The following is a 57,671-nucleotide window of genomic DNA, read 5'->3' as shown; positions in this document are numbered from 1 at the left end:
ACCTGCCGAAGTTAAGCTTCTTCAGAGTAAACAATAACCAACTGACTGGAAGTATCCCAGAAATTGGGACGTGGACACCAGCATTGACCACGGTAGACTTCAGTGACAATTTGCTGACGGGTATCTTGCCTGATTTGAGTGCCGTTAACCTGCACTCGGTCGACTACGCTCGGAACATGATTGCAATGGGACTTTCGCCAGAATCCATTGCTAACAAAGAATATGGGAACGTTATTGCCAGCGGTCAATCCTTAAATGCTGGTAAATTTACATTGACGAACAGTCAACCGAGTCTTGATCCAGTTACCAATGTCATCAGTTATCAAGACTTTACGACTGGTCAGGTAGATAAGACTGTGAAGAACACCATTGGTAACTTTGGCAACGGTGTGACGATTGTTTACACAACCGACAGTACGGCTGGTATTAAAGATTATCCAACTTGGGCAGCGACACAAACGGATGCCTCCAGCTGGTTCAGCGTGGTGGCTGATCCAAAGAATGCGCAAGGCTTCTCACTGGTAGCCAACAATAAGGCAAAGTCCGGCAACTATGTTGTTCGGGTGATGACGGCTGGTGATACCAGTGGTCAATACAATGCTTGGGTGGCCTTTACCGTTGACAACCAAATGACGACGCCACCGGTTGACCCAGGGACGCCGGAAACACCTACGCCGGGTGAAACGACTGGGACGGTCACTATCGTCAACGTTGATGAAAATGGCAACGTGCTTAGCCAGCGGGTACAAACTGGAACCGTTGGTGACAGCTACACGGTTAAGGCGGACAGTATCAATGGTTATCAAGTGAATGGTAGCGGTCAAGCTTCTGGCGTTTACACGGCTAATGGGACGACGGTGACCTTCACCTACAGTGCTGTCACGACTGGTGGCGGTGCAGCTACGGTTGATCCAACAGATAAGCCAGCTACTAAGAAGACCGGGCAAACGGTGAAGAAGAGTGCCAGTGGTCAAGCCGCAGTTGTCGCTAGTGGCCATCAAAAAGGCCAGAGCACGGTTGTTGGTTCGCAGGTTACTCGTGCCGGTCAAGGTGCTCAGGCGGTTAACTTGGCAACCGGTGGTCAGAGCATGGCCAAGCAGTCAGCCAAGACGACTTTACCACAAACCAATGAACAATCCAGTGTCGGTATCGTTGCTGCTGGGTTAGCTTCCCTGTTGGGGGCACTAGGTTTAGCTGGTTGGCAAAAACGGCGTCATGAATAAGCTGAAGAATTTATAACCATGAAAGTCGGGACGATTGTCCCGACTTTTTTAGTAGCAATTAGACTAGTAGAGATAAGTATCGGTTGAGGTAGCCTCCTGGCTTTTCTTATTGTCGCTGGTTGGAGAAGTCGGTATACTATAAATATTGAGGAGGGTGCGTATGGATCGTTGGCTACCATATGGCGTTGTCAGCCTGATTTGGGTTAGCTTGATTTTTCGGACAATTTCACGGCGACAGTATCGGCTGGCGTTGTGGTGGTTGGGTTGTTGGGGGCTAGCCAGCTTAACCTGGACGCCCGTGGCCTTGAACTTTGGGGGGACCGTTGGTGAAATTACAACTCACTGGTGGTTTGGTGGAATCTGGGTCATTCATCCTTTGCAGGCTGCTAGCATGGACGCCTCGTTTTGGCTGAACATTTTGATGACAGTACCTCAAGGCGTGCTGTGGCAATTAAACCATTACCAGAGTCGTTGGCGGCAGTGGTTTGTGGTTGGCTTCGCAACGGGACTGACATTGGAAGCTGGTCAGGCCCTTGGTAATTGGGCGGTCAGTCTGGGACGGTGGGTTGATATTAATGATGTTATTACCAACTGCCTGGGCGTTATGATTGGTGCGGCAAGTTGGCGGTTCGTCCAGCGTTACCGGCAACAAAATTGAGAAGGCGTTTATTAGAGGAGGAAACACAATGTTTATGACCACTGGTGGGTTGAATCGGGCCCATGCAATTCAAGGAATTTTAACGGCGACGGCCCACACGATGTTACGGTCGGAGAAACCAGATGAATTTTCCCTGTTTGATGGATTATTTGATGAGGTGAAACAGGATCTGATGAAGCAAGCTCAGACAATGGGCGCGGATGGTTTGATTGAGGTGCGGTTCAATACCGAGATTGCGCAAATGAACGTCGCTCCTAAGTTTATTGTGGTTCACGGCTACGGAACGGCAGTTAAATTTCCAAATCAAAAAAAATCTGAATAAGGGGTTCCATTTTATACAGACTTAGTGTAATATATTATTTGTTGTTGAGTTGCCCCGATGGCGGAACTGGCAGACGCGCAGCGTTCAGGTCGCTGTTTGGGAGACCAAGTACAGGTTCGAATCCTGCTCGGGGCATTTTGGTAACATTTAGAAGATTTTCTAAAAAGAAGAAGCTCGGTAGACTAACGTTTACCGGGCTTTTTCTTTTTCAGTATCCATTAAAAAACATAGGAAAATTAAAAGACTTTGCGCAAATTCTGCGCGTGCATAAATTCGTGCATAAAATCCAGAGGCATGTAGTCCTTGCTGCTAAAGGAGTTTACTAGAATAATGACACGCTGCTTTTGCTCAGAATACTGTTTGTGCGGAATTTTGTGTAAGAATCATAGGGACGTACGAGAATGCACCGATTCACTTGATGGGGCATCATGAATAACTGATAAAAAGTCGTTCGTTGAATTTATTCAGCGAACGACTTTTTTTGTGTTTTTTAGGAAAAATATGTTTAAACGACGACCTCAGGGACAATGTCCTTGCCATTCCGGGACTCAGCAATAACAGCAATACTGTTGGAAGTTTTGACCGCGTAACCTAATAGCAGAACGTCATGGCCTTTTAATTGCAACGCAGCCTCACTAATGATGCGTTGATAGTTGCGAATCAAACGTTTTTCAGCCTTGGTAGCACTGTTATTTTGCAGATTGGTCCGGGCAGCTTCGACCTTTTTGATGGTGGCACGATTTTTAAAGATGACCTGAATCTGTTGGTGGGGGAGCTGGTCGCCCCGTTTGTCCTTTTTAGATTGATTGTCGACAACATCTGTTTCGACCTTAGCGGTGACCTCCGAATTGCCAAGCTTTTTGGTTACGTTGCGGGCAATTCTTTGGTTAGTCGCACTGGGCTTACCGGCCGATTTCACCTGACTGGTGCAGCCTGTCAGAGTGAAGAGGATGATGACAGCAAACAATGTTGAAAGCCATTTGTTCATGAGTGAGTGTCTCCTTATGTAAGTAAATGATGGACTTGATACCTTGCTTAATGGGTAATGAATCAAGCTAAACTGATTCTGGTGTCCTATTGTTAAGCATATCAAAAATATCAGCCAATAGGGCACTGAATTTATAAGTCGACTTATTTGTGGCGAGAGATAACGAGTGAGAAGTCAAACGGTTATCAGTGTTTAAATTTAGCAATTCAATCCCATATGAAACTATGAATAGAGAAAAGGGCACCAACAGTCAATTCTGTTGATGCCCTGATAGTTTAAATTAAAGTTTCTTCGAGACCGTGTAGCGCTCCGTCGTTGACGGTTGCTTCTTGTCTTTTAGTTGTTGTTCAGCTAAAAAGATATCAAATGAAGGTTCGCCGTGTTCGCTTTTAACGACTAAAACGTGGCCAGAATCAAGATGCCGATCACGGTAAATCTGGGCCGTTTGCACGGCTTCGTGATAATCATGAAAGTTACCAATTGAATTGCCTGGGTTGAATAATACTACTTCATCCATCGTTATCATTCCTTTCGAAGCTATCTGCTGATTTCATTATAGCGCATTTAGCTTGAAAACGATATCAATTTACAAGTTCTGGTCCATCGTGAAGGTCAGTTGGGACTGCTCAGCGTTGGCCTGAACGAGTTTAGCGGTCTGTTGGTGGATAGCCTGTGCTAGTTCGTCAGCAGTGGCCGCGTTGAACGATCCTAGGGTAGCAGACGTTGGTTGCTCAGCAGCATCCCCCAGCGTTAACCGATGCAGGCCAGCAATCTGGGTTTGCTTTTGAAAGTCAGAGAGCAACTTGCGGTTTTGATGGTAGTGATCTTCGCTCAAAACATCAAGCAATTTCGCTGCCCAGTAAGGGTTGGTCGGGCTATAGTCAGTGTTGTTCGCCGACCAAGCCGTCCCAAGTTGATCACCAGCTGCGTAGAATGGCACGTAGGGGCTGAACGCAGGATTGCCCAAGCACTGCCAAATAATGCCAGTCAGAAGGGGTGAAACGTGGCGGCGCAGCTGAAGAATGTGAGAGTTTTGCGTGCGAGCTAGTCCAACAGCTCTGAAGCGATGTCGTTCCTCATCTGTCCCGTGACCCAGTGGATCGAATGGTGTTTCTTGGTAATGAGATCCCAGGAAGGCTTCAACCTCCTCGATACTGATTTTATGTTCAGCGTGTTGAATGAAGGGGAGCTCCATACTGATGGGTTCCTCAAAGGCACTGGGCGTGAAGAGCTTGTGGCCGTACCAGACGCGCGGTGTGTTGTAGTGTGCATCGTCAGCGTTGTGCGTGCCAAAGATGTGTCGTGAGTTGAAACGGGTACCGTCCGGATTCAGGCGGTTAGCTTGAACGAAGTGGCGGATGTCTGGCGAGGTCATGTAGTTTTGGGCGTTTGTGAAATCGACGTCTTCAATGGCCAATTGGTTAGCGACCACGGCGTAGGCGTCATCAGGGATGCGTTGTGCGACCCAGTGATGACCGCTGACGATTTCCATGTACCAGACCTCCTCGGTATCACTGAAGAGGACACCGTTAGTTTCAGCTGCACCATTGGCAGTGATCAGGTCACCCAGTCGTTGAATCCCAGCTCGGGCAGAGTCAACGTAGGGGAGCACGACCGTCAACATGGCGTCTTCGGCAATGCCGTCGGTGACCAACGGGTCGATGCCAAGGACGTGGCTATTAGTATAGGCACTCTCGGTGGCGCTCATGGCCACGTTCTGGTCGTTGATGCCGCTCTCTTCATAGTAGCCTTCGCTGGGATCCGTGTCGGGCATGGAGGTGTAGGCAAAGCTGTGAGTTGGAAGCAGGGTGTGAAACCCATTATTTTTAGAAATGAAGTCTGAGTCACTAGCCGTACCGGCAGCATGTTTCAGGGCTCGTTTGGGCCAAATGGCGACGAAATTATCTTCGTTACGGGCAATGAGGGTGCTGCCATCAATGGTGGCCAGCTTGCCAGCTAAAAATGAGGTGCAGGCTTGGTGGGTGTGGCGGTTCATAGAATTCCTCCTTAAAGGTAATTAAGTTTTAGCGACTTACATGATAATACAATTTAAATTAGCCCAGGTGGTTACTTTACTGGACATTTTCTAACAAAATCGGCTAGTTAATCTGAAAGGTTGAAAGATAAATTTCTTGCCCCAATCTAGTATTAGAAAGCCTCAGTACTGCTAATTTGGTTGTGCGTCAAAAGTTAGGAATGTGAGGACACTTCAATCTGTGTGGCTGGCTACATTTCTAGTATCTGCTGCTTTGATTACTGTTAACATGCTAGTTGCTGTAAAATTTTACGCGCGTCAGTCTGCACAAACTAACAGATAACGGATTCTATGTTCAAAGCGTCAACAGGATACTGTGTAAGTCGAGAGGTCGCCAGATATGGGCTCAGGCGCGTCGTTCTGCTTGGTCAGTAGGTGTTTTGCCTACTGGCTTAGCAGAAGACCAAGCTTGGAGACTCGGATCTTTCGAGGCTTCAAGTTGCGTCCGCACCGTTCCAGCCCATATCTGGCGGCCGGTAAGGCGGAAGAAAACACTAATGTTGTTAATACAAGTTCAATTGGCAGTCAAAAGTCTTCAACATTTATCACTATAGCATAGATGAGATTGTTGAGCGGATTTCACCGGTTACCCGATTTAGTTTGCTATTATGAGTATAATGATGGTGAGGCCACTGGGATGGTGGCTTCACCGGTTATTTAGGAAAGGGAGATGTCGTCATGGACCACGCACACCAGCATGAACATTCGATTGAACGGGAATTAGAATGTGTCTCACAGGTGCCTATTTTTCAGCGTTTAGCCGATGAACAACTGATTTCCGTTGCCCAGGTCACGCGACCGATTCATGCGGATAAGGGCGGAGCTGTCTTCAGTACGGGGGAAGTGTCTCAGACCCTATACATCGTCAACACTGGTCAAGTTCGTCTGTATCATTTAGGAGATGATGGTCGTGAACAAGTCTTGCGGGTCCTGAATCCTGGCGACTTTATTGGCGAGATTGCCTTATTCACTGATGAAATTCATGCGTCTTACGCTGAAGCGACCAAGCAGACAGAGCTTTGCACGATTTCCCGCCAGTCACTGACCAAGCTGATTGCGGGAATGCCAGAACTCTCGATGAACTTATTGGGCGCCCTCGCAGACCGTCTAAAGTCGGCTGAGCGGCAGGCAACGTTGTTGGCTATCCCAGATGCATTGCCCCGGCTCGCAGGTTACCTGCAGGAGCTGAGCGGCCATCAGACGGGGACGTTCGACCTCCCGATGAGTAAGCAGGATTTGGCTGCCTATTTGGGCATGACGCCAGAGTCATTGAGCAGAAAATTGCGGCAATTAACCACTGATGGGGTAATCGAAACGATTGGTCGGCGTCAAGTTCGGGTGACAGACGCTGATGAACTGGCTGTCGTAGCGCCAGAATAAGGAATCAATAGCTATCCCTTAAGAATCCTTAATAATATGGTATTCACAAATTAAATTTGCTAAAATGGGAATTGTGAATTATTTAAGTTTAATGAACAACTAATTAAGTCGTAAGATTTTACGTATGAAAAAGGGGATACGCACATGTGTGGATTCGTTGGCTATGTTAATCAAAAGGACGTTCCGACCACAACAATTAATGATATGGCGGATCGGATCAAACACCGAGGGCCCGATGATGAGGCCTACTTCCATGATGAACAAGCCGTAATGGGTTTCCGGCGTCTGTCAATTATTGACTTGGCGCATGGTAAGCAACCCATGTATAACAATGATCAAACGAAAGTTTTAACCTTTAATGGTGAAATTTATAACTACCAAGAAATTCGGGAAGAATTATTGAAGCTTGGTTACAAGTTCCAAACGGACGTGGACTCAGAAGTTCTGATTCACGGATACGACGCTTGGGGTCCTAAGTTGTTGGATCGGTTACGGGGGATGTACGCCTTCGTTATCTACGATCAAGTTAAAAATGAAGTCTTTGGTGCCCGGGATCACTTTGGTATCAAGCCCCTTTACTACTACGATGACGGTGAGTCATTCATGTGGGGCTCAGAAATCAAGTCGTTCCTGGAACATCCTAACTTTAAGAAGGAATTCAACGAAGCACTCTTACCAATTCACTTGAGTTTTGAGTTCATTCCTTCACGTGAGACCATGTTTAAGAATGTATACAAGGTCTTACCTGGTCAATACTTCTTGCACCATGCCAATGGTGAAACTGAAACGCACCGTTACTTCAAGTTTAGCTATGATCATATCGATAATAGCCAAACGATAGAAGAAGATGCTAAGAAGATTCGCGGCATCGTCGATGAATCTGTTAAGACGCATATGATTGCCGACGTTGAAGTTGGGAGTTTCCTATCCAGTGGGATCGATTCTTCCTATGTCTTAAACGAAGCTTCTAAGTTACAACCAATTCAATCCTTCTCCTTAGGGTTTAAGAATTCTAAGTACAGTGAATTGAGCTGGTCCTCAGAATTCGCTAAGGAAATCAAGCAAAAGAACACGCCACTGTACATGACCGGTGATGATTACTTTGATATCTTGCCAACCATCATGTATTACATGGATGAACCATTATCTAACCCTTCCGCTATGCAATTGTATTACTTGTCGAAGGGGACCCGTGAGTCCGTGAAGGTGGCCTTATCTGGTGAAGGTGCCGATGAATTCTTTGGTGGGTACAACACCTACCTGGAAGCTATTCCATTCGAACGTTACCAGAAGTGGGTTCCTAAGGGGATTCGGAAGATGCTGGGTGGTATCGCTGAAAAGTTCCCTCGGTTCCATGGTCGGCGGTTCCTGGTCCGTGGTGCGCAACCACTGAGTGAACGCTACTACCGGGTCAACTACGTCTTTGACTACCATGATCGGAACAAGATTCTGAAGAACCCAAGTCTCAACCAAGATGCTGGTGCTTACACCAAGCACTTCTTTGACGACGTTAAGGGCTTGGATGAAATGACGCAAATGCAGTACTTTGATATCAACACGTGGTTGCCTTTTGATATTTTGCACAAGGCTGACCGCATGAGTATGGCGAACTCGCTGGAAGTGCGGACACCATTAGTTGATAAAGAAGTGGCAAAGTTTGCCGCTACTATGCCAGTTAAAACGCGGATTCGTCCCGATGAAACGAAGATTTCACTGCGGACTGCCGCTGAGGCAGAGTTACCAGAACGGGTTGCTAAGAAGGAAAAGATGGGCTTCCCATCACCAATCGCAACGTGGATCAAGACGGAACCTTACAAGTCTCGAATCATTGAAGCGTTCAATTCCGACGTAGCTCACAAGTTCTTTAACACGGATGCCTTGATGGACATTCTTCACGAACACATCAACGGTAAGTCTAGCATGCAAAAGATCTTTACGATTTACACGTTCATTCTCTGGTATGAAGTTTACTTCCCAGAAGATACGACGGCTAAGACGGTGGACCTAGTTCGCCGCACACAAGTTTAATAGACCAAGCACCGGCAACGGTTTGCTAATCACGATGAAAAACTGCCGGTAGAGCTTTACTGGCAGTTTTTATTGTATCTGCGACGCCTATTTTATAATGTGTTTAATTATTGACGTGGTGAAGAATCCTGTTCTGACGGGATTCTTCACGGGAAGCCTAGGGGCTTAGCACGTATTTAATTCAGGTTATCAGTCATTAAAATCTAGTTATCACGAAGGGACTTTACTCGTTATGGAAACCAAAGATGGAAAAAAATTCACCCCGATTCTCTTAGGTAGTGACTTCAACGTTTATGGGATGGCTCGGTCATTCTACGAACTCTACCATGAACCTGTTCAAGCCTTTGCCAGCATTCAGTTAGCGCCAACGCGTTACACGAAGGTGGTCAACTTGGAATTAATTCCAGGTTTTGACGAAGATCCCGTTTGGATCGAATCCATGCGGAAACTGAAGGAACGGTACGCCAACCATCCAGAACCCGTTATTTTAATTGGTTGTGGGGATGGGTATGCCGATCTGATCAGTCGTCACAAGGCTGAACTTGAAGATGTCTTCATCTGCCCATACATTGATCACGACCTTTTGATCACCTTGAGTGAAAAGCGGAGCTTCTACGATGTCTGCGAAAAGTATGGCTTGCCATACCCAGCTACGCGGATCATTACGAAGGCTGATGTCGAGGGCGACAAGCCCGTTGATCAACCATTCGACTACCCAGTGGCTTTAAAGCCTGCTAACAGTGTTGAATGGTTGGACATCCACTTTGATGGTCGGAAGAAAGCTTACCGGATTCAATCCGAAGCTGAATTCCGGGACATCCTGAAGAAGGCTTATAACGCTGGTTATACCTCTGAAATGATTTTGCAAGACTTCATTCCAGGGGATGACAGTCGGATGCGTGTGGTTAACGCTTACGTTGACCAACACCATCATGTGAAGATGATGTGTTTGGGTCATCCATTATTGGAAGATCCCGCACCATCAGCTATCGGAAATTACGTTGCGATTATTCCTGAATACAATGACACCATCTATGATCAAATTCAGAAATTCCTTGAATCCATTGAATTCACTGGTTATGCAAACTTCGATATGAAGTATGATGACCGTGATCAGACCTTTAAGTTGTTTGATATCAACTTGCGTCAGGGTCGGAGTAGTTTCTTCGTGACCTTAGCCGGGTATAACTTGGCTGATTGGGTCGTGAAGGATTATGTTAAGGGTGAATTAGTTGATGCGCCAACGGTTCGGGCTAACAAAGACGAGAAGACCCATGCTCTATGGATGGGTGTTCCTGTCAAAGTCTTCAAGCAGTACACCCGTGAAAATGCGGACAAAGATCGTGCTTTGAAACTGATTGCCGCTGGTAAATACGGCACTACTTATCGGTATGACGAAGATATGAACCTGAAGCGCTGGGCGTTGATCCAATGGATGCAACATAATTACACAGTTAACTTCAAAAAATACTTTGCAGAAAATAAGGGGTAATAATCATGAAAAAATTCTTTACGATTCTCGGCGGTATGGGTACCATGGCTACAGAAAGTTACATTCATCTGTTGAACAAGCGGACTCCTGCACATGCGGATCAAGAATATTTAGATTATGTTCTGGTAAACCATGCCACTGTGCCTGACCGCACGGCTTACATTCTGGATCACAGCAAGCCTAACCCATCAGTTGACTTGTTAGAAGATATTCGTCAACAAGCGCAATTTGGCCCTGAATTCTTCACTTTACCTTGCAACACGGCCCACTATTTCTACGACGAATTACAGGCTGCTACGGATGTTCCTATCCTGCACATGCCTCGTGAAACGGTCAAAGAAGTTCAACGTCGCTTCCCTAATGCCAAGAAGATTGGGATCACTGGGACGCAGGGGACCATTACTGACAAGGTTTATGAAGATGAAATTAATAAGGCTGGGTTGACCCCCGTTCTGCCTACGAAAGAAATCGAAGCAGAAACCATGCAACTGATCTACGATGACATCAAGGAAAAGGATACTGTTGATGCTAAATTATTCCACCACATCATTCGTGAAATGATTGAAGATCAAGGGGCTGACATTGTTATCTTAGGCTGCACCGAATTATCATTAGCTCAAGAACGTGAACCTGAAACCGAATTACCAGTTGTTGATGGTCAATCCGTCTTAGTTGACCGGACCATTGAAATGGCAATGAAGAGTCGTCAAGAAGCCTAGTTTTTTAGCGAAACTAACGGATTCTTGATAACTGGCTGGCGGCTGTTAGCGCAGTTACCAGCCAAATCGGGTGGTTTTTAACCGGGGGTGACCCCTAAATTAATCATCGTTCACAAGTCAACAAGTTCAGGAATAATCGCATAAAAGCGGGCTTTCTCTTGCAGAGAAGGCCCGTTTTTTGCTATCCTTGTGATGTAAGCATAAGTGAAAGAGTGCACTTCTTGCACTGATAGCGTGTGCATTAGTTGCACTTGGAAACGCTTACCGTACGGTTTAAAGTATGAGGTGTCTTAAGAAGCGGAGGTTGACTAGAATGTTAGAAACGTTATTGACACCCGATACTGTCCAGGTACGACAGGCCGGCGATCTTGATTGGAAGGAGGCAATTCAACAAGCAGCAACGCCCCTGTTAACTACAGGGAAGGTTGAACAATCCTACGTTGATGCAATGATTGATGTTGTTGAGAAGAATGGTCCATTCATCAACATTGGCCCCCACATTGCTTTAGCTCACGCGCGTCCCGAAAATGGGGTCAACGAAATGGGCATGGCACTGATGAAGGTCGATCCGGCTATCAATTTGGTCAGTGATGAACATCCGATTACGTTGTTCTTCGTTCTGGCAGCAAGTGATAACACCAAGCATTTGGAAGCGCTACAAGAATTAGCAACGAAGCTTCAAGATGCTGACAGCTTTGCCAGAATGGAAAATGCAACGACTGTTGAAGAACTGGTTAACGAATTCAAAGGAGTGGAATAATAATGAAAATTGCAGCGGTATGCCAATCAGGTTTAGGTTCCAGCTTCATGATTCAAATGAATATTGATAGCGTTCTCAAGGCTGAGAACGTTGACACGGATAACATCGAAGTTACCCACTTTGATACTGGTGGTATGAATGTAAACGCTGCCGACTACTTCTTCTTAGGTAGCGATTTGGCAGAACAAGCTTCAGACATGCCTCAGGAAAAAGTATTCGTTTTGAAGAGTATCATCGACAAGGACGAATTAACTGTAAAGCTCAATGAATTGCTCGACAGAGAAGGCATTAAGCACGATTAGTGTTTATAACGTTTGATTGGAGGAATAGCAATTATGCAAGCAACTATTAATTTTATTGTTTCTATCGTTAGTACGCCTGCCATCCTAGTTGGTTTAATCGCCTGTCTAGGGCTGGCACTGCAAAAGAAGCCTGGTACCAAAATCATGGAAGGAACTGTTAAGACCTTCGTTGGGTTCTTAGTTCTGACCGGTGGTGCTGGTATCTTGCAAGCTTCATTGACACCGTTTGCGTCAATGTTTAAGTTCGCCTTACACGTTCAAGGGGTCGTTCCTTCTAACGAAGCCGTTGTGGCCATTGCGTTGCAACAGTATGGGACGACGACCGCTTTGATCATGTTTGTCGGTATGATTGTAAACGTTCTCTTGGCACGGTTCACGAAGTTTAAGTACATCTTCTTAACTGGTCAAGCTATGCTATACGTTTCTTGTTTAACCGCCGTTATCCTGATTTCCACTGGGATGAAGTCCGGTGCAACCACGATTCTCTTAGGTGGGTTGTTTGAAGGGACTTTGTTAACGGTAACGCCTGCTTTGTGTCAACCATTCATGCGTAAGATTACTGGTGGTGACGCGGTTGCCATGGGACATACCGGTAACATTGGTTACGCAACTGCCGGTTTGATGGGTAAGTGGTTCGGTAACTCTAAGAAGTCTACCGAAGACATCAACGTTCCTAAGGGTTTAAGTTTCTTACGGGATTCAACGGTTTCTATTACTTTAGTTATGGCAATTGTTTACTTAGTTTTAGCTCTAGTTTCAGGTCCACATTTTATCGAAACCAAGTTGAGTTCAGGAACTAACTTCTTAGTTTATGCGCTTACACAAGCCGGGACTTTCGCCGCTGGTTTCTACGTTGTTTTAGCCGGTGTTCGGATGATCTTGGGTGAAATTGTACCAGCCTTCCAAGGGATCGCTACGAAATTGGTTCCAAACGCCAAGCCAGCCTTGGATGTACCAATCATCTTCCCATACGCACCAAACGCTTTACTGATTGGGTTCTTCGTCAGCTTTATCGTTGGGACATTGAGTATGTTCGCTATGATCGGTATGGGAACCACGGTTATCATTCCTGGTGTTGTTGGTCACTTCTTCTGTGGGGGTGCCGCTGGGATTTACGGTAACGCTACTGGTGGCCGTCGTGGTGCCATCATTGGTTCCGCTGTTAACAGTCTGCTGATCAGTTGGTTGCCATTACTCATCCTGCCTGTTCTGGGTGGCTTGAAGTTGGCTGCTTCAACTTTCGCCGACACCGACTACTTGGTACCTGGTATCTTACTTGGTAACTTGGGTCACTACGGTGAAGCTGCTGTTATCACGGGTATCATTGGCTTTACTGTCGTCGTTATCATCTGGTCCTTCTTCCTTAAGGGAGATAAGAAAGATGGTGTCAAGGCTGAAGGTTAACATGACCTTGAGTCACAACTTTTCAAAATTTTGGTCCATGGATAAGGAGTAATCGTTAATGACAAATACAGGCACAAGTGAAGTTCAAGCGAACTTCACAGAGAAAGACGAATTAGCTGTCAATTCTTTGAGAATGTTGAGTGTGGACATGATTGAAAAGGCTAAGTCAGGGCACCCAGGTCTGTGCTTGGATGCAGCACCCATGGCTTATGTTTTATGGAACTACCACATGAAAACTGACCCAAAGCGTCCAAACTGGATTAACCGCGACCGATTCGTTCTCTCAGCAGGTCATGGTTCAGCACTGCTTTACAGCTTACTTCACATGAGTGGGTACGCCGTTAAGCTGGATGATTTGAAGCAATTTCGGCAGACTGGTTCATTAACGCCAGGTCATCCCGAATATGGTCACACACCAGGCGTTGATGCAACGACTGGTCCACTGGGCCAAGGGATTGGTATGGCTGTGGGGATGGCTTTAGCTGAGAAGCATTTAGCAGCTAAGTACAACACCACAGATTACGACTTGATCGATCACTGGACTTACAGCATTGTTGGTGATGGGGACTTGATGGAAGGTATCAGTCAAGAAGCCATCAACATCGCTGGTAAGGAAAAATTGAACAAATTGATCGTGCTCTACGATTCAAACGACATTACGTTGGATGGACCGTTGGCTAACGGTTCTGTTGAAACACAAAGCTACCGTTTCAAGGGTGCTGGCTGGAATTACCTCTTCGTCGAAGACGGGGAAGACTTAACAGCCATCAACAACGCCATTAACGAAGCTAAGCGGGCAACACAACCAACGATTATTGAAGTTAAAACACAAATTGGCCATGGCTCACCACAAGCAGGGACTAACAAAGTCCACGGTGCAGCCTTAGGTGCTGAAAACATCAAGAAGACCAAGGAATTCTATCACTGGAGTCAAACGCCATTCTCCGTTTCCGAAGATGCCTATGCTGAATTCAAGCAAGGGATTGAAGAACGTGGGCAAGCCGCTCACCATGAATGGACGGAACTCTACACGAATTACCAACGCAACGAACCTAAGCTGGCTGCCGAATTTACCCCAGAAGTGGGTCCTAAGTTGGACATGAGCCAGGTTAAGCTGAGTGACGAAACGATTGGCAAGGAAGTTGCTACGCGGGTCACCAACTCAGAAATCTTGCAACAAGTTGCTAAGTACAACCCGAACTTCTGGGGTGGTGCTGCTGACTTGTCTTCCAGCAACAAGACGCAGTTGAAGGATGAAGGGCGCTTTAGTCCCGAGAGTCCTGCCAACGACAACGTTTGGTTCGGTGTGCGTGAATTTGGTGAAGCCGCTGCTTTGAACGGGATGACTTTACATGGTGGTTCACGGGTCTTTGGGAGTACCTTCTTCACATTCTCAGATTACATGAAAGCCGCTATTCGTTTAGCTGCCTTACAAGGTTTACCTGTGACCTTCGTCTTCACGCATGATTCCATTGCGGTTGGGGAAGATGGCCCAACTCATGAGCCAATCGAACAATTAGCTGGCTTACGGGCAATTCCAAACGTCAACGTTATTCGGCCAGCCGATGCCCACGAAACTTTGGGCGCTTGGCAGACGATTGCTGAAACGACTGACAAGCCAACTGTCCTGGTTCTTTCCCGTCAAGGGTTGCCATTGCTGGAACAAACACATCCAGAAGACGTTGCCCGTGGTGGTTACGTTGTTTCACCCGCTAAGAGTGAAGCTTCCGATGGTATTTTGATTGCCACTGGTTCTGAAGTGCAGTTGGCCTTGAAGGCGCAAGCTAAGTTACGTGAAAAGCAATACGATGTTTCCGTTGTTTCTATTCCTAGCTTCGAACTCTTTGAGCAACAAAGTGAGGAATACAAGAACTCTGTCTTACCACCACAAGTTGATAAGCGAATCTCTATCGAAATGGACAGTACGTTTGGCTGGGGTAAGTACACCGGCTTGAACGGCGCCAATATCGGTGTGGATACCTTTGGTTTGAGTGGTAAGGGTCCTGAAATCATCGAAAAGTTCGGCTTTAACACGGATATAATCGTTAAAAAGTACGAAGAATTATGGAAGAAGTCGGAATAAGCATTTGAGGTGAAGGATTACATGTCAAAGAGAATTACGGGTATTGCGGCAAGTGACGGTATTGGTATCGCCAAGGCCTACCGCTTAGTAGATCCAGATTTGAGTTTTGAAAAGAAGTCGATTACTGACGCTGATGCTGAAATTAAGCGTCTCGAACAGGCCATGAGTGATTCTACGGATGATTTAAAAGTTATCCGGGACAAGGCGGCTGAAAACTTAGGCGAAAGTGAAGCCGAGGTGTTTGACGCCCACATGACGATTCTGGCTGACCCTGAAATGACTTCTCAGATTGAGGAGCTCATTAAGAGTCAAAAGATTAATGCTGAAGAGGCTTTGAAAGAGGTCACTGACCAATTCATCACCATCTTCGAAGGAATGACGGATAACAAATACATGCAAGAACGGGCGGCTGACGTCAAGGACGTTACCAAGCGGGTCATGAGTCATTTGTTAGGCAAGTCGCTTCCTAACCCGGCCTTGATCAACGAACCAGTAATCGTGATTGCGCATGATTTGACGCCTTCTGACACGGCTCAGATGGACACGAATTACGTGAAGGGGTTTCTGACTGATTTAGGTGGTCGGACGAGTCATTCGGCCATCATGTCACGCACGTTGGAAATCCCAGCGGTCGTCGGCACTGAGCAAGCAACTCAGACGGTACAAGATGGCGATACGTTGGTCTTGAACGGGTTGGATGGCTTTGCCTTAGTTGCCCCCGATGCGGATGAGATTGCCCAATATCAGGAACAAGCCAAGCAATACGCTGCGGAACGTGCCGAATGGCGGAAACTCAAAGATGCTGCGTCCGTCTCCAAAGACGGCAAACATTTTGAGGTTGCGGCTAACATCGGAACGCCCGACGACATCGACGCCGTTGTTGATGCCGGGGCCGAAGCAGTTGGCTTGTTCCGGACGGAATTCCTTTACATGAACAGTGACAAGTTACCATCCGAAGATGATCAGTTTGAAGCTTACAAGAAGGTCGCTGAGGCCATGCACGGTAAGCCAGTGGTTATTCGGACCATGGATATTGGTGGGGACAAACACTTGCCATACTTGCCACTTCCCGAAGAAATGAACCCATTCTTGGGTTACCGGGCAATCCGGATTTCATTGGACCGGCAAGAAATCTTCAGAACGCAGCTACGGGCCTTGATTCGGGCCTCCCATTACGGTGAGATTCGGATCATGTTCCCAATGATTGCGACGTTGGATGAATTCCGCGCAGCCAAGCAAGTCTTCTCTGAGGAAAAGGCCAAGTTGGTTGCCGACGGGGTTCCCGTTGCGGATGACATTAAGCTCGGGATGATGGTTGAAATTCCGGCCTCCGCCGTCTTCGCTGACCAATTTGCTAAGGAAGTTGACTTCTTTAGCATTGGGACCAACGATTTGATTCAATATACCTTTGCTGCTGACCGGGGGAACGAACACGTTTCCTACCTCTACCAGCCTTACAATCCAGCCTTGTTGCGGTTGATCAAGAATGTGATCGATGCCGCTCATAAGGAAGGCAAGATTGCGGCGATGTGTGGCGAAATGGCTGGCGATCAGGTTGCGGTTCCATTACTGATGGGGATGGGCTTGGATGAATATTCAATGAGTGCCACGTCTGTTCTCCGTGTTCGGAGCCAAATGAAACACCTTGATACGACTGATTGGGCCCAAGTTGTTGATGAAGCTATCACCACTTGTCAGACCAACGAAGAGGTCAAGGCCCTTGTGGAAAAGCACCTTCAGGCTTAACCACGAGCGGGAAGCACTAAAAGAATAATGTTTCACTAAACAGCATGGTTGCCAAGGAAATTGGCATCATGCGTTTAGTGTTTTTAGGACCATTTTGATGGTGCTTCATAGTTTGATTGCCCGCATGGCGTGGTACAATCAAGACTAATTAGGTCACATGGGTCAACTATCTGGCGGGTTCGACTCCCGCTGGGTGGTTTCGTAAGTGTTGGGCTGGCCGGTGATAAGTGATTATGCCAGATCAACGTTGATGTTCGTCGCTTGAGTTGAGAGAGAGTGTTGAGGTAATGCTATGCTGAATATTAGTAAGAAAGGACAAATTAATCTATTAGTTTCCATTTTGGCTGAGGGTAAGAAATATAAAACCGTGGCCGATTTGGAGGATAAGATGGGCCTCTCCCGGCGCAGCGTGTTTTACTGGCTGAAGCAGGTCAACGCCACGCTGAAATCGCTGGATTTGGATGATGTGCAACGTCTGTCACAGGGAGGCTACTTTTTGACGCAGTCCACGTTGGACGAGTTACAGCAGCACGACCAGTCCGAAGCACAGCCCCTGTTAAACGTGGCTGAGCGGCGGCAAATGATTATCTGGTACTTGGTCCAGCAGGACGCCCATTTGTCGCTGGTGAACCTGTCAGAGCGGTTAAACGTCTCCAAAAATACCATCATCAAGGATCTGCGAGCGCTGCCTACATTGTTGCCGGTGGACACGGAGATTATTAATACGAGTCATGGCAAGGCGCTAGCTGGTAGCGAAGTGATGCAACGCCGGTGGGTCTATCGCCAGCTGGCTCAGCAAAACTTACTGATTATTCATAAAATTCAGAAGTTGCCCCACATTCAGATGCTGACTGAGCGATTGACCCAGTTGCAGGCGGATACCGGCAACTATTACACGGGGGATGCTGCCCAAACACTGATCTGGTATACTGCCTGGCTGCTGAATCGGCTCCAGACGGCAGATCGTGCATTGACGACGGTCAACAATTATCCGCTAGATCGGTTCAGCCAATGGTGTGAGGACCTGTTGTCACGCTACGGACGGGTGACGCCCGGAGAGGTTGGGAGTTTGCGGGAGTTATTACTAGCCGGTCAGTTGCAACAAGTTAATGATGATGACCGCTTTGCCAAGGAATTGTTGACGACCACGCAGAAGGTGGCGCGGCGGTTTAGTTCTGTATCGGGAATCGATATGGTGACTGATAAATTTTTAGAAGCGCTGGCGACACACTTGTACTCGACGTACTTTCGAATTAAGTACAATGTGCAATACCACCACGCCAACCTCACGGATGTAAAGCTGGAGTACAGTTACTTAATGAACCTGACCAAGTACGCGTTGAAACCGTTTGAGGAATTCTTGCACGCGCCAGTTTCCAGCGATGAGTTGGCACTGATTGCGGTGTACTTTGGTGGTGAGGTCAAACGGCTCTCACCGGATTGGTTGGAATCGGAGAAGCAGCCGGACGTCATCCTGGTCTGCACTAGTGGGGTGGGAACCAGTCTGCTATTGTATCAACAGTTATCGGCCCGCTACCCCGATATCAGCTTCTCCCAACCGGTAAGTTTAGAAGAGTTTCAGAAAATTGATTTGACCCAGGGGACCCCTAAATTGGTGCTGACCACGGCTAAATTGCAGGCGCCAGTAGACGTACCGACCCTGTGGGTCCAGGCCATTCCAACTTCGAGTGATTTTCAGCGGTTGAGCCAGGAATTTCGGCAACTAGGCTTATTGGACAATTCACAGGAAACGAAGCTGGTGCACGCGGTTCTCGATATTATTACGGATTATGCCAGGGTGGATGATTTTAACGGACTGACAGCGAGTTTACGGGATTACTTCCAAAAAACACCGGTGGAAACGACTGTAGCGAAGAACAGTCGACCGTCGTTGGCAGACCTGATTACACCGGAGCGGATTCAGATTGCGACAGAAAAATTGGATTGGCAAGCAGCAGTGCACGAGTCGCTGGTTCCTTTGCAAATCGACGGGACGGTCCAGCCGATGTACGCTGACCGAATTGTCGGCATTACCTTGGACAAGGGGCCGTACATGATGATCAAAGATGGTGTCATGTTGGCTCATGCTAAGCCAGAGGACGGCGTGAATAGTTTGGGGATGTCGCTATTGCTCCTGAAGCAACCGACTACTTTAGTTGCGCAAGGCCAGCGGCGTCAGCTGGCCATTGTCTTTGGCCTGGCACCGGTGGACCGGGACGCTCACGTCCACGCCTTGAGCCAATTGTTAGCTTTACTGCAGGATGCCGGGCTGTACGCAGAATTGCAGACAGCTGATCGGCCAGAGGATATTTACAAAATTTTGGAGCGGGCAATTCAGCTACCTTCATAGAAAATCGTGAATTATCGCAATGCACGTCGTTGGTTGCGGGCAATCCGGTTCTGGTGGCAAATTGTCGCCTTACCGTTCGCCAAATTTGGACTGGAACGCGGTGGGCAGGACGGGACAAGCCAAAGGGCGGTCTTGACCCTCGCTTGAAGCCGCAAAGCACGTCTTCAAGGCGCCATTTTCAAGAAAATCACTTGAAAATCCCACGGCTGAGTCCAAATTTGACTCACTCTCGGCTACCTAGTGGTGCTCCAATAATACTGAATTAGGTACTGTCATTCAGGCATGTAAGCTAGCTTAGTTCTAGGAACCCGTTTAACCGGAGGCGGTCAGAGGTGGAGCCAGCTGTGTCGACGGTGTTAGCCGATTTTCGGCTTACAGCGTGGGACGTGTTTGAAGACTGGTGGTTTTTCCAGGCTTCAAACCGAGCCGAAGGACCGCTTTTCAGGCCGTAGGCGTTCCCCACAGCAGGCGGAATCTCTGACCGCCGCAGGTGGCTGGGTGAGGCTAAATTTAAGTCTATAACGCTTTACGATTCTTGGCTTGATAACGGTTTTAGAACTTTCAACCTTGATGCCTCTTGAGATGCTAAAAACGCCTAGGAACTAATCCCAGGCGTTTTTTTCTTGAAATTTTTGTCTAAATGAAATCGTCAATATAGCGGAGGTTCTCAGCAGGCAGTTTATTTAAACGCTAAAGTGAGTCCTAGGCCAACGGTAATCAAGGCAACAACCCCTAAAATCCAGTAGACGATGTGGGGCGTGTCCCGTTCCATTTTACGACCAAAGCTAATTTCAATTAGGGCAATCGTTGCAATGCCTAGGAGAAACTTCAGGCCGATGAGGAAGGGGGCGTGAACAAATGTCCGGATACTTAAAACGACCCCACTGATAATCATAACAAGGTAGGCAATTCTTGCGATGAGCAGAAATTGCGTGATGCGTTTCTCGGAATGGCGAGTCAATCCTAAAATTACTAGAATCGTTAGGATGATCCACGTCCAAAAGTGTAGTGCCAGCCACATAAAAAACCGCTCCCTTACTTACTCAATAGTCTAAGCGTACCATACTCAGCGTGGTGGCGGAATTAATTTCCCTGGCGAAAGACCATTTCAGCGAGGGGACCGTACTGGTGAACAGCCATCAATTCAAATTGGTGCGTCGTAGTCAGGTCACCAAAGAGGCGTTTCCCTTGCCCGAGCAGAATCGGGGCCACTTGCAGGTAAAGTTCATCGATTAAATCAGCTTCGAGTAGTGGTGTCAGAATCTGCTGACCGCCGACAACCCAGACGTTGCCTGGGTTCAAGCGTAGGTGACTTGCTAACTCTGTGACTGAACCAGCGGTAAAGGTGACCTGTGGCGTGTCTTCGCGGTTGGCGTGAGTCATGACGTAGCTGTGCATCTGGGGATTCTGTGGATTGAAGGGGGCGTTGGGGGCAAATTGGGCAACGTAGTCGTAGGTGACCCGGCCCATGATGGCACTGGTCATCTGTGACAAGGTTTGGGCGCCCACGTCTGCGGGGATGCCGTTTAACCCAGTTAGCCAATCAATATTGTTATCCGTAGTTGCGAGGTAGCCATCAAGTGACGTGGCTCCGTAGAATTGAATTTTACCCATACGATTAGCTCCTTTTGAGAGAGTGACGCAACAGGTAGTAGCTACCTGTCGGCGGATATAAGCTTGAAGAGACAACAAGGGCCTGAGCGTTTGACCCAGACCCTTGAGAAAGACATATTAAGCGTTACCGTTAACACTGTTTGCTTTCAACCAATAACTCTTGCCACTTAGCGTGACCCGGTACCAGGAAGACTTGTCGCTAGCTTTGTAACCGGCCTTGTTGATCTTGACGGTCGTGCCACTTGCAAAGTCTTGCGTATGTGCCGTGGTCTTGGACAGATAGTTCGAGTTCAAGACGTGGTTGTACATGGCGTAGTTCTTTGCGTTGTTTAACGTAACCGTGCCACTAGCATCGCTGTAGGTGACTTTCGGGAAGTTCAGCACTTTGCTGTAGACCCAGTACTTAGTCGTTGCATTCTTACTGAAACGAATGCGGTACCAAGTGCCACTCCAGCCGCCTTTTTTGACGCCGCGGCTGTCAACGTAAACCTTGGTGCCACGGTGATCAGAGTAGAGACGACTCCAACCGATCTTGTAGGCACCACTAGTGCCTTTAATGTGGTTGTAGACGGACCAGTTCGTGTAATTCTGTGCCAGGGTAGCTGTTTCATTATTGCTACCGTGGTAATAGGTGACCGTCTTTTTCTTAGGGGTCGTTGTGGTATGGTCCGTTGACGTATCCGTGGTGTCAGTCGTATTGGTCGTGTCCGTGGTGGTATCAACGCTGCCACCCAAGGCGGCATATTGGGTCTTTACTAAGGCTAAGAAGTCCGTCATGTTGTAGGTTGTGCCAAAGTAGGACTTGGCGTTAGTAGACCAGTAACCGTCGGGATCGGTATGGTTAGTGCCCCCCAGGTTAGTGGAAACGTCATGGTGAGAAAGCACCGTGGTGTAACGCTTAGGCGTCAGACCATATTTTTTCAAAATGTAAGCCGTGTAGTACGAGGCATTGTTTAACTCTGAAGCAAAGGCTGCCTTGGAGTGAACTTCCACCTGTTCAAACTGCACGTAGCGTTGGTTGGCAATTGGACCGGCACCCCAGCAGAGATACTTGGTATTCGCCACGTTAATAATGCTACTTGCATCCACAAAAGTGTGAACAAATGCGGAGTTATAATTATTCTTCATATAATTGATTTCGCCATAAATGGTTGAGTTAGGGTTGGCTGTTTCATGGACCACGACTCCCTCAGGCTTGCCATTTCGGTAACCATATTGCGGGAAGGTCGGCCAGATGTTGGTCGTGATCTTCGGCGTCGCGTACTGTTGATTAGCGATGTAGGTGTTGATTGAGTTGGCACTGGCGGTCGTGCTTGACCAGAAGAGGCCTAAGCACCCCGCAGTGAGGGCCATTCCCCGAACAGCCCATCGTTGCCATTTTTTCATATTATCTTCTCCTCCTGTGAAATTACTCCCAATTGAATAAAAAACGTTGTAACGCAACGCCTAAAGTATAACGTATTTATAGTGAGATGGATATGGTTTACAAGGTTATGTAACATTACAAGTTGTTCGGAAACTCGCTGTGACCGACTGATAATTCGGGTGAATTGGTGAATTCAATCGGGTTTTGCGAGCCAACGTTAACGTTCAAAAAAAGTCATTCGGCTTTTGGCTTTTGTTTCAAACACCTTACAATTTGATTGCGAAGTGGGAAGGCTTTACTTGCTATGACCGGGAAACATGACTATAATAGTTATTTGCATATGAAAGGAGCGACGAACCATGGCTGAAGAAACAGAGATCAAGATTGGCGATATCATCGCGGCCAAGAAGTTTGGCCCCCTGGAGCATAATTTCACGGGAGAAGTCACCAAAGTGTATGATAATTCAGTTTTAGTCGAGATCCGGGACTATGACCCTAAGGACAAGACAGCGGTTGGCGATATGAACAACCGGGCAGTTGTACGGAAGTCAGCTGCTAAGATTACAGGAAATGTAGCGGATAAAAACTAGTTTTCTGAAGTTCTTTTGAATTTATTTGCAAAAAAATAATGACAACTCACAGATGGTATGCTATACTTTTCTGTGTTGTGCGGGTGTAGTTTAGTGGTAAAATTCAAGCTTCCCAAGCTTGCGTCGCGGGTCCGATTCCCGTCACCCGCTTTCGAATGGGGCGGCCTTAGGGTCGTCTTTCTTATTTATTCGAAAGCTTTTAACCAGCAGTTGAATGAGTACCAGACAGACGTTTTCTTTTCAGCGAATCCGGGAGGCTGTGAGCCGGGTAAGACGCATCTGGGAACGGATCAACTGCTGACAATCAAATTAATCATTTAAGTGGACTTTTAAGTCAATCAGAGTGGTACCGCGGGAATTCTCGTCTCTTACAATTTTATTTGTAGGGGACGTTTTTTTATCCCATCGGTTGAATGGTGTAGACTAAGAGCACAATGTCATTGACGAAGCGAATTACAGGGAGGAAAAATAGCATGGATTATAAACAAAAAGTTACAGCAGCTTTAGCTACTGCCTTAGACGGCCAACTGACTGCCGACGAAATTTCGGCTAAGTTGGAACGTCCTAAGACTTCTGACAAGGGGGACATGGCGTTCCCAACGTTTACTTTAGCTAAGGTGTTGCACCGTGCGCCCCAACAAATTGCTCAGGATTTAGCCGAAAAGCTTGATCAAACTGGGTTTGAAAAGGTCGAAGTTGTAGGTCCTTACCTGAACTTCTTCTTTGACAAGGGTGCTTACAGTGAAGATACCTTGAACACGGTGTTGACAGATGGCGCCAGTTACGGTCAAAACGAAGCCGGCAACGGCGGCAACGTGCCCATCGATATGTCTTCGCCTAACATTGCTAAACCAATGTCCATGGGTCACTTGCGTTCAACGGTGATTGGGAATTCAATCGCTGAAATTTTGACGAAGAACGGTTACCACCCAATCAAGGACAATCACTTGGGTGACTGGGGAACGCAATTTGGTAAGCTGATCACGGCTTACAAGCTGTGGGGGAACGAAGCCGACGTGAAGGCTGACCCCATCAACAAGCTGGTGGAATACTACGTTCGTTTCCATAAGGAAGACGTCGACAAGCCTGAACTGGACGACACGGCCCGTGAATGGTTTAAGAAGTTGGAAGATGGCGATGAAGAAGCCCATCATTTGTGGGAATGGTTCCGTGAAGCTTCCTTACAAGAATTCAACGACGTTTACGATGAATTAGGCGTTAAGTTTGATACCTACAATGGTGAAGCCTTCTACAACGACAAGTTGGCAGAAGTTGTGCAAATTCTGAAGGATAAGAATTTGTTGGTCGAATCTCAAGGCGCGCAAGTGGTTGATTTGAGTAAGTATGACCTTAACCCAGCACTGATTTTGAAGAGTGACGGGGCTTCTCTGTACATCACGCGTGACATTGCCACGGCCCTTTACCGTGACCGGACTTACGCACCAGCGAAGAACTTATACGTGGTTGGCTCCGAACAAACCTATTACTTCAAGCAATTGAAGGCTGTCTTGCAAGAAATGGGCGTCAAGTCCGCTGACAACCTGCAACACGTCCCATTTGGTCTGATTACCGTTGATGGTAAGAAATTATCAACGCGTTCTGGTCGGATCATCTTGTTGGCAAAGGTACTGGAAGAATCCGTTAAATTAGCCGGCGAAGAAATTGACGAAAAGAATCCGGACTTACCAAATAAGGCCGAAGTTGCTCGTCAAGTTGGTGTTGGGGCCATTGTCTTCGGTGATTTGAAGAACGAACGGACCAACAACATTGACTTCGTTCTGGCTGATCAGTTGAAGTTTGAAGGTGAAACGGGGCCTTACGTGCAATACTCTCACGCACGGGCTGAAAGTATCTTGCGGAAGGCCGGAAAGGTCGACGTTCAAGCTGCTGGTAATCAGATTGATGATCCAGAGGCTTGGGATACGATTAAGACTTTGGCTGACTTCCCAGCAATTGTGAAGATGGCTTGTGCTGAACTAGAACCTTCAGTGATTGCCAAGTACGCCATTCGTTTAGCTAAGACCTTTAACAAGTACTACGCGCATTCCAAGATTTTAACGGAAGATGCTGAATTGCCAGCTCGTTTAGCGCTGGTTAAGGCGGTTTCGACGGTCTTGAAGGAAAGTTTACGTCTCTTAGGCGTGCAAGCACCAGATGAAATGTAAGTTGAAATATGCATGACGTAGGAAGGATGCCATTTAGTTGGTGTCCTTTTTATTTTGCCGTTAATCATGTTTGTTATCATAAATACATTGCAGATGTTATATTTTAAAGTTCGTATATTGTGAGGATAGTTGGTTTCCTTTATAAATAGATATGCTAGCTGAAATAGCCCAGATGAGCTACCAACACAGGGTCAGGATTAATTGATTATTAGTAACAAAGTGTTGACTATAATCAAACACGAATATTAAAAAGATTATACCAAGTAAAGTTCTTAAATTCGTTGACACCGGACGTGGGAGTTGCTAAACTTAAGCTCAAAATAGATGAAGGAGAATTGACATGGTACAAGTGGGATTAGTCATGGGGTCAATTTCGGATTGGCCAACAATGCAACAGACAGCGGCGTTGTTGACGTCACTGGGAATCAGCTATGAACGGCGCGTGATTTCGGCCCATCGAATGCCAGCAACTCTTCAATCGTACGGAGAGCAGGCACTCGAACGGAGCTTGCAGGTAATTATTGCCGGTGCCGGGGGTGCCGCCCATTTGCCGGGAATGTTGGCGGCCAATACATTGTTACCAGTGATTGGCGTGCCAATTCAGTCGCACGCGTTGCAGGGGATGGACTCGCTACTGTCGATCGTCCAAATGCCTGGCGGGGTGCCAGTGGCAACGATGGCCATTGGCTCAGCGGGAGCAAAGAACGCAGCGTTACTGGCGGCCCAGATTTTAGGATTACAGGATGTAAATATTCAGTTGGCGGTGCGGAACTTTCGGCAGCAGCAACGACGGGAGGCGGAAGAGAGTGAACAACGGTTCTAAGGACGTTATTTTGCCACCGGCTACGATTGGCATCGTTGGTGGTGGTCAATTGGGGCAAATGTTGGCCTTACAGGCAAAGGCCATGGGCTATCATGTGGGGGTGTTGGACCCTACACCGGCTTCGCCCGCTGGACAGGTCGCTGATTTTCAAATTGTGGCCGAGTATCAGAACTATGAAGCGTTAATGACCTTGGCACAACGCAGTGACGTTTTAACGTATGAGTTTGAAAATGTGGATGAGCACGCACTCAAAGCCGCGCAGGCACATACCAAATTGCCACAGGGGACAGCCTTACTGCACATCACGGGGAATCGCCAGCGTGAGAAACAGTTTCTCAAAGATCACGGTGTACCGGTAACGTCGTTTGCGACTGTGACTAGCAGCAATGAACTGACAACGGCACTCCAAGAAATCGGGACGCCAGCAATTTTAAAAACTGCTGCAGGGGGGTATGACGGGCACGGGCAAGTGAATTTAGAGACGGACGTAGTACCGGCTGAAGCACTAGATCTATTGCAGGTACCGTGTATCTTAGAAGCTCGCCAGACGTTCAAACTAGAAGTCGCTATGATGGTTGCCCGGCAAGCGGACGGTCGCGTGGTAACCTTTCCACTGGCGGAGAATCGGCATCACCGACACATCTTGCATACGACGATTGCGCCGGCTGCGGTTAGTCCTGCGGTTCATCGTCAGGCCCAACAGATTGCAACGACGATTGCTCAAGCGTTGACGTTACGTGGGGTGCTCGGAATTGAGTTCTTTGTCCTCGAGGATGGTCGCCTACTGGTCAATGAAATGGCTCCCCGGCCGCACAATTCTGGTCACTACTCAATTGAGGCATGTAACGTCTCGCAGTTTGAGGCGCATATCCGCAGTATTTGTGGGTTGCCGATTCCTGACATTACGTTGGCACAAACGGCCGTCATGCGTAATTTACTGGGGGCAGATTTAACCGTAGCTCGTCAAACATTAGTAACGGAACCAACGTGGCATTTTCATGATTATGGTAAGGCGAAAATCAAACCGCAACGTAAGATGGGGCACGTGACGGTGTTAGGGTCAGATGTGAACCAACTGTTAGCAAGTTTGGCGCAATTGAAGGGAGAACATTAACGACATGACGATTGAAAAGGGTGCGTTACTTTATACCGGTAAGGCTAAAAAGATGTACGCGACGAACGACCCAGAAGTTTTATGGGTGGACTACCTGGATCAGGCAACGGCCCTAAACGGTAAGCGTAAGGTCGTTGTTGAACAGAAGGGATTACTGAATAATCGAATTTCTAGTTTGATTTTCCAAGATTTAGCCAAACATGGTATTCAGAATCACTTTATTGCACAACCGTCGGCGTACGTTCAACTAGTTAAACGGGTCAAGATGGTTCCATTGGAAACAGTGGTTCGAAACGCTGCGTCAGGAAGTTTTGAGCGGAAATTTGGCGTAGCTTATCTGCAGCCGTTGGTTCCACCAGTCATGGAGTTCTTCTACAAGAGTGATGAACTGGATGATCCATTCATTAATGAGTCACAAATTTCAGCATTGGGTTTGGTCAGTCTCGAAAATTTGGCTGAAATGAAGCGTCAGGCGGGCCAAATCAATCAACGCCTGCAGGCCATTTTCGATGAAATGGGGATTCAACTGGTGGACTTCAAGGTGGAATTTGGCCTGACAATGGACGGACAGGTTCTATTAGCAGATGAAATTTCTCCGGATAGCTGTCGTTTAGTCGATAAGCAAACAAAAAAATCGTTGGATAAGGACGTCTTCCGTAAAAACTTAGGTTCCTTAACAACCGTTTACCAAGAAGTATTAGATCGGCTCAGTGCCGTTGAAGGGAGTCCCGAATGACTTATTTAGCAAAAGTCACCGTTACGTATAAAGAATCAATTTTAGATCCTAAAGGGGAAGCCATTAACGATGCCCTTCATCGGTTGGGTTACGGTAACGTTCAGTCAGTGGAGATGGGCAAATACTTTGAACTTAAGGTTACGGGGAATGGCCAACCAATTGAAGCGCAAGTCGATGAAATGTGCGATCGACTATTAGCAAATGTAAATATGGAGACCTATCAAATCAAAATTGTGGAAGTGGAGGATTAAGTTATGAAGTTTGCCGTACCAGCCTTTCCTGGTTCTAATTGTGATTATGACATGGTTAACGCGTTGCGGGATATTTTGAACGTTCCGGCTGATTTGGTCTCGGCGCAGGCTACGAACCTTGAAGGCTACGATGCGGTCGTTTTACCCGGGGGCTTTTCATATGGCGATTACTTGCGGAGTGGTGCTATTGCCCGGTTTTCACCAGTTATGGCAGCGGTTAAGGACTTCGCTGCTACTGGGAAACCAGTATTGGGAATCTGCAACGGGTTTCAGATTTTGACGGAAGCCGGGTTATTACCAGGTACGCTGCAAGCTAATCGATCCGCCCAGTTTATCTGTCAAACCAGCGAACTGATCATCCGTAATCCGAGTACGATGTTCACTACCGCTTATGGGAATCAAACAAAAATTTCACTGCCAATTGCTCATGGTGAAGGAAATTACTATTGTGATGCGCACACCTTGGCAGAGTTACGCACCCATCACCAAATTGTGTTTGAATACGTCGACAATCCTAATGGAAGTGTCGCCAATATTGCTGGAATTATGAATCGGCAGGGCAATGTTTTAGGAATGATGCCGCATCCAGAACGGGCTGTGGAAACGATTCTGGGTTCAACTGCTGGACTGGGAATTTTTCAATCATTACTCAGTCATCAACGGGAGGGTGTCCATGCTTAAGAATACAGAGCCAACGCCAGAAGCCTTACGTGATGATCATATCTATCGCGAGTGGGGATTGTCAGACGCTGAGTATGAATTGATTTCCAAAAAAGTTTTAGGTCGGCTACCGAATTACACGGAGGCCGGACTGTTCTCTGGCATGTGGAGTGAACATTGCTCTTATAAGAACTCCAAACCGGTCCTGAAGAAGTTTTGGACTCAGGGAGACCAGGTCGTGGCCGGCCCCGGGGAAGGCGCTGGCATTATTGATATTGGTGATGGACAGGCAGTCGTTTTTAAGGCGGAAAGTCACAATCATCCTTCGGCTATCGAACCTTATGAGGGGGCAGCCACCGGTGTCGGTGGGATTATCCGGGACATCTTTTCAATGGGCGCAAAGCCGATTGCGTTATTGGATAGTTTACGATTTGGTGAATTGACTGATGAATCGACGAAGTATTTGGTATCACAGGTGGTTGCCGGTATTGGTGGCTACGGGAACTGCATTGGTATTCCGACTATTGGTGGGGATACTGCATTTGATGCCAGTTATCAGAAAAATCCCTTAGTTAACGCGATGTGTGTTGGTATCTTAAATCAGGCCGATATTCAGAAGGGACAGGCGACCGGTGTAGGTAATAGTGTCATCTACGTTGGTGCTAAGACGGGGCGTGATGGCATCAGTGGTGCGTCGTTTGCGTCAGCGGAATTCAACGATGCCAAGGCTGCGCAACGTTCTGCCGTTCAAGTGGGTGATCCATTCATGGAAAAACTTCTCATGGATGCCTGTTTAGAGGTCATTCATGATCACCGCGAGAGCTTGGTTGGTATCCAGGATATGGGTGCGGCGGGTTTAGTGTCTTCATCTGCTGAAATGGCGTCTAAGGCCGGCAGTGGTTTGGAGCTGAATTTAGACTTAGTCCCGCAACGTGAGAGCGGCATGACGCCATTTGAATTGATGCTATCGGAATCTCAAGAGCGCATGTTGTTGTGTGTCCGGGAGGGTGCCGAGAAGGAAATCTACGCTGTTTTTGAAAAGTATGGTCTCGACGCGGCAACGATTGGTCACGTGACAACTGGCCACCAGTACCGGTTATGGCATCGGGGGAAGTTAGTGGCTGATGTGCCAGTAGATGCCCTAGCTAGTGATGCCCCCGTCTATCAACGGGAGAAAAAGGTGCCTGAACGACTGGCTCAGCAGTCAAAGGCTCAGTTCATGCCAGTAGTCACGGATGTAACGACCACCCTAAAGCAGCTCCTCCAACAACCAACCGTTGCATCGAAACGGTCACTATATCGGACTTATGATTCACAAGTTCAGACTAATACGGTGGTACAACCCGGTTCGGATGCGGGGGTTGTGAGAATTCGACAAACAGATAAGGCATTGGCGATGACGACGGACGTGAATGGTCGCTATTTATTCTTGAATCCGCGTGTTGGTGGTGAGATGGCGGTTGCCGAAGCAGCCCGCAACATTGTGGCCTCGGGCGGTGTGCCACTAGGGATTACGGATTGTTTGAATTTTGGGAATCCTGAAAATCCGGAACAATTTTATGAATTAGATGAATCTGCTCAGGGGATTAGTCGAGCTTGTAAGCTCTTCAATGCGCCCGTTATTTCAGGAAACGTTTCGTTGAATAACGAATCGAATGGACAACCCATCTACCCAACGCCAATGATTGGGATGGTTGGGCTAATCAAGCATCAACGGGATATTACAACTCAGGACTTTAAACAGCCAGGGGATGCGGTCTACGTTCTCGGCGACACGCATGCCGATTTTAACGGTAGTGAGTTACAGAAGATGTTGACCGGTCGCATTTCAGGAACGTTATTTGACTTTGACCTTGCGGTTGAGAAGCAGAATCAAGATCTATTACTTGACGCAATTCAAGCTGGACTAGTTGCCAGCGCACACGATGCTGCAGAGGGCGGTTTGATTGTGGCCATTGCCGAGTCCTGTTTTGGGAACAATTTAGGGGTGAGCCTAACCAGTGATTTACGATCGGTGGACTTCTTTGCGGAGACCCAGTCTCGTTTCGTGGTGTCAGTATCTCAAGCAAACCGGATTGCTTTTGAAAATCAAATGCAGTCACGGGCGACTTATTTGGGAGAAGTGACGGCAGCGGATCGGTTATACGTGCAAACTGCTGATCAAGCGTTTGATGTTCCGGTCAGTGCTGCAAAACAGCTGTGGGAGGAGGCGTTACCGTGTCTACTGAAATAAAAAGCCTCAATGAAGAATGTGGTGTTTTTGGGGTTTGGGGAACGCCAGATGCGGCTAACTTAACTTACTTTGGGTTGCATGCCTTGCAACACCGTGGTCAAGAAGGCGCAGGAATTACGGCGAATAATGCGGGCAACCTAAGCTCTGAACGGGGATTAGGGTTATTAGCAGATGTTTTCCGTGATCCCCGTCGTTTGGAACGGTTACAAGGAACAGCGGCGGTCGGCCATGTCCGGTACGCAACCGCAGGTAATCACGGTTTGGAGAATATTCAGCCCTTAGAATTTAATTTTAGTGACGCACAGTTTTCTCTGGCTCATAACGGTAATTTAACGAATGCTATGACTTTGCGAGGTGAGTTGGAAAAAGCTGGCGCCATCTTTCACGCGAGTTCTGACAGTGAAATTTTGATGCACTTGATTCGTCGGAGCCAAGCTCCTACGTTGCAGGAACAGGTCAAAGCAGCTTTGCAGGAGATTCATGGCGGCTTTGCCTACCTGTTGTTGACAAATGATCGGCTATTCGCGGCATTAGATCCAAATGGGTTACGGCCACTGGTCGTTGGTGAATTACCAACTGGCGGAATTGTCGTCTGCAGTGAGACCTGTGCCTTAGATGCGGTGGGGGCAACTTTTATTCGCGATGTACAACCGGGCGAATTACTAACGATTGACGATTCTGGGCTTAAAATTGACCACTATACCACGGAGACTCAGCTTGCCATTTGTTCAATGGAGTACATCTACTTTGCCCGCCCAGATTCTAACATCTACGGCGTGAACGTGCATTCCGCTCGTAAGCGCATGGGTGCGCAACTGGCTAAGGAACAACCAGTGGATGCTGACATTGTTGTCGGTGTGCCTAATTCATCGCTCTCCGCTGCCAGTGGGTATGCGGAAGCGAGTGGATTACCGTATGAAATGGGCTTGATCAAGAATCAATACTCAGCGCGAACCTTTATTCAACCCACCCAGGAGCTGCGCGAACGGGGGGTTCGAATGAAACTTTCTGCAGTTAAGGGTGTGGTGGCTGGTCAACGAGTTATCTTGATTGATGATTCAATTGTTCGTGGAACCACGAGCCGACAAATTGTTAAACTATTGAAGGATGCTGGTGCCAAGTCGGTGCATTTAAGAATTGCGTCTCCGCCGCTGAAATATCCTTGCTTTTACGGAATCGATATTCAAACAACGAAGGAATTGATTGCTGCGCAGGAAAGTATTGCCGAAATGCGACAAAGTTTAGGGGTAGATTCATTAGGATTTTTGAGTGAACAAGGTGTCATTGACGCCGTGGGATTACCAACATCGGCACCATATGGTGGTCTCTGCATGGCTTATTTTAATGGGGATTACCCCACACCCCTGTATGACTATCAGGCAGAATATGATGAAGAGATTCGTCAGGCAAAGCGACAATAACCAAAAAGGGGGGACGCACGTGAGTGATGCGTATAAAAAAGCCGGCGTTGATATTAATGCAGGGTACCAAGTTTTAAAAACGGTCAAAGAGATGAGCGGTAATGCACAATTGGGGGCCTTTGGGGGGCTATTTCCTTTACCATTAGCTGATACGGGTCAGGACCCAGTTTTGGTGGCGGGAACCGATGGTGTCGGCACTAAGTTGTTGGTTGCCATTGCTGCGCACCAACATACGTCAATTGGGATTGATTTGGTCGCCATGTGTGTCAACGACGTTTTAGCACAGGGAGCTCGCCCGTTGTTCTTTTTAGATTACTTAGGCTTAGGCCATACGGAAAAACAGCGTGTTGCCGATATTCTTGAAGGTGTCGTAGCTGGTTGTCGTGAGGCTGGCGTCGCCTTGATTGGTGGTGAGACTGCCGAAATGCCCGATATGTATGGTCAGGACCACTATGATTTGGCTGGTTTTGCAGTGGGACTGGCTGCTCAGGCCAATCTGCTTCACCCAGAAAGGGTCTATCCTGGTGATATTTTGATTGGTTTAGCCTCAAGCGGTTTGCACGCCAATGGCTTTAGTTTAGTGCGAGACATTTTATTTAAACAAAATGATTATCAGTTAACTCAGGAGATACCAGAGCTAGGGCATTCGTTACAGGAAGAATTGTTACGACCAACGGCAATCTACGTGAACCAAGTACGACCATTGCTTGAGCGGAAGCTAGTCGCTGGTATCGCGCATATTACGGGTGGCGGGTTAGTTGAAAACGTTGCGCGGGTGCTTCCCAATGGTTTACAAGCACAATTTACACTTGGCAGCTGGCCGGTGCCGGCGGTCATGACCTTTCTGGAAAAAGCTGGTAATTTAACGTCAACTGATATGCGTGAGACGTTTAATCTTGGGTTAGGGATGGTGTTAGTCGTTCATGCAGACAAGGTCCCCGAGGTCATGGCTAGTTTAAAGGCTAATGGCCAACCAGCTTATAAGGTGGGGTCAGTGGCAATTAATAATCCAGATAGCGTTGACAGTCCTGCCGTCAGTTTTAAGGAGGCCGGCCATGACTAAACGTTTGGCCGTGTTTGCTTCTGGCACGGGAACCAATTTTGTTGCCTTGAATCAGGCAATTAAGGAGCGACAAATCCCAGCTGAAATCGTCCTGCTTGTGTGTGATCATGAGCAAGCACCAGTGGTTCAACGCGCTCGGGCAGCTCGTATTCCGACGCTGATTGTGGATTTTCATGCATACCCAAATAAGGTCGCAGCTGAGACCCTGATTTTGCGGGAATTGAAAGCAAGCCAGGTGGATGCGGTTCTATTGGCTGGTTATATGCGAATCGTAGGTTCAACATTGTTGCAGGGTTATCCGCATCGAATCCTGAATCTACACCCGGCGTTGTTACCGAAGTTTCCTGGACGGCATGGAATTGAAGACGCCTTGGCAGCGGGTGTTCATGAAACTGGCGTGACGGTTCACTTTGTTGATGCTGGGGTTGATACAGGTGAAATCATTGCTCAACGGGCGGTACCAGTGAAGGCGGATGATACGGTTGCGTCACTGGCTATTCGGATTCATGACGCTGAACATGACTTATATCCGATAGTCCTTCAACGTTTAATTGATGACGGAGTCCTGTAAGTGTTCGAAATTAACGTGCGGAAGCCACTAAAACTTAAAAAGGATGAAACGAAAATGGCAAAGGTATTAATTGTGGGAGGCGGTGGTCGGGAACATGCCATTGCGAAGACCATGCTAGCAAGTCCACAAGTAACGACGGTTTTTTGTGCACCGGGGAATCCGGGGATGGTGGCTGATCAAATTCAGCTAGTTGCGATTGATGAGTTAGATTTTGCGGGCCTCATTGCGTTTGCTCGTAACCAAAAAATTGATTTAACCTTCATTGGTCCTGAGGCGCCGTTGGCAGCAGGGATTGTTGACGCCTTTTTATCGGCTGATTTAGCAGTCTTTGGCCCGTCGCAAACCGTTGCCCAGCTTGAGAGCTCCAAGGTGTTTGCCAAACAATTTATGCAGCGAAATGGCATTCCAACCGCTGGTTATCGATTATTTCACGACCTTGCTGCTGCATTGGTTTACAGTGAACGAGCACCGCTGCCACAGGTGATCAAAGTGGACGGGTTAGCAAGTGGCAAGGGTGTGACGGTTGCGACTAATCATTTGATGGCTACCGATGCCTTAACACAAGCCTTTGAAACGACCGATACGGTGCTTATCGAACAATTTATGAGTGGTTTTGAATTTTCGCAGATGGTGTTGGTGGGGGGCGAGCAATATGGCTTGTTACCAACGGCACAGGATCATAAGCGACTACGCGATCACGATGAAGGACCGAACACGGGCGGAATGGGGGCATATTCACCAGTTCCCCAGATTACATCTGAAATTATTCAAGAGACTATTCAACGTGTGATTACGCCTACTTTGGCAGGCCTGAAACGAGAAGGTTTAAGTTTTAACGGCGTTCTTTATGTGGGTGGTATTTTGACGGCCGCGGGCGTGCAGGTGGTTGAGTACAACTTGCGGCTGGGTGATCCGGAAACGCAGATTATCCTCCCACAGGTGACCAGTGATTTTTACCAGGCCATCCAAGACCTGATGGCGCATCAGGAACCGCAGTTAACCTGGCAAGAAGATGAAACTTATTTGGGGGTCGTGTTGGCGGCACCAGGATATCCTGGCAGTCCGCAATTAGGCGTGGCAGTGCCGACCATTGCCGGGGCCAATTATGCGGGCGTGCAGGGGGAACCTAACCAGCTAGTCAGTGCTGGTGGCCGGGTCATGTTAGTAAGCGCGCACGGGGCCGATTTAGCAACCGCACAACAACGCGTTTATCAGCAACTTGAACGGGTGCCTACCGGTAATTTGATTTTCCGAACAGATATTGGCGCCAAAGGTATGCGCTCAGTCGTTAATTTTGATTCTCCAGCGTAAGCAAGATGGGTAGTCAACGATTCGTTTTTTTGCGTTAAAAACGAATATTTGGTACACTTGCTTTATAAATATGCAGAGACATGTGGCGTTTTTCCGCATCCTTTGTTATACTTAGTGAAATTTTATGCGGGAGGGTCGTCGTCATGAAGAAAAGTATTCGCCAAGCGCGCATTGAGCAATTAATTAATCAGTATCCCATTGGAACTCAGGAAGAATTAATGGATCATCTGGAGGATGTCGGTATTCAGGCGACGCAGGCCACCATTTCACGAGACATTCGTGAAATGCAGATTGTAAAGGCCCAAGATGGTCATGGTCACCTGCGTTATACAATCTTTAAAGCGGGCAATCGCAGTGAGAAGGAACACCTGCGAGAGACCATCAACGAGGTGGTGACGGGCCTGACCCGAGTTGAATTTGTTAATATTTTGAAAACGCTGCCGAGCAACGGTAACCTTTTGGCGGCCATCTTTGATGACTTGAACTTACCAGAAATTGCCGGTACGTTGGCAGGTCACGATACGATCTTTATCATCAGCCCAAGTGCTCAAGTAGCTGAAAAGTTACACGACGAAATTGCGGCGGAAATGAATCCAGAAATTGTTCACTAGGCGTCATTGTGGATTGAACAGGCGTGGGTCGGCAAAAGTCGGGTCACGCCCTTTGTTTGAGATAGGCGCAGTTACATAGGTCAGTCGCGTTAAGCTAATTTAAAGCTTCATAAAGTTTGCCCGAAAACGCGGTTAAGCGCCATGACTATGCTAAAATAGCCATATTATAATTGAGATAGAAGAGGCTATTTTATGAATAACCAAGAACCGAATGAGAATGCTTGGACCGGGTTTAAGTCTGGTTTTAAGCGTTTCTGGCACCGATTTCAGCTGACTCGCTGGATCATTGTGATCATCTTAAGTATGGTCCTGGTCATGAGTGGGTACTTAACGTTTATGGCCAAGACGGCCAACGTTGGTGACTTGAAGGCGGCGTTGGAAAATCCCACGCAGATTTATGATCGTCACAATAGCAAGGCGGGGACCCTGTACTCACAAAAGGGAACCTACGTCCCGCTTAAGAAAATTACCACGAACGTGCAGAGCGCAGTAATTTCCACTGAGGACCGGAATTTTTATCACGAACATGGTTTCTCCGTTAAGGGGATTGGGCGGGCCTTTTTCCTGTATGCCAAGAATAAAGTACTTCGACAAAACTACATTAGTGGTGGGGGGAGTACATTGACCCAACAATTGGTCAAGAACGCGTACCTCACGCAAGAGCAAACGTTCACGCGGAAATTCAAGGAATTATTCCTGTCAATTGAGGTTGAGAACGTTTATTCTAAGCAAGATATCTTGTCCATGTACCTCAATAACGCTTACTTTGGCAACGGGGTTTGGGGTGTCCAAGATGCCGCTAAACGGTACTTTGGGAAGTCCGCCGCGGCATTGACGGTACCAGAGTCCGCTGTGCTAGCAGGGATGCTTACGTCCCCATCGGCGTACAATCCGGTTGACCACCCGCAGGCCTCACGGGCCCGCCGAAACGTTGTCCTGGGCCTGATGGCGGATACTGGAGCCATTTCAAAGTCACAGGCGAAGAGTTATCAGGCAACCGCCCTGACCACGAATGATACTTACAACTATAAGAACAGTTACCGGTACCCGTATTTCTTTGATGCCGTGATCAACGAAGCCGTCAGCAAGTATGGCCTCACGGAGTCGGAAATTATGAACAAGGGCTATAAAATCTATACCACCTTGGATCAGGGTAATCAGAAACAGATGCAAACGTTATTTAAGAATACATCGTACTTCCCAGCCAATGCTAGCGATGGGACCAAGGTTCAAGCGGCTAGTATCGCCATTGACCCGAATACCGGTGGTGTGGAAGCTGTCGTTGGGGGTCGTGGAAAACACGTTTTCCGGGGCTATAACCGGGCAACGCAAATGCGGCGTCAACCGGGTTCGACCATCAAGCCGTTGGCTGTCTATACGCCAGCACTAGAAAACGGGTACTACTATGACTCCGAACTGACTGATAAGAAGAAGTCGTACGGGACCAACAACTATTCGCCCCATAACTACGGCAACCAATATAGCGGCAAGGTTCCTATGTATCAAGCTCTGGCGCAAAGTAAGAATGCACCGGCAGTTTGGCTGCTGAATAAGATTGGTGTCGACAAGGGATACGATTCCGTCAAGAAGTTTGGCCTTCCAGTCACCAAGTCCGATAAGAACCTGGCCCTGGCGTTGGGTGGATTGAAGACCGGGGTTTCCCCACAACAGTTGGCTCAGGCCTACACGGCGTTTGCCAATAACGGGACCATGTCGTCTGCTCACTATATTCGTAAGATTGTGGACGCTTCGGGGAATGTGGTTGTGGACACCTCTGATTCTGCTGCCAAGACGACTAAGGTCATGTCGAGCAAGACCGCTAAGCAGATGACCAGTATGATGATGGGCGTCTTTAACTACGGAACCGGGGTTAGCGCCAAGCCTTACGGATATACGATTGCCGGTAAGACTGGGAGTACTGAGGCGGACGGTGATTCCGATGCTACGCGTGATAAATGGATTGTGGGGTATACGCCTGATGTCGTCGTGACGACCTGGGAAGGGTTTGACAACACGAGTAACAAGAATCACTTGGAGAACGTCAGTGGTACTGGCGAAGGCCCACTTTATCAGGCTGAAATGCAAGCCATTTTGCCAAATACTAAGGGAACTGCCTTTGATACCAAGGATGCCTCTACCATCGCCAAGGGTGGGGATAATTCTAGTTCTAGCAACAGCGACATTTGGGATCAGGTACAGGAAGGGATTAACAATGCTGGAAAGTCCTTTAACAGTGCAGCTAATACTGTCAAATCCTGGTGGAAATCAGTCGTTCAATAGTGAAATCCCTCTGGGGTGAAAGCGCAAACCATGGTACAATAATAAATGGCAATTCAACTGGGCGTAGGCCCAACAAGGAGGAAACACCAATGGCTGACAAGATGGAAGACCTGGGCGCACAATTAGCCCAAGCACTTCAAGAATCAGAAGAATTCACGGGTTTAGAAACGGCATACAACGACATGAAGGCTGACGCCGACACGTACCAGCTGTTTAAAGACTTCCAAAAAATCCAAATGGACTTGCAACAAAAGCAAATGGCTGGTCAAGAGTTGACTAACGACGAGATGAGCCATGCCCGCGAAGTTGCTGACAAGGTTTCTAAGATTGCTTCTATCAAGACTTTGATGGAAAAGGAACGGGATGTTAACACCCTGTTATCCAACTTGAATCAGACGATTACGAAACCCATCGAAAGCATCTACCAGGGCTAAAACGTCTGTTAATCGTCGGTACAACCCCTCATTCTTGGGAGGTCCGTGCCGGCGATTTTTCAATTTAAATCAATAAAAAATGAGAGGAGTGCCTACCTGATGAAATTTATTCACGCTGCAGATTTACATTTAGATAGCCCGTTTCTCGGTCTCACGGGGCTGCCAGCTTCACTGGCAACAACGGTCCGAGAATCAACATTTACAGCGGCCACGAAGGTTTTTGACCGTGCTCTCAGTGAGCACGTCGACTTTGTCCTCTTGGCGGGTGATTTATTCGATCGGGCTGAGCAGAGTGTGGCCGCACAAGCATTCCTATTCACCCAATTTGCTCGCTTAGATGACGCGCAGATTCCCGTGATTGTGAGCTTTGGCAATCATGATTACTTAACGGAACAAGCAGTGACCTATCCGACCAACGTGACGGTTCTAGGTGAACACGTCACGACCACCACGTTACAACTGGCCTCTGGTGAAACGGTGGCTGTGAGTGGTTTCAGTTACCCGCAACGCTGGGTTTCAGATGATCCGTTAGCAGCGTATCCCGTGCACGCCGCGACGAACTGGCACGTGGGCATGTTGCACGGTGCCGTGACCACGGGGAGTCAGGATCATTACGCACCATTTACGGTGGCTGAACTTTTGCGTAAACGTTACGACTACTGGGCTTTGGGCCACATTCATCATCGTCAAAGCTTAAATGATCAACCGCCAATCTTATATGCGGGCAATACCCAGGGGCGTGCTGTGACGGAGACCGGGGCGAAGGGGGCTTACCTGGTGCATAGCCAGGATGGACAGCTGGTGCCGGAGTTTTTCCCGACCGCGACCGTAATTTGGGAAACAGCTCAAATTGATCTGGACGGAACTGATTTGGCGGCGCTCAACGAAGAACTGATAGACTGGTTAGCTGCGCACCCAGCAGATCAGCCCACGCTCACTGCCATATCATTAACGACTAGCGCACCACTTTCGGTTGCTGAGCAGCAACGGTTGGCAAGTGGTGATTGGTTACAGCTTTTTCAACGGACCCACCAACGCCAATTGAAGGCGGCTCAACGCTACATTGTCCGACTTAGTCTAGATGAAACCACCGCTGCAGTACCGGCTCCCAACTTGGATCAGAGTTATTGGGAGCTAGGGGCGAAGACGGTATTTACCGCAGCTAATCGGCAGAAATTATTCGGAAAATTGGCACAGGAACCAGCGTTGGCGGCGTGGTTTGACCGGCCCGAGACGGCAGCTAGTCTAGAAACGGCTGCTCGTCGCCGGTTAACGCAATTAATGGGAGAGGAGGGTCAGGATGAATCTTAAACGGTTAACGATTTATGGTTTTGGTCACTTTCACGATCGAACTTTTGATTTGTCATCTGGTCTGAACTTCTTAGTGGGTCCTAACGAGGCGGGAAAGTCGACGTTGACGCAGTTCATCACGGCCATTTTCTTTGGCTTCCCCACGAAAAAGCATCCCGAATTACGCTACGAACCACTGGATGGTAGTCGGTTTGGTGGGGCAATTACTTTCCAGCAGGATAACACGACCTATACGGTGACGCGGACGGACGGCCCCAAGGGTGGAACGGTGACGCTCCATGATGATACGACGAATCTAGATTTACCGGCGGCACTGCTCACCAAATTGCTGGCTCCGGTCGATGGTCAGCTGTTTACCCGTGTCTATGCCATTAACGAACCCCGGTTAGGGACGGTCTTTACGGCCTCCAAACAGGAGCTAGTCGACCGGCTCCGGCACGTCGGCGCCGTTGGCAGTGAGTACTGGTTACAGCAAGCACAGCGACTTGATCAAGCTGCTGATGACCGGTATAAACCTCAGGGGCGTAATCCCTTATTGAATCAGCAATTGCGCGAACATCAAGAATTATCAGCTAAGTTAGCTAAAGCCAATGGGGCCTATCAAACGTATTGGCAGCTGCGTCAGCAACAGGTTGATGGTGAGAGCCAACAACGATCTCTTCAGGCAACGTTAACGCAACAACGACAGGCAACAACTAGGCTGACCCAGCTGTTGGCTCAGTGGCCAACCTATCAACAATGGGTGGCGTTGGCCCCAGCTGCGGAAGCTGTCTCGCATGGCTTCACCGCGACCGACGCAACTCGTCTAGAGCAATTGCGTAGTGCAGCAACCGCTAGTGAGCAGACGTTAACGGATGATCAACAACGATTTGCTGAGTTGCAACGTGATCAGCAACTACCACCATTGTTTGATCAGTATTTACCGGTCGCAGATAAACTCGATGCGCTTGCTCAGCGGCTACCACAAGTTCAGGGGAGTCAGCAGGAGGCGCAACGGTTAGTCACTTCGCAGCGAGATTTGGAGCAACGGGCCGGTATTTTGGAACAACAATATGCAGTGAACGGGCAAATGCCGCGACCATTCTCACTGGCGACTACCCAGCAGGTGCGGCAGTTAACAGGTGAGCTAACGACAGCGAATCAGAAGCGGCGTCGCTTGCAACAACAACTTAATCAGCGCAACGAACAATTTCGTCAGGTTCAACCGACGCGTCAGCAACACCATAACCCATTAGCGGATAAGCAGGTCGGGTGGCTGGCGGCCGGTTTGGTCGTCCTTGTGGGCGCAATGTTCCTCCCCAATACATTTCTCAAGCTCGCTGGCGCCTTGCTCGGGGTAGCAGTTGGCTATTATGGTGTCTTCCTGGTCGACAGTAGTACGCCGGCTAGCCGTCAATTAGACGAACTGACTGAAGATATTCGTGATCTGCAGGCCCAGTTGCGTGAGGGGGGGCAGGCCGTAGATGCGTTGACAAATCAGTTAGATGCGATTGGTGATGCTCATGGCATGAGTCAAGTTCCGCTAGAACAGTGGTCGGCAGCCCAATCTGCCATTGCCGAGTGGGAGCGGTTGACGCGCTTACTGGAAACAACGGCTGAGCAAGCTGCGACGCAACAAGCGACAGTTCAGCAGTTTTTGCAGGAGGCAACGACCATTCTGCCGGCTTTAGCGGATCAAGACTTTGCGGCGGTGGCGTCTCAGCTAATGCAGTTGCAGGCTACGCGGCAAGCACTGAGTCATCAAGAAACTGATGTGGCGGCCCTAGCGACCCGGCTACAAGCAGACCAGGCTGCCGTCGAGCGAGGTAAACGGGAGCTGCAAGCGTTCTTGCGGACACGGAATCTATCCGATGTGGCGGCCTTCTATCAACAATATCAAGCAGACCGGACACAAACGGAACGTCAACAACAACGGCAAACACTGGCCACCCAGATTGGGTCTGATAACTTAACGACCTTGCAACAACAGACTAGTCAAACAGCGTTGCAGCAACAAGTGACCATGGCTCAGCAGAAGCAGGTCACTACGCAGGCGACCTTGGATCAAACAACGAGTCACTTGGCAACCTTACAGGGGCAGCTGGCTCATTTGACAGCTAGTGGCACCCAAGCCACGTTGCGGCAGAAACTTGCTGATTTGGAAACGCAAATGACCCAGACGGCAGCTACTTGGCTGACGGAACGATTGGTGAGTCAGTGGATTTCGGCGGCATTAGCCGCAGCATCCGGTGACCGGTTACCACAAATCGTAGCGCAGGCTAGTGAATTCTATGGTAAATTAACTGAAAACCGGTATACTAAAATTGAACTGACACCAACTACCTTACGGGTTCAGCGGGCAACTGGCGACTGGCGCAACGTGGGACAGCTTTCACGTGGGACGGCGGAACAGCTAGATCTTGCTGTGACCCTGGCCTTTGCGGTCGTGATGAATCGTCAGGTCCAGATGCCGCTGATTATCGACGATGGTTTCGTGAACTTTGACGAAGCCCGCCGGCAGGCTGCATATCGCTTGTTAGCGACTATCGCTACGGACGTACAGGTCATTCTCCTGACGGCCGATGAGAGTGTGACCACGCATACCACGGGCACGGGTAAGGTCTTACGGTTGACGGAATAGGAGGGACTTTCATGGCGGCAACAAAAAAATTAATGGATTATGGCGTCGATGAAGCGGTCGATGTCTTTGTACTTTTGAAGGCGGCGGACGTGCGGACGGCCAAGAACGGTAAACAATACATTGCACTAGTGTTTGAGGACCAATCCGGTGAGATTTCTGGAAAATACTGGGATGCTTCGCCCGAAGACATCACGAATTATGTGGCGGGACGCGTCGTTCACCTACAAGGAAAACGGGAAAACTATCAAACGCATCCACAAATCAAGATTTTTCACTTACGCTTAACGAATCCGGGTGAGCCGAGTGATCCCAATGCCTTCATTGAACAGGCACCGATGAGTCGGGCCGAAATGGAAGACTACATCACGCAAACGATTTTTGAAATCACGCAACCAACGTGGAACCGAATCGTGCGAAAGCTAGTCAGTGAGTACGCCGATCAGTTTTACACCTATCCAGCGGCCAAGAGTAACCACCACGCCTTTCAGGGTGGACTAGCTTACCATACGATTTCTATTTTGAAATTGGCTCATTCAGTGACGACACAATATCCGGACCTAAATGCACCACTTCTGTTTGCGGGAGCGATTCTTCACGACCTAGGCAAGACGATTGAATTGTCAGGGCCCAAGTCCACGACCTATACGCTGGCCGGAAATTTGATTGGGCACATCGTGTTGATCGACGGGGAATTGGTTCGGGCGTGTGACACGCTTAAATTGGATCCTCAGGCCGAAGACGTCCTGTTGCTACGGCACATGATTCTCAGTCATCACGGCCTGTTGGAATATGGGTCACCGGTTCGTCCGGAGTTGCGTGAAGCGGACGTCTTACACCAATTGGATGAGCTCGATGCCTCCATCATGATGTTGGACACGGTGGTGGCACACACCGAGCCAGGGGAATTCTCGGAACGAGTCTTCGCCATGGACGGGCGCCGATTCTACCGGCCGACCACTGACGGCCCTAAGTCACCTGATGAACCACAGCAACCATAATTGTTGGTTTGTTCGTGAATGGTCACGCTCCGGCGGCCAGGGCTGGGGCCTGCTGTGGGGACGCTTCAGCCAAAAGGCGGGCTTCTCGCTCGCTTTGAAGCCACGAAGACCACGTGTCCTCGCGCCCATAGCGTAAGCTAGCAAAGAACGCCAGCTAACGCTATTTTCACAGCTGGCCCCACCCCTGGCCGCCTCCGGCTCATATTGGTGAACTTTGCAATAAGCATTGTGGTCGCAATGGTGTGGCCTCCATCGTTCATTGTCATAGTTTGTTATAAATCAAATAAACGGCACAAAACCGATCAAGGTTTTGTGTCGTTTTTTTTACGCTATGAAGTGGGGGAGTGAGAGTTAAGGTTGTCAGTAATTTGTATATAGCACCATGCAATCAACGCTGGACGCATTAAACGCCAATGTTATTCGTTAAACTGGTTGCCACGCAGTACAGATTACGAGGGGGATGTTACAGTTCAGTGCACCAATGTAACCGGAGGTTGACAGGGTGGGGGTCAGCTGTGTCGGTGGTGTTGGCTCGATGGTCTGTTCGAGCTTACAGCACGGGACGTGTTTGGAGACACGCGAATTGGGCGTGGCTTCAAACCGAGCCGGAGGACCGTTTCTCAGGCCGCAGGCGGTCCCCACAGCAGACGCCCGCCCTGGCGACCGGAGGTGGCCAAGCTCAGCACCATTGTATTAAACCAGTCCCAACAGCAAAAAAGAGGGTTCCAACCAGTTTGGTTGGAACCCTCAAGTTTAATCGAAATTACTTGGATGAAGATGAAGCGGAAGTCTTAGAACTTGATGATGATGCCAAGTAGTCAGACAAGATGTTCTTCAAGTCGTTATCCTTGATAGAAACATTACCCTTCTTCAAGACCTTAGCAACCACGTTGTGCAGAACAGTACTGTCATTCATATCGCTATCAATGATTTGTGACTTAAGTTCTGCCTTGTGTTGGTTGACGGTACCTTTACCAGGGTTCTTCAGCATCAAGATAACGTGGTAACCATATTGCGTCTTAACAGGCGTTGTGGTGTATTCGTTAGTTTGAAGCTTGAAGGCAGCCTTCTTGAAGGTTGAGTCCAGTGAAGTGTCGGTGCTGTCGAAGGCACTCAACTTACCACCCTTGTTCTTGGTAGCAGTATCGGTGGAATCCTTCTTAGCTAACTTCGTGAATTCGCTAGTCAAATCGCTCTTCTTAGTACCCTTTAAGTCTTTGATGATTGAATCAGCAGTAGACTTCTTGGAAACTAAGATGTGGGCAACCGTGACTTCTGGTTCGTAGCTCTTGAATTGCTTCTTGAGTTGGGCATCAGAAATCGTGACGTTATCCTTAACAGCTTCCTTCAAAAGTAAGTTTGAACGGATTTCCGTCTTCAAACCGGATTGCGTCATACCGCTTTGAGAAAGAACACTGCTAAATGATGAACCGTATTGCGCCTTGTACTTGTTGAATTGCTTGGTAACTTCGGACTTCTTGACCTTGTCACCGTATTGCTTTTCCAAGACTTTGTTCAAAATCATCTGTTGCAGAACTTGCTTACCAGAAGACGTACCCTTTAAACTGCTGTAGTACTGGCTTTCAGTAATCTTACCACCGTTAGTAGTGGCAACGGTTTTGTTCCCACAACCGGCAAGCGTTACGGTCAGTAACAGACCGGCGAAGGCGATAAACCATTTCTTCATATTGCTCAACACATCCATTCATCAAAATTGGTGTAAACACCATACTCAGACATCATAACACAAATTAACGTCAACCGAAAAAGGTCAACAAAGTTTTACAAAAAGTTCAGAATTACTCGGCGTCCCATTTGGCCAGGGTCTCCTCAATGGCGGCAACCCGGGGAGCGACCTTAAACCCAAACTTATCAACAGCCACTTGGATTTCATCCAGAGTGGGTTGCGCGTCGGTAACGGCTTGGGAGAGCTTGGCAACGTTGCGTGTTAACTGGTCCTTGGCACCGCGCAGGTCGTCAACCTTTTGTGCGGTGTGTTTGGCCTGAGCACGGACACTTTTGCTCCAAGTGAGAGGATCTTGTTTCGTTAAGGTTAAGTAGGCAGCTAAACCAACACCGGTAGCCAGAGTAGCGCCGGTTAGAAAACGACCAATACCCATAGTTTAATCCTCCAAACTTACTTTAATCTTATCTTGAATAGCAGCGTAGTCGGCTGGACTGTAGTTGTCGGAATTATCCTTGAAAATCATCTTGAAATCATCGTGGTCCGTGTAACGGGGAACCAGGTGAATGTGGGAGTGGAAAACGGATTGGTAAGCCACTTTCCCGTTGTTGTTCAGGATGTTCATCCCAGTGATAGCTGGGTCAGAAGCTTGAACAGCCCGGGCAATCTTAGGAATCCGGGAGAAGACGGCGGCAGCGAGGTCGGCGTCGTAGGCGAAGATATCCTTCACGTGCGTCTTGGGAATGACCAGGGTGTGGCCGGGAGTCCCTTGTGAGATGTCCAGAAAGGCTTTGACGATGTTGTCCTCGTAAACGGTGTAGCTGGGGATGTCCCCCTTTAAGATCTTGCAGAAAATACAATCGTCATCGTAGTGCGGTTCTAGCGTCATTTTATCCATGAAAACTCCTTCTTTCGCAGTGATTTCATCCATTATACACCACCAACCCGGGGGAGTTCACCCAGAATCGTTCGTTCACTGGGTCAGCTATGGTATAATAGCCTGGTTAAATTAAAGGAAATGAAGGGATGTTGAATGGCTCTAGAAGTCAGCCATGTTGTGGGGGGCTACTCACAAATTCCCGTCTTAAAAGATATTAGTTTTGATGTCCGCGACGGAGAGTTAGTCGGCCTCATTGGCTTGAACGGGGCGGGGAAATCGACCACCATTAATCACGTGATCGGTCTTTTGACGCCTCATAAAGGGAAAATTATGTTGAACGGGGTCACCATTGAACAGGATAGTCAGGCGTACAAGCAACAGATCGCCTACATTCCAGAAACCCCCGTGTTATACCAAGAATTAACGTTACGCGAACATTTAGAGATGACCATGATGGCCTATGATTTGGACCAAACAGTGGCTTGGGAAACGGCACATGAGTTGTTGAAGACCTTCCGGCTGGATAATAAGTTGGACTGGTTTCCGGCTAACTTTTCTAAAGGGATGAAGCAAAAGGTCATGATTGTCTGTGCTTTTCTAACCAACGCCAAGCTCTACATTATTGATGAACCATTCTTGGGGCTAGATCCGCTGGCCGTGAATGACCTGTTGAATCTGATTGAACAACGCAAGAAGACTGGGGCCAGCATCTTGATGTCGACCCACGTATTGGATACGGCCCAACGGTACTGTGACCGGTTCGTCTTACTTCATGACGGTCAGGTCAAGACCGAAGGCACCCTCAGTGAGCTCCAAGCCGCTCTTCCGGAAGCGGGGGAATCACTGAATGATATTTATCTTTCCATGACGAAGGTCGATCGCGCATGACGGGGTTATTTCAGACCCGGCTTCAACGTCATCTCCGGGAAATGGCGAAGTACTTGCGGCTGGTGTTCAATGATTTCTTTGTCTTTGCTTTGCTCTTCTTTCTAGGGGGCTTAGGCCTCGGTTATTCCAACCTCTTAAAACAACTTAAGTATGGTCAGTGGTGGGCACCGGTCATTGCCCTGATGGTTCTCGTCATTGTCGTGCAGATCGGTCGATTTGCAACGCTGATTGAGGATGCGGACCGGGTCTTCCTGTTACCAAAGGAACGGGCGATGCACGCATACTTTGTCTCCGCACGGCGATATAGCCAGGGGTTAGCGCAGGCGACGCAGGTGATCACCTTGTTCATTTTGTCACCGTTTCTGAGTGTATCGATGCATTGGACGATTGCACAAATCCTAGTCCTAGCAGTTGTCCAGATTATTTTGAAAGACGCTTTCCTGCGTCTCGACCTGGCTAGCGCTTACCAAGTGACCGCCCAACGTCGAATGAATCAGTGGTGGGTCAAATGGCTATTGGCCATTGTCATCTTGGCAAGTGGGCTGTGGTTGACGGTCTACGCAGCAGTTATTCTGGCGGTGATTTTGGACATTGCCGTTGCTGTATGGTTCCATCAGCATTGGGAGAACCAACAGATTCGTTGGCGGGAACAGATTAAATTAGAAGATAATCGGATGCTGGGCATCTATCGGTTCTTTAACCTCTTTACGGAGGTGCCAATGGTGTCCGGGACCATCAAACGGCGGCGGTACCTCGATTGGTTGTTTGCACGCATTAAGCCGCAACACAAGCAAACGTATTTGTACCTATTTAGTCGGGGGATGGTTCGGGGAACTGAATTCAGTGGATTAGTGGTTCGGTTGACCGTGATTGGTATGCTGTTGCTGTACTTTGTGCGGGGACAGTGGTTGCCAATCATTTTGGCAGCCCTCTTCATCTATTTGATTGGGTTTCAGCTCTTACCATTCTTCCATCAGTACGACGACATTGTCTTTAGTCACGTCTATCCGGTTGCGTCAGACTTGCGGCTCAAGAGCTTCGTCACGCTAGTTACATTGATTCTCAGTGTGGCGGCGCTGTGCCTGTGGGTCATTGTGGCAATTGCCAATCCATCATTGGAAACGGCGGGCTTAGCATTGTTGGTCGAAGTCGTCGAAGTTTGGTATTTAGCCCGACTCTACACGCCACAACGCTTGGCGCGGGCAGATAAAAATAGGGGTTGACGTGTCCCTGGTTTCCCCATAGAATTAGTAGTAGCTGACAAATCGAGGAGGGGTGGCACGAATGGCACTGGATATTAGTGACGGTTGGAGTTTATATCCGCTGGGCGGTAACACAGGTACAGCGTATATGGGGACCAAGGCCTCACAAAAGGTGTTTTTGAAACAAAACGCGTCACCATTTCTTGCGGCACTTTCCATGGAGGGAATCACGCCCCGACTCGTCTGGACCAAACGGCTCGCGACGGGGGATGTGATGACGGCTCAGGAGTGGCTGAACGGCCGAACGTTACGACGCAGTGAAATGCGTGAGCAACGGGTCGCTCGTCTCTTACACCGCGTGCATCATTCCCATTTGCTCCATGATATGTTATTAAAAGTCGGCGGACGATCAACGACGCCCGCCCAGTTGCTGACTCGCTTACAACCCGCACTTGCTGCGGATCTGCGACGGCATCCGCTGATTCAATCGGCGTTTGCTAGCCTGCGAAACGAGCAACCCCAACTGCCCAAGACGCAATATGAAGTTAGTCATGGTGATTTAAACCATAAAAATTGGCTGTTGTCGGACCGGCAACGGTTATACCTGGTTGACTGGGACGCGGCAACGTTTGCCGATCCAGCCCATGACCTAGGTTCCCTGTTGTGTGAATACGTTCCTCTTGAGGAATGGCAACGTTGGCTTCAGGATTACGGCGAGACCTTGACGGCGGACTTAACGGCTCGCGTCAACTGGTATGCCCGGGTTCATTGCCTGACGGTGATTGCCGAGAGTTATCACCAACAACGGTTCCAAATTATGAATCAACATTTAATTTTACTTGAAAAACTGACGCGTGAGTCAGTGACTGATTAGACTTCGGCGGGAGCGGGGAGAACCTCGCGCCCGCTGTTGTGATTAAAAGGAGAAAAAACTATGCGTGTACGTAATAAACCGTGGGCCAAAGACTATATGGCCGAACATACCGATCAAATGGTGGTTGAACCAGAACCCTTGATGGGTAAGTGGCAGAGCCGTTTTCCTAAAGAACAACCTTTGTACGTAGAAATTGGCACGGGAAAGGGCCAATTCATCGTGGAAATGGCCAAGGCGCATCCCGAACATAACTTTATTGGGATCGAGATTCAAATGTCCGTGATTGCGGCGGCCCTCAAGAAGGTAGTAGCCAGCGAACTCACCAACATTCAATTGGTGCATACCGACGGCGAAGCCATTAACACATTCTTTGCCCAGGGTGAAGTGGCGGGGCTCTATCTGAACTTCTCTGATCCATGGCCTAAGACGCGGCACATTAAACGTCGATTGACGTCGCCAGTTTTCTTAGCGCACTACGCTGACGTCCTGCCAGCAGGGGGGAGTGTCCAATTCAAGACCGATAACCGTGGCCTGTTTGAATACTCTCTGGGTAGTTTGAACAACTTTGGCATGGTCTTTGACGGTGTTTGGTTGGACCTGCACGCTGCTACCGATGGGGTGGAAGACATTCAGACGGAGTATGAGCAAAAGTTCTCTTCTAAAGGGCCTATCTATCAGGTAATCGCCCACTTCCCTGAAGATAAATAGGCGTCTGGTTGCCTCCGGCTGCTAGATTGGTGATTTTTTCAGCAAGTATCAATTGTTAAACAAAAGTAGAATAGAAATGAAACGATTGGAGTTGAGACAGATGTCTTAGCTCCTTTTTTTGTGTTCGAGCTAAGGATTGAAAGTCTTTAGATGCAACAATGTTATTGGCATAAAAATTAGGCAATCAATTTACATTTCTTTTGACTTTAACTTTTTTCGTTCAATCACCACCATCCTGCGTAGTTAGACAGTAGGAGGTGGCGGGGATGTTGATTGCGGAGTTGGAGAACAAGTTGGTGGATGCTAAGAACGTGGAGCGGGGAAGACCATTTATCTGCCCAGGATGTCGCTTGCCGGTACGGTTGCGACGGGGGTCACGGGTTCAGCCATACTTTGCGCACTTACCTGGTGCCCTATGTCCACTCCAGGCGGAGGCTGAAAGTCAGCAGCACGTTCAAGGAAAACGCCAATTGATGACGTTCTTTGCGGCGTGGGGGCAGCCGGAGTTGGAACGGATTCTGCCGAAGATTCAGCAACGAGCTGACGTTTGGCTAGCGCGGAAGCAACCAATTGCCTTAGAGTTTCAGTGTAGCCCAATCAGTCGGACTGAGGTGGCCAGTCGGACGGCGGGGTACCGGCAATTGGGGGTGTATCCAATGTGGCTTCTAGGAAAAAGATACGCCAAGCAGCGATTGACTTGGCGGACGCTCGATCGTTTTGCAAGCTGGCTGCCCGGTTGGGGACTCTGCCTATTATTTTGGGATGTGGCTACGTGTTCGCTACGGGTGGACCACCATCTCTGTCAGGCTGCCACGGGACAGTTTAGTTGGGGGACCAGTTATCTGCGGAGCGTTACCGACCTTCAAAGTCGCTCCGGGGTTTATTTGGCGACGCCGAGGCCCGATTTTCTGGCATTTCGCCGTCAGCTCAAGGTAGATTTGCAGCGTGAATCGGCCGGTCTGCGTGACGTTCAGGAGGCGGTCTATTTGACCGGCCACCATCTGGCCGGATTTCCTGAGGAACTGGCGACGACAGCGGTGACGCCACCTGGTTTTGGCAAGGGCCTCTTGCTATGGCGAGTGGTCATGACGGCTTGGTTATTTCAAACGAAACAGTTTGACGAGCAAGAGGTTCGCCGGTTGAGTCGCGCGGCCCTCATCCTGATTGGTGGACAATTACAGGCGGTGCGATTCAACGTGGCGCCAGCTTTGCGACGGGCTGAAGCGACCCTCTTACGGGATTGGGTACGACTGGGTAAGCTCGAGCGACGTTCCCAGGGGTGGCAGGTCGTTGGCCAGCCACAATGGACGGCAGACTTAGCTGCATATTTGGGGCGGTCGGCCCACGGGTCAAGGCGAGGGTTAAAGTGGTAAACTAGCTGTATGTAAATGATAAAGGAGGACGAAGTGATGAAACAAATTCCACAGCGCACGGAGGTTCCAACAGAACTAACGTGGGACTTGACGACGATTTACCCGGATGATGCGGCCTTCAAAGCCGATATTCAGACCATCAAGCAGCAATCAGAACGGGTCGCCGCTTTAAAGGGGCAATTGGCCCAAAGTGGGGCTGACCTGTACCGGGTGACGACAGCAGTTCTGGACCTGAACCGGCAATTGGAACGGCTGTACGTCTACGCGTCCTTAAAGAACGACCAGGATACCAGTAACGCCACTTACCAGGATCTCTCTGGCCAAGCTAGCAACCTGCTGGCAACGGTCGCAGCGGCCACTTCTTGGTTTGAGCCAGAAGTCCTAGCACTCTCCCAAGCGGCCTTGCAAAAGTTGATTGATGCTGAGCCTCGGCTAACTACCTATCAACACCTATTTGATGTGTTGGGGAAGCAGCGGGAACACACCCTTTCGGTGGCTGAAGAAAAACTGTTGGCGGGAGCCAGTGATATCTTTGATGCCTCATCCAAGACCTACAGTGTGCTGAGTGATGCCGACCTGGTCTTTCCGATTGTTCAGGATGAACAGGGCAATGACGTTCGACTCTCTGAGGGACTGTATGGTGTTTTACTCCAATCAACGACACCTAGGGTCCGTGAGCAGGCTTTTAAGGCGCTGTACAGCGTTTACCAACAATTCCGGCACACCTTTGCCTCGACACTGGCTAGCGAGGTTAAAACGCATAATTTTACTGCTCAGGTTCGGCACTATGGGAGTGCTCGTGAGGCGGCTATGAGTGGAAATGACATTCCAGCGGTGGTTTACGATACCTTGGTCAAAACAGTCAATGACCACCTGGACTCCCTGCACAAGTATGTGAATCTGCGGAAGGAAATTCTCGGTTTGCCCGAGCTGCACATGTACGACCTCTATACACCAATTACCGGAGAACCTAGTCTGAGCTATACGTACGAAGAAGCTCAGCAGGAAGCTCTTAAAGCATTGGCTGTTTTGGGTCCCGATTACGTGGCCAACGTGCAAAAGATGTTTGATAATCGGGCCATCGACGTGGTAGAGAACCGGGGGAAACGTACCGGGGCTTACTCCGGGGGGATGTATGATACGAAACCGTACATCCTACTGAACTGGCAGGATAGTTTGGAGAGTTTGTTCACGCTGGTCCATGAGATGGGGCACAGCATGCACAGCCACTATACTCGGACGAATCAACCGTATCAGTACGGGGACTACTCGATCTTTGTAGCGGAAATCGCGTCGACGACTAACGAGAACCTCTTAACGGATTACTTGTTGAAGACGCAAACTGATCCGCAGGTCCGAGCTTACGTCTTGAACCATTATCTGGATGGTTTTAAGGGAACGGTCTACCGGCAGACCCAATTTGCTGAGTTTGAGGACTACATTCACCAACAAGCTGCGGCGGGGCAATCTCTAACCGCTGACTTTATGAGTGAGTTTTATGGGAAGTTGAACCAGCATTACTATGGATATGGCGTGGTTTCAGATCCACAAATTGCCGACGAGTGGACGCGGATTCCTCATTTCTACTACAATTACTACGTTTACCAGTATGCAACGGGCTTTGCAGCCGCAACGACGCTGGCACAACGAATTCTGAGTGGGGATGTCGCTAAGCGGGATGCCTATCTGAACTACCTAAAGGCGGGGAGTTCAGCCTTACCACTGGATGTCATGCGTCAGGCTGGCGTTGATATGGCTCAGCCGGATTACTTGCAGACGGCCTTTGCGACGTTTGATTCCCGGTTGGCTGAATTTAGTGAATTAGCACATGAATTAAAGCAATAACTCGCGACAATTAAAAAGACGTTCCTCAGTACCGACCGAAATGGGTCGTTGTTGAGGAACGTCTTTAACTTTGTTATTAGTAGGATTGCCAGTCGCGCTGCCACAGGAGACCCATGGTCTTTTCACCAGTATGCACACTGATCGCAGGGCCGAGCTGACTCTGAACCACACGTACTGCCGGGAAAGTCTCGGTAAGTTCAGTGGTCCATTCAGCAGCCAGTTCGGCATTGTTGGCATTGATTACCGTCACTAGGAGAGAATAGTCGACAGCGGCTAGCGTGGCGTTGAGCTTGTCGGTCATGTAATGGAATGCCTTTTTCATGGTCCGCTCCTTACCAATTGCAATGATTTGACCTTCGGCGTTGAAGGTCAGAAGGGGCTTGATGTTTAACAAGTTACCAATCATGGCGGAGCGGTTGGTGAGTCGTCCGGTGCGGGCCAGGTGACTCAGATTGTCTACCGCAAAGAACACTTGCATCGTGTCACGCATACCCAATAGTTCCGGGACGATAGTCTCAGCAGTATCGCCGTTGGCTACCATTTGGCCAGCCAGTAAGCAGAGGTTGGCTTCGCCGGCACTGGCGACCAGTGAGTCGACTGGGTAAATTTTTGCCTTAGTGTAGGTCTTACAAAACATTCGCAAATTGTTCATGAAGGACGTGATGCCACTGGAGAGATGAATTGAGATAATTTCATCGTAGCCTTCGCCAGCAAGACGGTCGTAGGCCTCCTCAATTTGTCCCAGGGAAACTTGCGCCGTCGTAGGTAGTGCCTGTTCAGATTTTAAGTAATCGTAGAAGGTGTGAAGACTGAGCTTGGATTCGGGATATTGCTGATCACCTAAGATCACTGTGATGGGCAGAACTGTGATATGAAATTGTTCGATCTGCTCCGGTGTTAGATAAGAAGCGGTATCGGTAACGATGGCTGTCGACATAAGTTTTCCCCTTTTGTTCTCAAAAAAATTGATGGCTCAATCATACCATATTGCGTACCAGATTGATATTGGCTTGGCCCGTGACTGATGGCGGGGGTTGGTGAGTTTAGGGGAGAACAAAAAAGCCGGTACTTGGAAGTACCGACCGTAAAACGATTCAACAGATTTTATAAAACGTGTAGGTGCGGATGGTTTAGTCCCAGCATTGGTGAAGCTGCTTGCTCTGTGCTAGGGTAATTGGGTTCAGCCATTAACATTTCTTTCGTGGCAACCCCTTGGCTTTCACAGACATCACACAGTGACTCGTAGGTGACATCATCTAATAGGAGACCACATTCAGACACATCACAGTTAAAAATGACAGCGGATGAGGATTGTTCAATCTTCATTTCAGCGGCTAATTTTTGGTCTGTTTGGAAGGCCTGTTTCGCCAAGTCGGATTGACAATCTTCTTTGAACATATCGAGATCCAACCGGCAATCTTTCGCCAAAGATAATGCTAGTTCTTGCGAAAATTGTTCGTGGTCATCAACCACGGCCTTTTGCATATTTAAGAGGAATCTCCGTCCCTTGCGCTTGCCCTGAAAGAGAGCGGCTTTATAAGCTAAGATAGCTTCATAGTAAACATTGAAGCGTGCGTTTCTTTCAGCTAAAGTTGGCCGACCTGAAAGGGATTGCCCAACGATTTGTTGATTGAGCAATGGCACAAATTGGAACGATACCTTGCTATTAAGATGATCAGCCAACCGCATGATATTACGTTCGGAACGCATGCACCGCGCCCCCAACGGGTTGACGAACAAATAGACTTCTAACACATTGCTTCCTCCTATACCTATCCTTGCTGGCAATCAACCAGGGTCGCCGAACAAAAAGTAACAATACCACTACATTAGCAAAATTTCAAAAAATAGCAACTGGAACGTTTGTTTGAGGTGAAGACCGTTCGTTTAAAACGCAACCTAATCATGCAACATTTTCCGACCCACGTAAAGCTAAACGCCTCATGATTGTTATTCTTGGGGTAAGGTGGGGTATGTCGTGAAACTTTTAACAAGGAAATGGGTTAATTACTCTCAGTCACGGGTGAAGTATGGTAAAATCGAAAGATAAGACGTGTATTACAGGTTGGGGGATAGTCACATGGTACAAAATTGGGATCAATTCTTATTACCGTATCAGCAAGCCGTTAGTGAGCTGAAAGTTAAGCTTCGCGGTATCCGCAAACAATTTGAGAATGGCAACGAACGGCCACCAATTGAGTTCGTGACTGGCCGAGTGAAACCGGTCGCCAGCATCAAAGAAAAGATGTCCCGCAGACACGTTGCCGAGGAACGGTTGGAACAGGATATGCAAGACATTGCGGGCTTGCGAATCATGTGCCAGTTCGTTGAAGATATTTATCAGGTCGTTGATTTGTTACGGCGGCGAACGGACATGACCATCCTTGAAGAACGCGATTATATTCACAATGAGAAGCCCAGTGGGTACCGTTCGTACCACATTGTGGTCGAGTATCCAGTCCAACTGGTGAGTGGCGAGAAAAAAATCTTGGCCGAAATTCAGGTACGAACCTTGGCAATGAATTTCTGGGCGACTATTGAACATTCACTTAATTATAAGTATCAAGGGGCCTTTCCAACGGAACTGAGCGATCGTCTACAACGGGCGGCCGAAGCAGCATTTAAGTTGGATACTGAGATGTCCGAGATTCGTGAAGAAATTCAAGAGGCACAACAGTACACCCCGAAAAAAGACGGTGACGTATCACCAATTTCTCATCAGAGCAAGGAAGAATGACATGAAGGTTTCCATTTTTGGTAATAACGGTTCAGCCTCGCAGCGGGTTGCCACGGCCTTGAAGACCGGACTAACAGCTGCGGGAATTGAAATTGATAGTTTAAATCCAGACATCGTTGTCACGGTTGGTGGGGATGGGACTTTGCTGTCCGCGTTTCACCATTACAGTGATCGGCTAGATAAGATTCGCTTTGTTGGGATTCATACGGGGCATTTAGGTTTCTATACCGATTGGCGCGATTATGAGGTTCAAGATCTCATCGATAGTTTGGTGGAAGACAACGGGCAGAGTGTCAGCTACCCACTATTGACGATTGAAGTGGAGTACGCTGATGGGACGCATTCTGATCAAACGCTGGCCCTGAACGAATCGACAATTAAGAAAGTTTCTGGAACTATGGTGGCGGACGTCTACATAAAGGGAGAGTTATTCGAAAGCTTCCGGGGCGATGGCCTCTGTATCTCAACACCGACGGGATCGACGGCCTACAACAAGTCCGTTGGTGGCGCGGTGATCAACCCACGGTTTAACGCCATTCAAATGGCTGAAATCGCGTCGATCAATAACCGGGTCTTCCGGACGCTGGGGTCACCCCTGATTATTCCGGCGGACGAGTGGATTCGAATTGAACCCGCTAAGTCGACCGACAACGTCTTGATGTGTGATCAGTTATCAATTGAAGGACGACCCATCAAGGCAATCAACTACCAGATTGCTCGGCAGCGCATTTCATTTGCTGAGTACCGGCATACCCATTTCTGGCAACGGGTCGAAACGTCATTCATTGGGAGAGAGCGTCCATGACACATTTTGAGTGGATCGTCGATGGTAAGAGTCCGGTACACGTGAGGACCGTGTTAATGGCCCATGGCGTGACCCGGACTTTTTTGAAACAGGTTAAATTCCACGGTGGCGTCGTCACATTGGATGATCAGGAGGTTCGAGTAGTAGCCATGGCTCAGCCTGGTCAGCGGGTGGGCCTCCAGTTACCACCAGAACCAACCAATGAGCACGTCGCAACGTCCCACGGGCCATTGGAGATACTCTATGAAGATCCCCATTTTTTAGTAGTCAATAAGCCAGCTGAAATGGCCTCTGTACCCTCGCACCTCTATCCGGATGATACACTGGCAAATCGGGTTAAAGGGCACCTGGTGGCCACACATGCGGACAGCACGGTCACCCATATCGTGACCCGGCTAGACCGGGATACCAGTGGGGCAGTACTGTTTGCCAAACATCACTTTGCCCATTCGATCCTGGATAAGCAGTTAAAGAATAGCGAACTAGATAAGCGTTACGTTGCTGTGGCTGAGGGAGGTATTATACCGGAACATCAGGTGATCGAAGCTCCCATTGGTCGGGCACCGGGTTCCTTTATTAAGCGGATGGTTCGTCCAGACGGCCGTCAGGCAACGACGGAACTGTGGGTGCGGCGGCAGTCACGGTCGGTCAGTTTGCTGGCGATTAAGCTGCACACGGGCCGGACGCATCAAATTCGCGTGCACTGCGCGTCAATTGGCCATCCACTGGTTGGGGATTGGCTGTATGGTCGGCAAACGAATCCGTGGATTCAGCGCCAGGCTCTGCATTGCGCTAGGTTGCAGTTCTATCAGCCTTTCTTAGATGAATGGATTACCTGCTATGCGCCATTGCCAGCGGACATGGCTAGTCTAATTGAACATGAGCTTTCGTAAGTAGCACTTTCCGTACATAGTTGCGGGGAGTGTTTTTTTATGGGACGAATTGTCAAATCAAGTGTAACTTTGTCCCAAAGAAAACTTCAGATGGACTCTTCCAGCCTAAAATCTTGCGTG

The 57,671-nt window shown here is 48.5% G+C and carries 51 protein-coding genes and 2 tRNA genes (1 of these 53 running past the window's edge); 42 read left to right on the top strand and 11 right to left on the bottom strand.

Translation table 11 applies throughout. The features are described 5' to 3' along the window. From EKM87_RS09010 to EKM87_RS08995, 4 genes are all read left to right on the top strand, one after another. Nucleotides 1–1,223: the 3' portion of a MucBP domain-containing protein gene (locus EKM87_RS09010; RefSeq protein WP_164506469.1), read on the top strand. Its footprint begins 1,099 nt before the window's first position; 1,223 of the gene's 2,322 nt are visible here — the last part of the coding sequence; its start codon lies off the left edge, out of view; its stop codon occupies nucleotides 1,221–1,223. A gap of 160 nt (nucleotides 1,224–1,383) precedes the next feature. Next, nucleotides 1,384–1,881, top strand: coding sequence for a VanZ family protein (locus EKM87_RS09005; protein ID WP_125683964.1), 498 nt, complete (start codon nucleotides 1,384–1,386; stop codon nucleotides 1,879–1,881). A 28-nt stretch (nucleotides 1,882–1,909) separates the two neighbouring features. After that, a complete protein-coding gene (locus EKM87_RS09000) occupies nucleotides 1,910–2,203 on the top strand; it encodes a heavy metal-binding domain-containing protein (protein WP_125683962.1) in 294 nt (97 codons plus the stop codon). Between the two features lie 51 nt (nucleotides 2,204–2,254). Continuing rightward, nucleotides 2,255–2,338: transfer RNA gene (locus EKM87_RS08995), tRNA-Leu, on the top strand. A 370-nt stretch (nucleotides 2,339–2,708) separates the two neighbouring features. On the opposite strand, the gene EKM87_RS08990 is transcribed toward EKM87_RS08995, so the two are convergent. The 3 genes from EKM87_RS08990 to EKM87_RS08980 all read right to left on the bottom strand — a co-directional run bounded on the left by EKM87_RS08990 (nucleotide 2,709) and on the right by EKM87_RS08980 (nucleotide 5,187). Then, nucleotides 2,709–3,191 carry a hypothetical protein gene (locus EKM87_RS08990; protein WP_125683960.1) on the bottom strand — a complete coding sequence of 161 codons (483 nt, stop codon included), beginning with the start codon at nucleotides 3,189–3,191 and terminating at the stop codon, nucleotides 2,709–2,711. A gap of 280 nt (nucleotides 3,192–3,471) precedes the next feature. Continuing rightward, entirely contained in the window at nucleotides 3,472–3,708 is a 237-nt protein-coding gene (locus EKM87_RS08985) for a hypothetical protein (protein WP_125683958.1), read from the bottom strand. Between the two features lie 69 nt (nucleotides 3,709–3,777). Further along, nucleotides 3,778–5,187: a C69 family dipeptidase gene (locus tag EKM87_RS08980; RefSeq protein ID WP_125683956.1), complete on the bottom strand. Its 1,410-nt coding sequence runs from the start codon at nucleotides 5,185–5,187 to the stop codon at nucleotides 3,778–3,780. Nucleotides 5,188–5,904: 717 nt separating this feature from the next. Between EKM87_RS08980 and EKM87_RS08975 the strand changes: the two genes are divergently transcribed. The 10 genes from EKM87_RS08975 (at nucleotide 5,905) to EKM87_RS08930 (ending at nucleotide 19,490) form a co-directional block, all read left to right on the top strand. Then, on the top strand, nucleotides 5,905–6,606 hold the full coding sequence (locus EKM87_RS08975; RefSeq protein WP_125683954.1) for a Crp/Fnr family transcriptional regulator: 702 nt from the start codon (nucleotides 5,905–5,907) through the stop codon (nucleotides 6,604–6,606). Nucleotides 6,607–6,750: 144 nt separating this feature from the next. After that, nucleotides 6,751–8,634 carry an asparagine synthase (glutamine-hydrolyzing) gene (asnB, locus tag EKM87_RS08970; protein WP_125683952.1) on the top strand — a complete coding sequence of 628 codons (1,884 nt, stop codon included), beginning with the start codon at nucleotides 6,751–6,753 and terminating at the stop codon, nucleotides 8,632–8,634. A 232-nt stretch (nucleotides 8,635–8,866) separates the two neighbouring features. Then, nucleotides 8,867–10,126 carry a carboxylate--amine ligase gene (locus EKM87_RS08965; RefSeq protein ID WP_125683950.1) on the top strand — a complete coding sequence of 420 codons (1,260 nt, stop codon included), beginning with the start codon at nucleotides 8,867–8,869 and terminating at the stop codon, nucleotides 10,124–10,126. 5 nt (nucleotides 10,127–10,131) lie between these two features. Next, nucleotides 10,132–10,845, top strand: coding sequence for an aspartate/glutamate racemase family protein (locus EKM87_RS08960; RefSeq protein WP_125683949.1), 714 nt, complete (start codon nucleotides 10,132–10,134; stop codon nucleotides 10,843–10,845). A gap of 313 nt (nucleotides 10,846–11,158) precedes the next feature. Beyond that, nucleotides 11,159–11,605, top strand: a complete 447-nt coding sequence (locus tag EKM87_RS08955) for a PTS sugar transporter subunit IIA (protein ID WP_164506468.1) — start codon at nucleotides 11,159–11,161, stop codon at nucleotides 11,603–11,605. 2 nt (nucleotides 11,606–11,607) lie between these two features. Next, complete coding sequence (locus EKM87_RS08950) at nucleotides 11,608–11,907, top strand: PTS sugar transporter subunit IIB (RefSeq protein ID WP_125683945.1); 300 nt, start codon at nucleotides 11,608–11,610, stop codon at nucleotides 11,905–11,907. 33 nt (nucleotides 11,908–11,940) lie between these two features. Beyond that, nucleotides 11,941–13,311 carry a PTS ascorbate transporter subunit IIC gene (locus tag EKM87_RS08945; protein ID WP_125683943.1) on the top strand — a complete coding sequence of 457 codons (1,371 nt, stop codon included), beginning with the start codon at nucleotides 11,941–11,943 and terminating at the stop codon, nucleotides 13,309–13,311. A gap of 58 nt (nucleotides 13,312–13,369) precedes the next feature. Then, a complete protein-coding gene (tkt, locus tag EKM87_RS08940; protein WP_125683940.1) occupies nucleotides 13,370–15,394 on the top strand; it encodes a transketolase in 2,025 nt (674 codons plus the stop codon). A gap of 21 nt (nucleotides 15,395–15,415) precedes the next feature. Continuing rightward, nucleotides 15,416–17,140 (top strand): phosphoenolpyruvate--protein phosphotransferase, encoded by a 1,725-nt coding sequence (ptsP, locus tag EKM87_RS08935; protein WP_125683938.1) that lies wholly within the window; start codon nucleotides 15,416–15,418, stop codon nucleotides 17,138–17,140. A gap of 292 nt (nucleotides 17,141–17,432) precedes the next feature. After that, entirely contained in the window at nucleotides 17,433–19,490 is a 2,058-nt protein-coding gene (locus tag EKM87_RS08930) for a BglG family transcription antiterminator (RefSeq protein WP_125683936.1), read from the top strand. A 679-nt stretch (nucleotides 19,491–20,169) separates the two neighbouring features. Here the strand turns inward: EKM87_RS08930 and EKM87_RS08925 are convergent. From EKM87_RS08925 to EKM87_RS08915, 3 genes are all read right to left on the bottom strand, one after another. Continuing rightward, a complete protein-coding gene (locus EKM87_RS08925; RefSeq protein ID WP_125683934.1) occupies nucleotides 20,170–20,511 on the bottom strand; it encodes a DUF1516 family protein in 342 nt (113 codons plus the stop codon). 62 nt (nucleotides 20,512–20,573) lie between these two features. Then, complete coding sequence (locus tag EKM87_RS08920) at nucleotides 20,574–21,104, bottom strand: dihydrofolate reductase family protein (RefSeq protein ID WP_125683932.1); 531 nt, start codon at nucleotides 21,102–21,104, stop codon at nucleotides 20,574–20,576. A gap of 117 nt (nucleotides 21,105–21,221) precedes the next feature. Then, on the bottom strand, nucleotides 21,222–22,490 hold the full coding sequence (locus tag EKM87_RS08915) for a peptidoglycan recognition protein family protein (protein ID WP_125683930.1): 1,269 nt from the start codon (nucleotides 22,488–22,490) through the stop codon (nucleotides 21,222–21,224). A 339-nt stretch (nucleotides 22,491–22,829) separates the two neighbouring features. Between EKM87_RS08915 and EKM87_RS08910 the strand changes: the two genes are divergently transcribed. The 19 genes from EKM87_RS08910 to EKM87_RS08820 all read left to right on the top strand — a co-directional run bounded on the left by EKM87_RS08910 (nucleotide 22,830) and on the right by EKM87_RS08820 (nucleotide 43,662). After that, nucleotides 22,830–23,060: a DUF2187 family protein gene (locus tag EKM87_RS08910; protein WP_125683928.1), complete on the top strand. Its 231-nt coding sequence runs from the start codon at nucleotides 22,830–22,832 to the stop codon at nucleotides 23,058–23,060. A gap of 79 nt (nucleotides 23,061–23,139) precedes the next feature. Further along, nucleotides 23,140–23,210 (top strand) — tRNA-Gly (locus EKM87_RS08905). Between the two features lie 323 nt (nucleotides 23,211–23,533). Continuing rightward, a complete protein-coding gene (gene argS / locus EKM87_RS08900) occupies nucleotides 23,534–25,225 on the top strand; it encodes an arginine--tRNA ligase (protein WP_125683926.1) in 1,692 nt (563 codons plus the stop codon). 340 nt (nucleotides 25,226–25,565) lie between these two features. Continuing rightward, nucleotides 25,566–26,048, top strand: coding sequence for a 5-(carboxyamino)imidazole ribonucleotide mutase (gene purE / locus EKM87_RS08895; RefSeq protein ID WP_125683923.1), 483 nt, complete (start codon nucleotides 25,566–25,568; stop codon nucleotides 26,046–26,048). Further along, on the top strand, nucleotides 26,032–27,162 hold the full coding sequence (purK, locus tag EKM87_RS08890) for a 5-(carboxyamino)imidazole ribonucleotide synthase (protein WP_125683921.1): 1,131 nt from the start codon (nucleotides 26,032–26,034) through the stop codon (nucleotides 27,160–27,162). The genes purE and purK overlap by 17 nt, the downstream gene beginning before the upstream one ends. 4 nt (nucleotides 27,163–27,166) lie before the next feature. Further along, nucleotides 27,167–27,898 (top strand): phosphoribosylaminoimidazolesuccinocarboxamide synthase, encoded by a 732-nt coding sequence (gene purC / locus EKM87_RS08885; protein ID WP_125683919.1) that lies wholly within the window; start codon nucleotides 27,167–27,169, stop codon nucleotides 27,896–27,898. Then, nucleotides 27,895–28,149: a phosphoribosylformylglycinamidine synthase subunit PurS gene (gene purS, locus EKM87_RS08880; RefSeq protein WP_125683917.1), complete on the top strand. Its 255-nt coding sequence runs from the start codon at nucleotides 27,895–27,897 to the stop codon at nucleotides 28,147–28,149. Before purC ends, purS begins: the two co-directional genes overlap by 4 nt. A gap of 3 nt (nucleotides 28,150–28,152) precedes the next feature. Continuing rightward, nucleotides 28,153–28,830, top strand: coding sequence for a phosphoribosylformylglycinamidine synthase subunit PurQ (gene purQ, locus EKM87_RS08875; protein ID WP_125683915.1), 678 nt, complete (start codon nucleotides 28,153–28,155; stop codon nucleotides 28,828–28,830). Beyond that, a complete protein-coding gene (gene purL / locus EKM87_RS08870; RefSeq protein ID WP_125683913.1) occupies nucleotides 28,823–31,042 on the top strand; it encodes a phosphoribosylformylglycinamidine synthase subunit PurL in 2,220 nt (739 codons plus the stop codon). Before purQ ends, purL begins: the two co-directional genes overlap by 8 nt. Beyond that, a complete protein-coding gene (purF, locus tag EKM87_RS08865; RefSeq protein WP_125683911.1) occupies nucleotides 31,027–32,463 on the top strand; it encodes an amidophosphoribosyltransferase in 1,437 nt (478 codons plus the stop codon). Before purL ends, purF begins: the two co-directional genes overlap by 16 nt. 19 nt (nucleotides 32,464–32,482) lie before the next feature. After that, nucleotides 32,483–33,526, top strand: a complete 1,044-nt coding sequence (purM, locus tag EKM87_RS08860) for a phosphoribosylformylglycinamidine cyclo-ligase (protein WP_125683909.1) — start codon at nucleotides 32,483–32,485, stop codon at nucleotides 33,524–33,526. Further along, on the top strand, nucleotides 33,519–34,097 hold the full coding sequence (gene purN / locus EKM87_RS08855) for a phosphoribosylglycinamide formyltransferase (protein ID WP_125683907.1): 579 nt from the start codon (nucleotides 33,519–33,521) through the stop codon (nucleotides 34,095–34,097). The genes purM and purN overlap by 8 nt, the downstream gene beginning before the upstream one ends. 54 nt (nucleotides 34,098–34,151) lie before the next feature. After that, the gene (gene purD / locus EKM87_RS08850) at nucleotides 34,152–35,408 is read left to right on the top strand and encodes a phosphoribosylamine--glycine ligase (RefSeq protein ID WP_125683905.1); all 1,257 of its coding nucleotides are present in this window, start codon (nucleotides 34,152–34,154) and stop codon (nucleotides 35,406–35,408) included. A gap of 143 nt (nucleotides 35,409–35,551) precedes the next feature. Next, nucleotides 35,552–36,019 carry an arginine repressor gene (locus EKM87_RS08845; protein WP_125683904.1) on the top strand — a complete coding sequence of 156 codons (468 nt, stop codon included), beginning with the start codon at nucleotides 35,552–35,554 and terminating at the stop codon, nucleotides 36,017–36,019. A gap of 192 nt (nucleotides 36,020–36,211) precedes the next feature. Further along, a complete protein-coding gene (locus tag EKM87_RS08840; protein WP_125683902.1) occupies nucleotides 36,212–38,299 on the top strand; it encodes a PBP1A family penicillin-binding protein in 2,088 nt (695 codons plus the stop codon). Nucleotides 38,300–38,388: 89 nt separating this feature from the next. After that, complete coding sequence (locus EKM87_RS08835; protein WP_125683900.1) at nucleotides 38,389–38,733, top strand: YlbF family regulator; 345 nt, start codon at nucleotides 38,389–38,391, stop codon at nucleotides 38,731–38,733. A gap of 99 nt (nucleotides 38,734–38,832) precedes the next feature. Then, nucleotides 38,833–40,044 (top strand): metallophosphoesterase family protein, encoded by a 1,212-nt coding sequence (locus EKM87_RS08830; RefSeq protein WP_125683898.1) that lies wholly within the window; start codon nucleotides 38,833–38,835, stop codon nucleotides 40,042–40,044. After that, complete coding sequence (locus EKM87_RS08825; protein ID WP_125683896.1) at nucleotides 40,034–42,664, top strand: ATP-binding protein; 2,631 nt, start codon at nucleotides 40,034–40,036, stop codon at nucleotides 42,662–42,664. The genes EKM87_RS08830 and EKM87_RS08825 overlap by 11 nt, the downstream gene beginning before the upstream one ends. A gap of 11 nt (nucleotides 42,665–42,675) precedes the next feature. Beyond that, a complete protein-coding gene (locus EKM87_RS08820; RefSeq protein ID WP_125683894.1) occupies nucleotides 42,676–43,662 on the top strand; it encodes a 3'-5' exoribonuclease YhaM family protein in 987 nt (328 codons plus the stop codon). Nucleotides 43,663–44,425: 763 nt separating this feature from the next. On the opposite strand, the gene EKM87_RS08815 is transcribed toward EKM87_RS08820, so the two are convergent. From EKM87_RS08815 to EKM87_RS08805, 3 genes are all read right to left on the bottom strand, one after another. Next, on the bottom strand, nucleotides 44,426–45,349 hold the full coding sequence (locus EKM87_RS08815) for a peptidylprolyl isomerase PrsA (protein ID WP_125683892.1): 924 nt from the start codon (nucleotides 45,347–45,349) through the stop codon (nucleotides 44,426–44,428). A 112-nt stretch (nucleotides 45,350–45,461) separates the two neighbouring features. Then, nucleotides 45,462–45,782, bottom strand: a complete 321-nt coding sequence (locus EKM87_RS08810) for a hypothetical protein (protein ID WP_125683890.1) — start codon at nucleotides 45,780–45,782, stop codon at nucleotides 45,462–45,464. A 3-nt stretch (nucleotides 45,783–45,785) separates the two neighbouring features. Continuing rightward, nucleotides 45,786–46,244, bottom strand: coding sequence for an HIT family protein (locus tag EKM87_RS08805; RefSeq protein ID WP_382338515.1), 459 nt, complete (start codon nucleotides 46,242–46,244; stop codon nucleotides 45,786–45,788). A gap of 135 nt (nucleotides 46,245–46,379) precedes the next feature. Here EKM87_RS08805 and EKM87_RS08800 point away from each other — a divergent pair, with 135 nt between their 5' ends. From EKM87_RS08800 to pepF, 6 genes are all read left to right on the top strand, one after another. Next, complete coding sequence (locus tag EKM87_RS08800) at nucleotides 46,380–47,114, top strand: ABC transporter ATP-binding protein (protein WP_125683887.1); 735 nt, start codon at nucleotides 46,380–46,382, stop codon at nucleotides 47,112–47,114. Beyond that, complete coding sequence (locus EKM87_RS08795; RefSeq protein ID WP_125683885.1) at nucleotides 47,111–48,337, top strand: ABC transporter permease; 1,227 nt, start codon at nucleotides 47,111–47,113, stop codon at nucleotides 48,335–48,337. The genes EKM87_RS08800 and EKM87_RS08795 overlap by 4 nt, the downstream gene beginning before the upstream one ends. Before the next feature lie 61 nt (nucleotides 48,338–48,398). Next, complete coding sequence (locus tag EKM87_RS08790) at nucleotides 48,399–49,190, top strand: phosphotransferase family protein (RefSeq protein ID WP_125683883.1); 792 nt, start codon at nucleotides 48,399–48,401, stop codon at nucleotides 49,188–49,190. A 60-nt stretch (nucleotides 49,191–49,250) separates the two neighbouring features. Then, entirely contained in the window at nucleotides 49,251–49,898 is a 648-nt protein-coding gene (trmB, locus tag EKM87_RS08785) for a tRNA (guanosine(46)-N7)-methyltransferase TrmB (protein ID WP_125683881.1), read from the top strand. A 266-nt stretch (nucleotides 49,899–50,164) separates the two neighbouring features. After that, nucleotides 50,165–51,271 (top strand): competence protein CoiA, encoded by a 1,107-nt coding sequence (locus EKM87_RS08780; RefSeq protein WP_125683879.1) that lies wholly within the window; start codon nucleotides 50,165–50,167, stop codon nucleotides 51,269–51,271. 36 nt (nucleotides 51,272–51,307) lie between these two features. Further along, a complete protein-coding gene (gene pepF / locus EKM87_RS08775) occupies nucleotides 51,308–53,116 on the top strand; it encodes an oligoendopeptidase F (RefSeq protein ID WP_125683877.1) in 1,809 nt (602 codons plus the stop codon). 76 nt (nucleotides 53,117–53,192) lie between these two features. On the opposite strand, the gene EKM87_RS08770 is transcribed toward pepF, so the two are convergent. Both EKM87_RS08770 and EKM87_RS08765 read right to left on the bottom strand, forming a co-directional pair. Continuing rightward, nucleotides 53,193–54,053, bottom strand: coding sequence for a DegV family protein (locus EKM87_RS08770; RefSeq protein WP_125683875.1), 861 nt, complete (start codon nucleotides 54,051–54,053; stop codon nucleotides 53,193–53,195). Nucleotides 54,054–54,220: 167 nt separating this feature from the next. Beyond that, nucleotides 54,221–54,871: a DsbA family protein gene (locus EKM87_RS08765; protein WP_125683873.1), complete on the bottom strand. Its 651-nt coding sequence runs from the start codon at nucleotides 54,869–54,871 to the stop codon at nucleotides 54,221–54,223. A gap of 325 nt (nucleotides 54,872–55,196) precedes the next feature. Between EKM87_RS08765 and EKM87_RS08760 the strand changes: the two genes are divergently transcribed. The 3 genes from EKM87_RS08760 to EKM87_RS08750 are packed head-to-tail and all read left to right on the top strand — an operon-like array spanning nucleotide 55,197 to nucleotide 57,551. Next, entirely contained in the window at nucleotides 55,197–55,853 is a 657-nt protein-coding gene (locus EKM87_RS08760; protein ID WP_125683871.1) for a GTP pyrophosphokinase, read from the top strand. A 1-nt stretch (nucleotide 55,854) separates the two neighbouring features. Then, nucleotides 55,855–56,658 (top strand): NAD kinase, encoded by an 804-nt coding sequence (locus EKM87_RS08755; RefSeq protein WP_125683869.1) that lies wholly within the window; start codon nucleotides 55,855–55,857, stop codon nucleotides 56,656–56,658. Then, nucleotides 56,655–57,551: an RluA family pseudouridine synthase gene (locus EKM87_RS08750; RefSeq protein ID WP_125683867.1), complete on the top strand. Its 897-nt coding sequence runs from the start codon at nucleotides 56,655–56,657 to the stop codon at nucleotides 57,549–57,551. The genes EKM87_RS08755 and EKM87_RS08750 overlap by 4 nt, the downstream gene beginning before the upstream one ends. Nucleotides 57,552–57,671: the final 120 nt, after the last annotated feature.

The organism is Levilactobacillus yonginensis (assembly GCF_003946265.1).
GTDB lineage: Bacteria > Bacillota > Bacilli > Lactobacillales > Lactobacillaceae > Levilactobacillus > Levilactobacillus yonginensis.
This window is presented reverse-complemented; position numbering and strand designations above follow the sequence as displayed.

Excerpts from the sequence above, each read along its gene's own strand:
- EKM87_RS08840 (WP_125683902.1), top strand. The coding sequence starts at position 36,212 with ATGAATAACCAAGAACCGAATGAGAATGCTTGGACCGGGTTTAAGTCT.
- EKM87_RS08750 (WP_125683867.1), top strand. The coding sequence starts at position 56,655 with ATGACACATTTTGAGTGGATCGTCGATGGTAAGAGTCCGGTACACGTG.
- EKM87_RS08815 (WP_125683892.1), bottom strand. The coding sequence starts at position 45,349 with ATGAAGAAATGGTTTATCGCCTTCGCCGGTCTGTTACTGACCGTAACG.
- EKM87_RS08925 (WP_125683934.1), bottom strand. The coding sequence starts at position 20,511 with ATGTGGCTGGCACTACACTTTTGGACGTGGATCATCCTAACGATTCTA.
- EKM87_RS08835 (WP_125683900.1), top strand. The coding sequence starts at position 38,389 with ATGGCTGACAAGATGGAAGACCTGGGCGCACAATTAGCCCAAGCACTT.
- EKM87_RS08790 (WP_125683883.1), top strand. The coding sequence starts at position 48,399 with ATGGCACTGGATATTAGTGACGGTTGGAGTTTATATCCGCTGGGCGGT.
- EKM87_RS08910 (WP_125683928.1), top strand. The coding sequence starts at position 22,830 with ATGGCTGAAGAAACAGAGATCAAGATTGGCGATATCATCGCGGCCAAG.
- EKM87_RS09005 (WP_125683964.1), top strand. The coding sequence starts at position 1,384 with ATGGATCGTTGGCTACCATATGGCGTTGTCAGCCTGATTTGGGTTAGC.
- EKM87_RS08920 (WP_125683932.1), bottom strand. The coding sequence starts at position 21,104 with ATGGGTAAAATTCAATTCTACGGAGCCACGTCACTTGATGGCTACCTC.
- EKM87_RS08810 (WP_125683890.1), bottom strand. The coding sequence starts at position 45,782 with ATGGGTATTGGTCGTTTTCTAACCGGCGCTACTCTGGCTACCGGTGTT.
- EKM87_RS08755 (WP_125683869.1), top strand. The coding sequence starts at position 55,855 with ATGAAGGTTTCCATTTTTGGTAATAACGGTTCAGCCTCGCAGCGGGTT.
- EKM87_RS08780 (WP_125683879.1), top strand. The coding sequence starts at position 50,165 with ATGTTGATTGCGGAGTTGGAGAACAAGTTGGTGGATGCTAAGAACGTG.
- EKM87_RS08845 (WP_125683904.1), top strand. The coding sequence starts at position 35,552 with ATGAAGAAAAGTATTCGCCAAGCGCGCATTGAGCAATTAATTAATCAG.
- purL (WP_125683913.1), top strand. The coding sequence starts at position 28,823 with ATGCTTAAGAATACAGAGCCAACGCCAGAAGCCTTACGTGATGATCAT.
- EKM87_RS08945 (WP_125683943.1), top strand. The coding sequence starts at position 11,941 with ATGCAAGCAACTATTAATTTTATTGTTTCTATCGTTAGTACGCCTGCC.
- purQ (WP_125683915.1), top strand. The coding sequence starts at position 28,153 with ATGAAGTTTGCCGTACCAGCCTTTCCTGGTTCTAATTGTGATTATGAC.
- purS (WP_125683917.1), top strand. The coding sequence starts at position 27,895 with ATGACTTATTTAGCAAAAGTCACCGTTACGTATAAAGAATCAATTTTA.
- argS (WP_125683926.1), top strand. The coding sequence starts at position 23,534 with ATGGATTATAAACAAAAAGTTACAGCAGCTTTAGCTACTGCCTTAGAC.
- EKM87_RS08930 (WP_125683936.1), top strand. The coding sequence starts at position 17,433 with ATGCTGAATATTAGTAAGAAAGGACAAATTAATCTATTAGTTTCCATT.
- EKM87_RS08770 (WP_125683875.1), bottom strand. The coding sequence starts at position 54,053 with ATGTCGACAGCCATCGTTACCGATACCGCTTCTTATCTAACACCGGAG.
- EKM87_RS08960 (WP_125683949.1), top strand. The coding sequence starts at position 10,132 with ATGAAAAAATTCTTTACGATTCTCGGCGGTATGGGTACCATGGCTACA.
- EKM87_RS08915 (WP_125683930.1), bottom strand. The coding sequence starts at position 22,490 with ATGAAAAAATGGCAACGATGGGCTGTTCGGGGAATGGCCCTCACTGCG.
- EKM87_RS08955 (WP_164506468.1), top strand. The coding sequence starts at position 11,159 with ATGTTAGAAACGTTATTGACACCCGATACTGTCCAGGTACGACAGGCC.
- EKM87_RS08985 (WP_125683958.1), bottom strand. The coding sequence starts at position 3,708 with ATGGATGAAGTAGTATTATTCAACCCAGGCAATTCAATTGGTAACTTT.
- tkt (WP_125683940.1), top strand. The coding sequence starts at position 13,370 with ATGACAAATACAGGCACAAGTGAAGTTCAAGCGAACTTCACAGAGAAA.
- EKM87_RS09000 (WP_125683962.1), top strand. The coding sequence starts at position 1,910 with ATGTTTATGACCACTGGTGGGTTGAATCGGGCCCATGCAATTCAAGGA.
- EKM87_RS08980 (WP_125683956.1), bottom strand. The coding sequence starts at position 5,187 with ATGAACCGCCACACCCACCAAGCCTGCACCTCATTTTTAGCTGGCAAG.
- EKM87_RS08820 (WP_125683894.1), top strand. The coding sequence starts at position 42,676 with ATGGCGGCAACAAAAAAATTAATGGATTATGGCGTCGATGAAGCGGTC.
- trmB (WP_125683881.1), top strand. The coding sequence starts at position 49,251 with ATGCGTGTACGTAATAAACCGTGGGCCAAAGACTATATGGCCGAACAT.
- asnB (WP_125683952.1), top strand. The coding sequence starts at position 6,751 with ATGTGTGGATTCGTTGGCTATGTTAATCAAAAGGACGTTCCGACCACA.
- EKM87_RS08975 (WP_125683954.1), top strand. The coding sequence starts at position 5,905 with ATGGACCACGCACACCAGCATGAACATTCGATTGAACGGGAATTAGAA.
- ptsP (WP_125683938.1), top strand. The coding sequence starts at position 15,416 with ATGTCAAAGAGAATTACGGGTATTGCGGCAAGTGACGGTATTGGTATC.
- EKM87_RS08830 (WP_125683898.1), top strand. The coding sequence starts at position 38,833 with ATGAAATTTATTCACGCTGCAGATTTACATTTAGATAGCCCGTTTCTC.
- purC (WP_125683919.1), top strand. The coding sequence starts at position 27,167 with ATGACGATTGAAAAGGGTGCGTTACTTTATACCGGTAAGGCTAAAAAG.
- EKM87_RS08800 (WP_125683887.1), top strand. The coding sequence starts at position 46,380 with ATGGCTCTAGAAGTCAGCCATGTTGTGGGGGGCTACTCACAAATTCCC.
- EKM87_RS08825 (WP_125683896.1), top strand. The coding sequence starts at position 40,034 with ATGAATCTTAAACGGTTAACGATTTATGGTTTTGGTCACTTTCACGAT.
- EKM87_RS08950 (WP_125683945.1), top strand. The coding sequence starts at position 11,608 with ATGAAAATTGCAGCGGTATGCCAATCAGGTTTAGGTTCCAGCTTCATG.
- EKM87_RS08965 (WP_125683950.1), top strand. The coding sequence starts at position 8,867 with ATGGAAACCAAAGATGGAAAAAAATTCACCCCGATTCTCTTAGGTAGT.
- EKM87_RS08990 (WP_125683960.1), bottom strand. The coding sequence starts at position 3,191 with ATGAACAAATGGCTTTCAACATTGTTTGCTGTCATCATCCTCTTCACT.
- purN (WP_125683907.1), top strand. The coding sequence starts at position 33,519 with ATGACTAAACGTTTGGCCGTGTTTGCTTCTGGCACGGGAACCAATTTT.
- pepF (WP_125683877.1), top strand. The coding sequence starts at position 51,308 with ATGAAACAAATTCCACAGCGCACGGAGGTTCCAACAGAACTAACGTGG.
- EKM87_RS08760 (WP_125683871.1), top strand. The coding sequence starts at position 55,197 with ATGGTACAAAATTGGGATCAATTCTTATTACCGTATCAGCAAGCCGTT.
- EKM87_RS08805 (WP_382338515.1), bottom strand. The coding sequence starts at position 46,244 with ATGGATAAAATGACGCTAGAACCGCACTACGATGACGATTGTATTTTC.
- purD (WP_125683905.1), top strand. The coding sequence starts at position 34,152 with ATGGCAAAGGTATTAATTGTGGGAGGCGGTGGTCGGGAACATGCCATT.
- purE (WP_125683923.1), top strand. The coding sequence starts at position 25,566 with ATGGTACAAGTGGGATTAGTCATGGGGTCAATTTCGGATTGGCCAACA.
- EKM87_RS08795 (WP_125683885.1), top strand. The coding sequence starts at position 47,111 with ATGACGGGGTTATTTCAGACCCGGCTTCAACGTCATCTCCGGGAAATG.